A 57,671-nucleotide genomic window follows, 5' to 3' on the forward strand; every position below is an offset into this window, starting at 1 on the left:
TCGGACGCCGAACGTGACGAGGGGTCGGAGAGCTCGGCGGAAGTGCGTTCGGCGCCCTGCGGGGATCGCCCCGACACACGCCCGGCCCCGCCGAAACCGCCCTGGTGGTCGGACCGCCCGGCCTCGTGGGGGTGCGCCTCCTGGGGGGATTGGCCCGGCGTGCTCGCCGTTCCGCCGAAACCGCCCTGGTGGTCGGACGGCCCGGCCTCGTGGGGGTGCGCCTCCTGGGGGGATTGGCCCGGCGTGCTCGCCGTTCCGCCGAAACCGCCCTGGGGGGCGGACCGCCCGGCCTCGTGGGGGTGCGCTTCCTGGGGGGATTGGCCCGGCGTGCTCGCCGTTCCGCCGAAACCGCCCTGGGGGGCGGACGGCCCGGCCTCGTGGGGGTGCGCTTCCTGGGCGGGTTGACCCGGCGTGCTCGCCGTCCCGTCGGAACCGCCCTGGGGGGCGGAGTCCTGTGGGGGGTGCCACGGCATGCTCTTGTCGGAGCTTGCGGGGGGCGTCATGGGGTGGGTCCCGTCAGGAGGGGCTTCGTGGTGGTGAGGGTGAGGTCGAGGGTGCGGAGGCGGGCGTAGGTGTCGGCGTCGGCGGTGCGGCCGCCGTAGGTGACGTCGTCGAAGGTGCGGGCGGCGGCGCGGAGGTCCTCGGCGTGGGCGGGGAGGGAGACGGCGGCTTCGGCGGCCGCCTCGTCGGCGGTGCGGCCCGGGCGGGGGTCCAGGAGGGTGCGTTCCTCCAGGGAGCGGACGACGGCGCGCATGCGTTCCTGGACGGCTTCGGTCCACCGGCCGGCGGTGGCGTGGGCGTCGGCGGCCTTGCGGTGGTCGGCGGCGCTGCGGACGCCGTCGTCGAAGAGGGTGCCCGGGGAGGTGGGGGTGCGCCGTGGGGAGCCCAGGCGCCACCACAGGGCGGCTGACGCCAGGACGACCAGGAGGAGGACGGCGATCAGTCCGACGGGGCCTCCGGGGGTTGCCCCGGAGGCGGCGCCGAACAGGTCGTCGAGCCAGTCGAAGAAGGCGCGGATCGCGCGGTCGAGCAGGCTCGGGTCGTTCTCGTGGTACATCGGCTTGGACAGCTCGCGCTCGGCCGCCTCGCGGGCGGCTTCGCGCGGTGTCGTCACCGGCGGGACCTCCGCGAGCATCACCCGTAGTTCTCGACGCCGGCCGCCCGGGCGAGCTCCAGGTCGAGGCCCTCGCGCCGGATGCGCTGGTCGACGTAGAGGAGGACGGTGACGCCGGACTGGAACGGCATGACGATGGTCTGCGCGATGATCAGGCCGATGGCGGAGAGGATCAGCGAGCCCCAGGCGGTCTGGGCGGTGCCGTCCGCCACGGCGTCGAACCCGCCGCCGAAGGCGAGGAGGCCGGCCCACTGGAACGGGGTGACGATCATCGCCGCGAGCAGGAAGCCGATGAAGCCGGTGAGGAGCGTGATGCCGAAGACGCGCCACCAGGCGCCCTTGACCAGCTTCGAGGAGCGGGCGAAGGCCTTGAGGACGGTGCTCTTCTCCAGCATCAGGGCGGGCGAGGCCAGGCTGAACTTGATCCCCAGCCAGACGAGGAGGGGGAGCCAGACGACGAAGCCGAGGATGCTCAGGCCGATGCTGTCGGCGAGGATGCCGGGCAGGACCAGTACGGCGCCCATGACGATGGCGCCGAGAGCCAGGAGCAGGGTGAGCCCGGCCAGGCGCAGCAGCTGGGGGCGCGCGTCGCGCCAGGCGGCGGAGACCGTGGAGTTCTGGCCGAGTACCGCCCGGCTGAAGATCATGGTGAGCATCGCGGTGACCACGATGGTGCCGAGGACCTGGATGAACTGGGTCACGGCCGACGCCCCGAGGGTGCTGCCCAGGCTGTCGATCATCTGCTCGGCGGAGACGTCCTCGCTCGGCGCGAGGATGAGGTCCTTCAGCATGTACCTCTGTACGAACACGCCGATCACCTGGACGACCGTGGCCACGACCAGGGTGATGGGCAGCACCGAGCGCCAGTGCGTGCGCATGGTGGCGACCGCGCCGTCGAGGATCTCGCCCAGGCCCAGGGGGCGCAGCGGGATCACACCGGGCTTGGCGGCCGGGGGGCTGCCCCATTGTCCGGGGCCGCCCGGGTAGCCGTACTGGGGGCCGTTCTGGCCTCCGTACGGGGTGTTCTGGGGCTGGCCCCAGCCTCCCGCGGCCGGGGTCGGCGGGACTTCGGGCGTGCCCGGGCTCGACCACTGGCCGGGCGGCGGCTGCTCGGCGGACCACTTGGGGTCGCCGGCGGGCCGGTCGGGCTGCTGCGCGCCGCCGTCGGTGCCGGGCTGGTCGGCGGGGGTTCCCGGCCGATCGCCGTCGGACGGAGAGGATCCGGGCGTAGCCCAGCCCGGAGAGTCGTTCATCGTCGCTCCTTCACGTGCACCTGCTGCGGCGGGGGCGCTGGTCGCTGCCATCGTGCCACGTGGGGCCCCCGAACGGAGTAGGGGATTGTGAGGCTCCCGTGACCCTGGCCGTCCCCCCGGAGCTCCGGCAGCCCTTACGTTCAATTGTCGCCCGGATCCGGGGCAGACTGGTCGACCTGATCTCCACGCAGGTCGGAGGGGCGATTTCCAGCCCTTTTGGCTGTGGGACAGCTCACCGCCGGGTAACGATTAGCTAATGGGATGATGTCAACCATGAAGGGACGCGTCCTTGTCGTCGACGACGACACCGCGCTGGCCGAGATGCTCGGCATTGTGCTGCGTGGAGAAGGTTTTGAGCCGTCGTTCGTAGCGGACGGTGACAAGGCACTTGCTGCCTTCCGGGAGGCGAAGCCGGACCTGGTACTGCTCGACCTCATGCTGCCCGGACGGGACGGCATAGAGGTGTGCAGGCTGATCAGGGCCGAGTCCGGTGTGCCGATCGTCATGCTCACCGCCAAGAGCGACACGGTGGACGTCGTCGTGGGCCTGGAGTCCGGGGCCGACGACTACATCGTCAAGCCGTTCAAGCCGAAGGAGCTGGTGGCCCGCATCCGGGCCCGTCTGCGCCGGTCGGAGGAGCCCGCGCCCGAGCAGCTGGCCATCGGTGACCTGGTCATCGACGTGGCCGGGCACTCGGTCAAGCGCGACGGCGCCTCGATCGCCCTGACCCCGCTCGAGTTCGACCTGCTGGTCGCCCTCGCGCGCAAGCCCTGGCAGGTGTTCACCCGCGAGGTGCTGCTGGAGCAGGTCTGGGGCTACCGGCACGCGGCGGACACCCGACTGGTGAACGTGCACGTGCAGCGCCTGCGCTCCAAGGTGGAGAAGGACCCGGAGCGCCCCGAGATCGTCGTGACGGTGCGCGGTGTCGGCTACAAGGCCGGACCCAGCTGAGGTGCAGTCCGGCACGTCCGCCGCGTCCGGCAGCGGCCGCGGCGGCTCCCGCTGGCGCAGCCTCTGGGCCGGCCGGCCGTTCCAGGACGGAGCGCCCGGCAGCCCCGTGCTGCGGCTGTGCGTGCGCCTCGTACGCCGGCCGCTGGTTCCGGCTGTCCGGCTGTGGCGCCGCAACATCCAGCTCCGGGTGGTCGCCGCCACCCTGCTGATTTCGCTGGCGGTGGTCCTCGCCCTGGGCGTGGTCGTGATCGCCCAGGTCAGCAGGGGGCTGCTCGAAGCCAAGGAGCAGGCGGCGCAGAGCCAGGCGGCGGGCGGGTTCGCGGTCGCGCAGGAGAAGGCCAACGCCCCCGCGACCGTGGACGGGCCCGACGCCACCGACAACAAGGTCGGCCGGGACGCCAGCACCTGGATGAACTCCCTGGTCAAGCAGCTGGCCAGTGGCGGCCAGACCGCCTTCGAGGTCGTCGCGCTCGGCGCCGGCACCGGGGAGCAGGCCCTGCCCGGGACGCAGGGCGTCAAGGGCGCCCGTGCCTCGGGCAACGTCGATCCGACCGCCAGCGTGCCCGTCAAGCTGCGCCGGGCCGTCAACCACGCCACCGGCGCCTTCAAGACCTTCTCCGAGATCCGCTACACCGCGGGGTCCGGGGACAAGGCCCCCGAGCCGGCGCTGGTCGTGGGCAAGCGGCTCACCGACATCAACGGGGACCCGTACGACCTGTACTACCTCTTCCCGCTCACGCAGGAGGAGGAGTCCCTCAACCTGATCAAGGTCACCATCGTGACCGCGGGCCTGTTCGTCGTCGTCCTGCTCTGCGGCATCGCCTGGCTCGTCGTACGCCAGGTGGTGACCCCCGTGCGGATGGCCGCCGGGATCGCCGAGCGGCTCTCGGCCGGCCGGCTCCAGGAGCGGATGAAGGTCACCGGCGAGGACGACATCGCGCGCCTGGGCGAGGCCTTCAACAAGATGGCGCAGAACCTCCAGCTGAAGATCCAGCAGCTGGAGGAGCTGTCGCGGATGCAGCGCCGGTTCGTCTCGGACGTCTCGCACGAGCTGCGCACCCCGCTGACGACGGTACGGATGGCGGCCGACGTCATCCACGACGCCCGCGTCGACTTCGACCCGATCACCGCGCGCTCGGCCGAGCTGCTCGCCGGGCAGCTCGACCGCTTCGAGTCGCTCCTCGCCGACCTGCTGGAGATCAGCCGCTTCGACGCCGGGGCCGCGGCCCTGGAGGCCGAGCCGATCGACCTGCGGGAGGTCGTCCGCCGTGTCATCGACGGGGCCGAGCCGCTCGCCGAGCACAAGGGCACGCGGATCCGCGTCCTCGGCGACACCCAGCCGGTCATCGCGGAGGCCGACTCGCGGCGCGTGGAGCGGGTGCTGCGCAACCTCGTCGTCAACGCCGTGGAGCACGGCGAGGGCCGCGACGTGGTGGTCCGGCTGGCGTCCGCGGGCGGGGCCGTCGCCGTCGCCGTACGGGACTACGGCGTCGGGCTGAAGCCCGGCGAGGCCACCCGCGTCTTCAACCGCTTCTGGCGGGCCGACCCGGCGCGGGCGCGCACGACCGGCGGGACCGGCCTCGGCCTGTCCATCGCCGTCGAGGACGCCCGGCTGCACGGCGGCTGGCTCCAGGCCTGGGGCGAGCCGGGCGGCGGCTCGCAGTTCCGTCTGACCCTGCCGCGCACGGCCGACGAGCCGCTGCGGGGCTCTCCCATCCCGCTGGAGCCCGAGGATTCCCGGGCCAACCGGGCCAGGGCCGCCGCCGAGGCCGCGGGCCGTACGGCGGACCGCCCGGCCACGGACCCCGGCGACCGGTCGCCGATACCGCCGCGCTCGCCGGTCACCGGTGCGCTGCCGGTGCCCGCCGACCCGACGGCCCTGCCGGGGAACGGGGCCCGGGTGGTGGCCCGCCCGGCCGAGCAGGCACAACAGGAGGATCGACCCGATGGACGCTGAGCCCGACGACGCGCGGCCCGGGGGCGGCGCGCGGGCACGGGGCCGGCGGCTGCGCACCCTGCGGGCGTACGCCTTCGGCGCGGCCGGGCTGCTGCTCGCCGGCTGCGCCTCCATGCCCGACCACGGCGAGATCCGCCCGGTGCAGGCCTCGCAGGGCGTCGACTCGCAGGTCCGCGTGTTCGGCGTACCGCCCGCCGACAAGGCGAGCGCGGCCGACATCGTCGACGGCTTCCTGGAGGCGATGACCAGCGACGACCCGCAGCTGGAGACCGCCCGGAAGTACCTCACCGAGGAGGCCGCGAAGAGCTGGAAGCCCGGCTCCGCCGTCACCGTGCTCTCCTCCGGCCTGGACCGGGTCTCGATCCGCGGCGAGAAGGACCCGGACGGGCCCCGCTGGAAGGTGACCGGCACGAAGCTCGCGACCGTGGACGAGCGCAGCGCGTACCAGCCGCAGACCGGCGGCGAGAAGTACGAGGAGTACCTCCAGCTCGTCCAGGACGAGGACAAGCAGTGGCGGATCTCGTCGCCGCCGAACGGTCTCGTGCTCAGCGAGTCGGACTTCCAGCGCATCTACATGCCGGTCAACAAGTACTACTTCGCGGGCGGCACGCTCGTCGCGGACCCCGTGTACGTGCGCCAGCGCACCGATCCGGACTCGCGGATGGACCCCACGACGCAGACGGTGCAGTCGCTGCTCGCGGGGCCGTCCAGGTGGCTCGGCCCCGTCGTCGAGTCCAGCTTCCCCACCGGCACGGAACTGCGGGAGGGCACCAAGTCCCTTTCGTACGACGGCCAGAACACGCTGCGGGTGCCGCTCAACGACAAGGCCGACAACGTCGCCCAGCCGCAGTGCAAGAAGATGGCCACCCAACTCCTCTACACGGTCAAGGACCTGACGGGGTCCCGGCTCGACCAGGTCGAGATCCTGCGCTCCGACGACAAGTCGTCCTCGCTGTGCTCGGTGACCGAGCTGAACGCGGCCGCGATCGCCAACCGCCCCCGGATCCCCGACTACCAGTACTTCGTCGACAACGAGAAGCGGCTGGTCCGGATGAAGCTGGACGTGACCAGCGAGGAACAGCAGCGGGCCGAGGCGGTGCCGGGGCCGCTGACCACGCCGCCCGCCTTCAAGGTCGGCTCGGCGGCCGTGACGTACGACGAGCGGCGCGCGGCCGTGGTCTCCGAGGACGGGCACGGGCTGTACGTGGTGCCCCTGGTGGGCGGCGGGCCCATGCCGCAGCCGCTGCCGGTCGGCAAGGGCAGCACGCTGACGGCGCCCAGCTGGGACGCGGCCGGCGACCTGTGGGTCGCGGACGCCGATGCGCAGCACCCGGGGCTGTGGCGGGTGCCCGGCGGGGCCGGGACCCCGGAGAAGGTGCAGGTGGCCGGTCTGGACGGCGGGCGGATCGCCGCGCTGAAGGCCTCTTCCGACGGGGTGCGGATCGCGCTCCTCGTGGAGAGGAGCGGCCGCAAGAACCTGTACGTCGGGCGGATCGAACGGCCCGACGCCAAGGGTGACGCCTCGGCGGTGTCGGTGCGCGAGCTGCGCCCGGCCGCCCCGCAGATGGCGGACGTGACGACGATGAGCTGGGCGCCGCACGGGCGGCTGCTCGTGGTGGGCCGGGAGAGCCGCGGGGTGCAGCAGGCCCGCTACATGCTGGCGGACGGCTCGATGGTCGCGGCGAGCCTGCCGGGGGCGGCCGGGCTGTCCGCGGTCGCGGCCGCGGCCTCGGAGGACGAGTCGAAGCCGAAGCCGGTGGTGGCGTACTCGGAGGACGGGATCGTGTACCTGCCTCCGGGCGCGCAGTGGCGCACGGTGGCGGTGGGCGGCCGGGCTCCGGTGTACCCGGGCTGAGCTGCGGCCGAGGCGCGTCGCGGGCTGGGCCGCGGCTCCGTCCACAGGGGTGGCGGGCTCCGTCGGGGTCCGTCAGTGTGGAGGGGTGCGCGGGTGGTGGCAGGAGCTGGCCGAGCTGGTGCTGCCGGTCGACTGCGCCGGCTGTGGAGCGGTCCGGGTGCTGGTGTGCGCGGGCTGCCGGCAGGCGCTGAGCGGGGCCGGCGCGGGGCCGGTGCGGCCTTCTCCGCGTCCCGGGGGCCTTCCGGTGGTGCAGGCCGCCGCCGTCTACGACGGGGGCGTACGTGCCCTCCTGCTGGCCCACAAGGAGCGCGGGGCGCTGCCGTTGGCCGGGGTGCTCGGCGAGGCCCTGGCGGGGGCCGTCCTGGCGGGCGGCCCGGTGCGTGCGGGCCCGGCTCCGGCGGAAGTGGCCCTGGTGCCGGTGCCGTCGGCGCGTCGGCAGGTCCGGGCGCGCGGGCACGATCCGGCGCGCAGGATCGCCCTGGCGGCCGCGGGGCGGCTGCGGCGGGCCGGTGTTCCCGCGCGCGTGGCGCCCGTACTGCGGCTGCGGCGGGCGGTGGCGGACCAGGCGGGGCTCGGGGCCCGGCAGCGCCGGGAGAACCTCGCGGGGGCGCTGGCGGTGTGCCGGGACGGGGCGCGGCTGACGGACGGGGCCGAGATCGTGCTCGTGGACGACCTGATCACCACCGGGGCGACGCTGGCGGAGGCGGCCCGGGCGGTGCGCGCGGCCGGGCTGGCCGCGGGCCCCGGGGACGTGCTGCGGGCAGCGGTGGTCGCCGCGCCCGCGGACTCCTTCGGGCGGCTCCCCGGGGCGGTGCCCCGCCGGCCTGCCACGCGTAGAGGTCGAAAATCTCGTGAATAGATTTGGAACTGGCGGGGAAGGCCCATCGTTGCAGGTAGTAAGAGGGAACAGCCACTTGACTGGAAGTACATTCCGGTAGCGGGTGCCGACAACCGTCATAGAGGGATATGTTCGGTTGTAAGGAACTCAGGAGGCTGTCTCTCGACTCCGAAGTCGGTGGGGTGTCGATCTTGCCGATGGGGGAGGAGGAGGTGAAAGTCGCCAAGTCCGAGGCTCCGGCCTTCACCGGAGTCTGGTGCGAAAGGGAGACGCTTCGCCCCGTCGGGCGGAGCTATCCGGGAACGGAGTTCTGCGTGGACATCGTCGTCAAGGGCCGCAAGACCGAAGTGCCCGAGCGGTTCCGCAAGCACGTGGCCGAGAAGCTGAATCCGGAGCGGATCCAGAAGCTCGACGCCAAGGTGATCAGCTTGGACGTCGAGGTGTCCAAGGAGCACAACCCGCGTCAGGCCGACCGTTCCGACCGCGTGGAGATCACCCTGCATTCGCGGGGCCCGGTGATCCGGGCCGAGGCCGCCGCCGCCGACCCGTACGCGGCGCTCGACCTCGCTCAGGACAAGCTGGAGGCCCGGCTGCGCAAGCAGCACGACAAGCGCTACACCCGCCGTGGCAACGGCCGGCTCTCGGCCGCGGAGGTCGCCGACGTCGTGCCGGGCGTCGCGTCGCTCAACGGCAGTGGCCAGGTGGTCACCGAGGAGAAGACGGACGGGGTTCCGATCACCCGGATCGGACCCATCGAGGTGCAGGGCGAAGGCCCGCTCGTCGTCCGCGAGAAGACCCACTCGGCCGCCCCCATGTCGCTCGACCAGGCTCTGTACGAGATGGAACTGGTCGGCCACGACTTCTATCTGTTCGTCGACTCCGAGACGAAGCTGCCCAGCGTGGTCTACCGGCGTCACGCGTACGACTACGGCGTCATCCACGTGAACCCCGACGGTGCCTCCAGCGCGGAGGAGCCGCGAGGCGGCGCCGGCGGCGCGCTCGGCGGCTGAACCGAACCATTCGTTGCCCCCGCGGGGACGCTCCGGCGTCCGCGCGGGGGCACCTGCATGACGGGTATTGCGCCAGGCGGCTCGTCGACGACCCCCCGCGCCGTGGCGCGGGCATGGAATCATGGCGGGCAGTCAACCGGCTGCGGTGTGTGTCCGGTTGGCCCAGCAGCTCAGCACATGCAGGGGGAGGAACGATGGCGGACAGCTTCGGGCCGGTGCGCGGGGACGGCGGCGCGGGCTGCCGTGGCGCGGACCAGTCGGCGGAGTCCGGCGCCCCGCCGGCCGGGGAACCGATCCGGGTGCTCGTGGTCGACGACCACGCGCTCTTCCGGCGGGGGCTGGAGATCGTCCTCGCGCAGGAGGAGGACATCCAGGTCGTCGGCGAGGCCGGGGACGGCGCGGAGGCGGTGGACAAGGCGGCCGACCTGCTGCCGGACATCATCCTGATGGACGTGCGGATGCCCCGGCGCGGCGGGATCGAGGCGTGCACCTCGATCAAGGAGGTGGCCCCCTCCGCGAAGATCATCATGCTGACGATCAGCGACGAGGAGGCGGACCTCTACGACGCGATCAAGGCGGGCGCGACCGGGTACCTCCTGAAGGAGATCTCGACGGACGAGGTGGCCACGGCGATCCGTGCGGTCGCCGACGGCCAGTCCCAGATCAGCCCGTCGATGGCGTCGAAGCTGCTCACCGAGTTCAAGTCGATGATCCAGCGCACCGACGAGCGCCGGCTGGTGCCGGCGCCGAGGCTGACGGACCGGGAGCTGGAGGTCCTCAAGCTGGTGGCCACCGGTATGAACAACCGCGACATCGCGAAGGAGTTGTTCATCTCCGAGAACACCGTGAAGAACCACGTCCGCAACATCCTGGAGAAGCTGCAGCTGCACTCCCGGATGGAGGCCGTGGTCTACGCGATGCGCGAGAAGATCCTCGAAATCCGCTGACCCGCGAAGACCACCCGGCCGCCCGGCCACCCGGCCGCCCGACCGCCCGCCCCCGGACAGCGCTACAGCGCGGCGAGCTCCGCCGTGACGGCCGCCGCCTCCGCGGGCGAGCCCGCGCGCTCGACCCGTACGTCCTGGCAGCCGACCCACTCCGCCGCTTCCCGCAGGGCCAGCGCCATCGGACCGGCCGCCTTCGGGGAGGTCAGCGAGAGCTGCCGGGCGACCAGCGTGCGGCCCTCGCGGGCCGGGTCCACGCGGCCCTGGAGCCGGCCGCCCGCCAGCAGCGGCATCGCGAAGTACCCGTGAATCCGCTTGGGCTTGGGGACGTACGCCTCCAGGCGGTGGGTGAAGCCGAAGATCCGCTCCGTGCGGGGGCGGTCCCAGACCAGGGAGTCGAAGGGCGACAGCAGCGTCGTGCGGTGGCGGCCCCGGGGGGCCGTCGCGAGGGCGGCGGGATCCGCCCAGGCGGGCTTGGTCCAGCCCTCGACCTCGACCGGGACCAGCCCGGAGTCGGAGATCACCGCGTCGACCTGCTCCCCCTTGAGGCGGTGGTAGTCCGCTATGTCGGCGCGCGTGCCGACGCCCAGGGACCGGCCGGCCAGGGCGACCAGGCGGCGCACGCACTCGCGGTCGTCCAGGTCGTCGTGGAGCAGCGCGTCCGGAACGGCCCGCTCGGGCAGGTCGTAGACCCGCTTCCAGCCGCGGCGTTCGCTGCACACCACCTCACCGGTGTCGAGGAGCCACTCCACCGCGATCTTGGTCTCGGACCACTCGAACCACTCGCCGCCGTTCTTCGCCCCGCCCAGCTCGGTGGAGGTCAGCGGGCCGTCGGCCTTGAGCCGGTCCAGGACCGCCCGCGTCGAGCGCTCCTTGTCCTGGAGGACGTGCCAGCGGTGGCCGCGCGCCCGGCGGGCCCGGCGGCGGAAGGCGAAATGCGGCCATTCCTCGATGGGCAGGATGCAGGCCGCGTGCGACCAGTACTCGAAGGCGTGACGGTCGGACCAGTACGCCCGCTCCACGGTGTCCCGGCCGACCGCGCCGAGGCGTGCGTACGGGATCAGCTCGTGCGAGCGGGCCAGTACGGAGATGGTGTCCAGCTGTACGGCGCCCAGGTGGCGCAGGACCCCGCGCACGCCTCCGCGGCGGTCGGGCGCACCGAGGAAGCCCTGTGAGCGCAGGGCGATCCGGCGGGCGTCGTCGGCGGAGAGGGAGAGCGCAGTCATGTCCGCACCCTAGGCGGGGCCACTGACAGCGGGCAGGTACGGCAGCCGGGAGGGCAGACCGAGGTCGGAGGGGAGCAGGGCGCCCACCCAGCAGTCGCGGGAGGTGCCCCGTTGCTCGATGCCCGCCCGCAGAACGCCCTCGACCTGGAAGCCGGCCTTCTCGGCCACGGCCTTCGAGCCCGCGTTGCCGAGCTCGGCGCGCCATTCCAGCCGGGTGACGCCGACCGCGGTGAAGGCCCAGCGGGCGACGGCCGTCACGGCCTCGGCCATGTAGCCCCGGCCTCGGTGTTCCTTCACCGCCCAATAGCCGATCTCGTACGACTCGGCGCCGTGCACGTGCACGCCGACGGCCGCGACCAGCGGGCCCCCGGCGCCGAGGCGGACGGCGAAGGGGTAGGCCGTGTCCTCGCGCCAGCCGTTCGGCACGAGTTCGTTCACGAAGGCGTGCGCGTGCGCGCGCCCGTACGGGGAGGGGACCTGGGTCCAGCGCTGGATGTCCGGGTCCTGAGCCGCCGCGTAGACCTCGTCCTCGTCGGCGGCGGCGAAAGGCCGCAATACCAGTCGGTCCGTGGTGAGTGTGATGGGCTCCATGAACGGATTCTGCTGCCGCCGGGGTGCCCGGGGCGAACACTTTTCGGGAATCCCCCCGGGGGATGCGGCACCTTCCGTGTGCCCCGTACGTTCTCAATCCGGGCACCCGTGCCCCCACGGGAACGGCGGACCTCCCGACGTGGCCACGTCCTCGCTTACGATGGCCGTTGCGGTGGGGCCCACCTGCCGTGCCCGCGGTACGTACAGTGCCCAGGCCCGACCGGCAAGGAGACAAACCTCGGTGTCCGTCTTCAACAAGCTCATGCGTGCAGGCGAGGGCAAGATCCTGCGCAAACTGCACCGCATCGCGGCCCAGGTCAACTCCATCGAAGAGGACTTCGTCAACCTCTCCGACGCCGAGTTGCGTGCGCTCACGGACGAGTACAAGCAGCGCTTCCAGGACGGCGAGAGCCTGGACGACCTGCTGCCCGAGGCCTTCGCGACCGTGCGCGAGGCGGCCAAGCGCGTCCTCGGCCAGCGGCACTACGACGTCCAGATCATGGGTGGCGCGGCGCTGCACCTCGGCTACGTGGCCGAGATGAAGACCGGTGAGGGCAAGACCCTCGTCGGCACGCTGCCGGCGTACCTGAACGCGCTGTCCGGCAAGGGCGTCCACCTGATCACGGTGAACGACTACCTCGCCGAGCGCGACTCCGAGCTGATGGGCCGGGTGCACAAGTTCCTCGGCCTGGAGGTCGGCTGCATCCTGGCGAACATGTCGCCGGCGCAGCGCCGCGAACAGTACAACGCCGACATCACCTACGGCACGAACAACGAGTTCGGCTTCGACTACCTGCGCGACAACATGGCGTGGTCCCAGGACGAGCTCGTCCAGCGCGGCCACAACTTCGCCGTGGTCGACGAGGTCGACTCGATCCTCGTCGACGAGGCCCGCACCCCGCTGATCATCTCCGGCCCGGCCGACCAGGCCACGAAGTGGTACGGCGACTTCGCGAAGCTGGTGACCCGCCTGACCAAGGGCGAGGCCGGCCAGCCGCTGAAGGGCATCGAGGAGACCGGCGACTACGAGGTCGACGAGAAGAAGCGCACCGTCGCCATCCACGAGAGCGGCGTCGCCAAGGTCGAGGACTGGCTCGGCATCGAGAACCTCTACGAGTCGGTGAACACCCCGCTCGTCGGCTACCTCAACAACGCGATCAAGGCCAAGGAACTCTTCAAGATCGACAAGGACTACGTCGTCATCGACGGCGAAGTCATGATCGTCGACGAGCACACCGGCCGCATCCTCGCCGGCCGCCGCTACAACGAGGGCATGCACCAGGCGATCGAGGCGAAGGAAGGGGTGGACATCAAGGACGAGAACCAGACCCTCGCCACGATCACCCTGCAGAACTTCTTCCGCCTCTACTCGAAGCTGTCGGGCATGACCGGTACGGCCATGACCGAGGCCGCCGAGTTCCACCAGATCTACAAGCTCGGCGTCGTCCCGATCCCGACCAACCGCGACATGGTCCGCAAGGACCAGCCGGACCTGATCTACCGGACCGAGGTCGCGAAGTTCGCCGCCGTCGTCGACGACATCGCGGAGAAGCACGAGAAGGGCCAGCCGATCCTCGTCGGTACGACGTCGGTCGAGAAGTCCGAGTACCTCTCGCAGCAGCTCTCCAAGCGCGGCATCCCGCACGAGGTGCTCAACGCCAAGCAGCACGACCGTGAGGCGACGATCGTCGCCCAGGCCGGGCGCCGCGGCGCGGTCACCGTCGCCACGAACATGGCCGGCCGCGGTACGGACATCAAGCTCGGCGGCAACCCGGACGACCTCGCCGAGGCCGAGCTGCGCCAGCGCGGCCTGGACCCGGAGGAGCACATCGAGGAGTGGGCGCACGCCCTGCCCGAGGCGCTCACCCGGGCCGAGGCGGCCGTGAAGGCCGAGTTCGAGGAGGTCAAGGAGCTCGGCGGGCTGTACGTGCTGGGCACCGAGCGCCACGAGTCGCGCCGCATCGACAACCAGCTGCGCGGCCGCTCCGGCCGCCAGGGCGACCCGGGCGAGTCCCGCTTCTACCTGTCGCTGGGCGACGACCTGATGCGCCTGTTCAAGGCGCAGATGGTCGAGCGCGTCATGGCGATGGCGAACGTGCCGGACGACGTGCCGATCGAGAACAAGATGGTGACGCGCGCGATCGCGTCGGCCCAGTCGCAGGTGGAGACCCAGAACTTCGAGACGCGCAAGAACGTCCTGAAGTACGACGAGGTCCTCAACAGCCAGCGCGAGGTCATCTACCGGGAGCGCCGCCGCGTCCTGGAGGGCGAGGACCTGCAGGAGCAGGTGCGCTTCATGATGGACGACACGATCGACGCGTACATCGCGGCCGAGACGGTCGAGGGCTTCGCGGAGGAGTGGGACCTGGAGCGGCTGTGGGGCGCCTTCCGGCAGCTCTACCCGGTGAAGGTCACCATCGAGGAGCTGGAGGAGGCCGCGGGCGACCGTGCGGGCATCACCGCCGAGTTCATCGCGGAGTCCGTCAAGGACGACATCCACGAGCAGTACGAGGCGCGCGAGAAGACGCTCGGCTCCGAGATCATGCGCGAGCTGGAGCGGCGCGTGGTCCTGTCGGTGCTCGACCGCAAGTGGCGTGAGCACCTGTACGAGATGGACTACCTGCAGGAGGGCATCGGCCTGCGGGCGATGGCCCAGAAGGACCCGCTGGTCGAGTACCAGCGCGAGGGCTTCGACATGTTCAACGCCATGCAGGAGGGCATCAAGGAGGAGTCCGTCGGCTACCTGTTCAACCTGGAGGTCCAGGTCGAGCAGCAGGTCGAGGAGCTTCCTGTGCAGGACGCGGCGCCTTCGCTGACGAAGGAGCCGGCGGCGGCCGGGGCCGGGCGTCCGGAGATCCGGGCGAAGGGGCTCGACGCTCCGCAGCGGCCGGACCGCCTGCACTTCTCGGCGCCGACCGTGGACGGCGAGGGCGGTGTCGTCGAGGGCGACTTCGACAGTGACGCCGTCGGTGAGGGTGACGGTATGACGCGGGCGGAGCGTCGCAAGGCGCAGAAGGCTGCCGGCGGGCGTCGCCGCAAGAAGTGACCCCTTCGGGGTCGAACCGTCGGCCGGGGCCGGACACCTACGGGTGTCCGGCCCCGGCCGCGTTTCGGGGCGGGTGCCGCGCCTCTCCCAGACTCCGTCCGGGGGGACCCCCGAGGGTTCCGCCCCGGACCCCGCGCCTCAAACGCCGGCGGGGCTGGACGGTGACACTGGAGTGGGTCTTGCAGGGGGCTGAGGCGGCTCAAGGCAGGGGGCCCTGGAGTTCTACCGCCGCGCAGCGCCAGCGGAGGTCTGGGCCCTGTTCCAGGCGGAAGGCCATGGCGGTGAGGCGGTCGCCCGTGGCGATGCGGGCGAAGGCCTCGATGACGCCCGGGCCGGGGGTGAAGCGGCCGCACTGGCGGATGACCGGGCGGAGGCGGTCGTGGAGGGGGCCTGCGGGGGCCAGGGTGACCAGCTGCTGGTACGCGGGGCCGACGGTGTGGCCCAGGAGCGAGTGGACCGGGCGGCGGCCGCTGACGACCGCCAGGAGGTGTTCGGCGAACCAGTGGTGGGGGCCGAGCCGGAGCGTGCGCGGGGGGCCCGCGGGGCGCCGCGGGTCGCGCCGTCCGGCGGGCCGGGTGCGGGCGCGGCCGCCCGGCCGGCGGCTCCCGTCGCTGCCGATCGTGCCGCGCGTCGTCGTGTCCATCGTGATCTGCCCCCGAACAGGCCGGGCCCGGAGCGGTACCGGGCGGTAACTTGATGGGGATCTTCTACGGTCGCCGAACACGCTCCGCAACCACGCGCACCGCCGGGCGGGCCGCCGCCCCGGTTCACCTATCCGAGTGCGCGCCCGGCCCTCCCCGGGCCCGTACCGAGCGCGTACGGGGACGGGGTTGACGGCCGCGGGTCCTGGTGCGGCACCTCGAAGGGGTACCGACTCCGTCACCCTGGCGGACCCTCCGAGCCGTATCCTGGGGGAGTTTTCCGACTACCGAAAGCAGCCGGCCATGCGTGTGTACGTCCCCCTGACCCTCCCCGGGCTCGCCGAGGTGCACAAGGCGGGTGAGCTGGGCCCCGCCCCGCTGCGGGCGTACGCCGTCACCCCCGGGCTCCGCGAGTGGTACGTGTCGGACGACATCGAGGAGCTGGAGTACGCGGCCCTGAACCGGGCCGCCGCCGCCTCCCTGCGGCTGCTCGCCGCGGACGCGGACGCCCCGCGCCGCCGCGTCGTCGTCGCCCTCGACGTCGACGACAAGGCCGCCACCGCCACCCCCGGGGTCGACGAGGCCACCCTCGGCCAGGTGACCCTGGCCGGCGCCGTACGGCTCACCGTGGCCGCCGCCGTGCACGTGGACGCCGATGACGCCGAGGAGGACGTGGCCGCCGCCGCGCAGGCCCTCCCCGCAGCCGACGGCGGGGACGGGGATGCCCGGTTCATCGTCGACGGAGCCGAGGACCACGAGCTGCTGTGGTTCGGCGTGCAGGAGATTCCGGGACTGCTGAAGTGACCGAAAAGCACATCGTCTGGGACTGGAACGGCACCCTCCTCCACGACATCGACGCCGTCATAGTCGCGACCAACGCCTCCTTCGCGGAGCTCGGCTTCGCGCCGATCACCCTGGAGACCTACCGCGACCTGTACGTCGTACCGGTGCCGAAGTTCTACGAGCGCCTCATGGGGCGGCTGCCCACCGACGAGGAGTGGGTGGTCATGGACGAGGCCTTCCACCGGCATTACTGGGCCGCGGCCGAGGACGCCGGACTCGCCGAGGGCGCCCGCGAGCTGCTCCTGGAGTGGCAGCGGGACGGGCTCACCCAGTCCCTGCTGTCGCTCGCGCCCCACGAGAAGCTCGTACCACTGGTCCGGACCCACGGAATCGACCACCACTTCCTGCGCGTCGACGGGCGGACCGGCCCCTCGCACACGTCGAAGGCGTCACACCTCGTACGCCACCTGGCCGCCCTGGACGGGACGGGTGTGACGGCCGACCGTACGGTCCTCATCGGAGACGCCGTGGACGATGCGCTGGCCGCCGCCCACGTCGGCGCCCGGGCGGTGCTCTACACGGGTGGTTCGCACAGTCGCAGCAGTCTGGAATCGGCCGGTGTGCCGGTCGTGGACACCCTGGCCGAGGCCGTACTGACAGCTCGCGAGCTGGCCGAATACTGACTGGACAAGCACGCTGCACGGACAGCCGTGCCGCGTCGCTGGCCAGACTGTCAAAGTTTCACCCCAAGATTTATACAGATGCAGCGAATGACGACCTGGGGGTAGGTCGGGATAGCCTTGTACCCGTGATCAGCGCGATAGTCATCGGGGGCACTGGAGCCTCCGGCCTGCGCCCGGCGCACGACCGTGCCCGGGCCTTCGCTGATCCCCGCCACCGGGACCTCCAGCCGATCTTGGCTCATTCCCTCCCGGTCGGCTCTCTCGACGGCATAGCGTCGATCCCGAACGGACACCGACTTCCCGCCCTGCGGGACTGTGCCATTTCTTCCTTCACCTACGTCACGCAATGGCGCGCGACAGGAGCCAGAGGACATGCAGACCAAGCTGGACGAAGCAAAGGCCGAGCTGCTCGCACGGGCGGCCCGGGTAGCTGAGCACAGCCCGGCCGGGGGGCTACTTCCGACTGGGTCCGAGCAGGGAGAGCGTCCAGACCAGGACGCGGTGCTCTCCTACCTCCAGCGCTACTACCTGCACACGGCACCCGAGGACCTCACGGACCGGGACCCGGTCGACGTGTTCGGAGCCGCGCTCTCCCACTACCGGCTCGCCGAGAACCGGCCGCAGGGCACCGCGAACGTGCGCGTGCACACCCCCACGGTCGAGGAGAACGGCTGGACCTCCAGCCACTCCGTCGTCGAGGTGGTCACCGACGACATGCCCTTCCTCGTCGACTCCGTGACGAACGAGCTGTCCCGCCAGGGCCGCGGCATCCACGTCGTGATCCACCCCCAGGTCGTCGTCCGCCGTGACGTCACCGGCAAGCTGATCGAGATCCTCGGCCCCGACTGCGACGCCCACGGGCCCCGTACCTCGCGCCCCCACGACTCCCTCGTCGAGTCCTGGATCCACGTCGAGATCGACCGGGAGACCGACCGCCCCGACCTCAAGCAGATCACCGCCGACCTGCTGCGCGTCCTGTCCGACGTACGCGAGTCCGTCGAGGACTGGGAGAAGATGCGCGACGCCGCGCTGCGCATCGCCGAGGGCCTGCCCGAGGAGCCCACCGCCCCGGACCTGCGCGAGTACGAGCTCGAAGAGGCCCGTGAGCTGCTGCGCTGGCTCGCCGACGACCACTTCACCTTCCTCGGCTACCGCGAGTACAACCTCGTCGACGGCGACTCCCTGACCGCCGTGCCCGGCACCGGCCTCGGCATCCTGCGCTCCGACCCGCACCACAGCGGCAAGGACGACGGCCACCCCGTCTCGCCGTCCTTCAACCGGCTGCCGGCCGACGCCCGCGCCAAGGCCCGCGAGCACCGCCTGCTGGTGCTGACCAAGGCCAACAGCCGCTCCACCGTGCACCGCCCCTCGTACCTCGACTACGTGGGCGTGAAGAAGTTCGACGCCGACGGCAACGTCGTCGGCGAGCGCCGCTTCCTCGGCCTGTTCTCCTCCGCCGCGTACACCGAGTCCGTGCGCCGCGTCCCGGTCGTCCGCCGCAAGGTCGCCGAGGTCCTGGACCGGGCCGGCTTCTCGCCGTCCAGCCACGACGGCCGCGACCTGACGCAGATCCTGGAGACCTACCCGCGCGACGAGCTGTTCCAGACCCCGGTCGACCAGCTCCAGTCCATCGTCACCTCCGTCCTGTACCTCCAGGAGCGCCGCCGGCTGCGGCTGTACCTGCGCCAGGACGAGTACGGCCGCTACTACTCGGCCCTCGTCTACCTGCCCCGCGACCGGTTCACCACCGGCGTCCGGCTGCGCCTGATGGACATCCTGAAGGAGGAGCTCGGCGGCATCAGCGTCGACTTCACCGCCTGGAACACCGAGTCGATCCTCTCCCGCATCCACTTCGTCATCCGCGTCCCGCAGGGCACCGAGCTGCCCGGCCTGACCGACGGCGACGTCGAGCGCATCGAGAGCCGCCTCGTCGAGGCCGCCCGCTCCTGGGCCGACGGCTTCCAGGAAGCGCTGATCGCCGAGTGCGGCGAGGAGCGCGCCGCGGAGCTGCTGCGCCGCTACGGCACCTCCTTCGCCGAGGGCTACAAGGCCGACCACTCGCCGCGCGCCGCCGTCGCCGACCTGGTCCACCTGGAGCGGCTCGCCGCCAGCGACCGCAAGTTCGCGCTCTCGCTGTACGAGCCGGTGGGCGCCGCCCCCGGCGAGCGCCGGTTCAAGATCTTCCGCACCGGCGAGCAGGTCTCGCTCTCCGCGGTCCTGCCGGTGCTGCAGCGCCTCGGCGTCGAGGTCACCGACGAGCGCCCGTACGAGCTGCGCCGCTCGGACCGGGTCAGCGCGTGGATCTACGACTTCGGCCTGCGGATGCCCCTGCCCGCCGGGAACGGTGACGCCGCGGCCGCCCACTACCTCGGCGACGACGCCCGCGAGCGCTTCCAGGAAGCCTTCGCCGCGGTCTGGCAGGGCGACGCGGAGAACGACAACTTCAACAGCCTCGTGCTGAGCGCCGGGCTCACCTGGCGGCAGGCCGTCGTCCTGCGCGCGTACGCCAAGTACCTGCGCCAGGCCGGCTCCACCTTCAGCCAGGACTACATGGAGGACACCCTCCGCAACAACGTCCACACCACCCGGCTGCTGGTCTCGCTCTTCGAGGCCCGGATGTCGCCCGTCCGCCAGGCCGCCGGCAGCGAGCTCGTCGACGCCATGCTGGAGGAGCTGGACGGGGCCCTGGACCAGGTCGCCTCGCTCGACGAGGACCGCATCCTGCGGGCCTTCCTCACCCTCATCAAGGCGACGCTGCGGACCAACTTCTTCCAGACCACCAGCGAGGGCGAGCCGCACTCCTACGTGTCGATGAAGTTCGACCCGCAGGCCATCCCCGACCTCCCGGCGCCCCGCCCGGCCTTCGAGATCTGGGTGTACTCCCCGCGCGTCGAGGGCGTCCACCTGCGCTTCGGCAAGGTCGCCCGAGGCGGCCTGCGCTGGTCCGACCGCCGCGAGGACTTCCGTACGGAGATCCTCGGCCTGGTCAAGGCGCAGATGGTCAAGAACACCGTCATCGTGCCGGTCGGCGCCAAGGGCGGCTTCGTCGCCAAGAACCTCCCCGACCCGTCGGTGGACCGCGACGCCTGGCTCGCCGAGGGCATCGCCTCGTACAAGATCTTCATCTCGGCGCTGCTCGACATCACCGACAACATGGTCGCCGGCGAGGTCGTGCCCCCGAAGGGCGTGGTCCGCCACGACGAGGACGACACCTACCTCGTCGTCGCCGCGGACAAGGGCACCGCGACCTTCTCCGACATCGCCAACGGCGTGGCGGAGTCCTACGGCTTCTGGCTCGGCGACGCCTTCGCCTCGGGCGGCTCGGCCGGCTACGACCACAAGGGCATGGGCATCACCGCCCGCGGTGCGTGGGAGTCCGTCAAGCGGCACTTCCGCGAGCTCGGCCACGACACCCAGACCGAGGACTTCACCGTCGTCGGCGTCGGCGACATGTCCGGTGACGTCTTCGGCAACGGCATGCTGCTTTCCGAGCACATCCGCCTGGTCGCCGCCTTCGACCACCGGCACATCTTCCTCGACCCGACCCCGGACGCGGCCACCTCGTACGCGGAGCGCCGGCGCCTGTTCGAGCTGCCGCGCTCCTCGTGGGCCGACTACGACAGCTCGCTGCTCTCCGCGGGCGGCGGCATCCACCCGCGCAGCGCGAAGTCCATCCCCGTCAACGCGCACGTCCGCGAGGCCCTCGGCATCGAGGCGGGCGTCACCAAGATGACCCCCGCCGACCTGATGCAGGCCATCCTGCAAGCGCCCGTGGACCTGCTGTGGAACGGCGGCATCGGTACGTACGTCAAGGCGACGGCCGAGACGCACGCGGACGTCGGCGACAAGGCCAACGACTCCATCCGCGTCAACGGCTCCCACGTCCGGGCCAAGGTCATCGGCGAGGGCGGCAACCTGGGCCTGACCCAGCTCGGCCGCATCGAGTTCGCCCGGACCGGCGCCGGCGGCGAAGGCGGCAAGGTCAACACCGACGCCATCGACAACAGCGCGGGCGTGGACACCTCCGACCACGAGGTGAACATCAAGATCCTGCTCAACGCGGTCGTCACGGACGGCGACATGACCGTCAAGCAGCGCAACAAGCTGCTCGCCCAGATGACCGACGAGGTGGGCCACCTCGTCCTGCGCAACAACTACGGGCAGAACACGGCGCTCGCCAACGGCGCCGCCCAGGCCCCGAGCCTGCTCCACGCCCAGCAGCGCTACATGCGCCGCCTGGAGAACGCCGGACTGCTCGACCGCGCGCTGGAGTTCCTGCCCACGGACCGGCAGATCCGCGAGCTGCTGGGCAGCGGCAAGGGTCTGACCCAGCCGGAACTGGCCGTGCTGTTCGCCTACACCAAGATCACGGTGGCGGACGAGCTCATCGCGACCGAGCTGCCGGACGACCCGTACCTGCGCCGCCTGCTCTTCGCGTACTTCCCGGCCGCCCTGGGCGAGAAGTTCCCCGAGCAGATCGACGCGCACGCGCTGCGCCGCGAGATCATCACCACCATCCTGGTCAACGACACCGTCAACACCGGTGGTTCGACCTTCCTGCACCGCCTGCGCGAGGAGACCGGGGCCTCCACGGAGGAGATCGTCCGGGCGCAGCTCGCGGCCCGCGAGATCTTCGGCCTGGCCGATGTGTGGGACGCGGTGGAGGCGCTCGACAACAAGGTCGCCGCCGACGTCCAGACCCGGGTGCGGCTGCACTCGCGGCGCCTGGTCGAGCGCGGTACCCGCTGGCTGCTGAACAACCGGCCGCAGCCGCTCCAGATCTCCGAGACCATCGCCTTCTTCGCGGACCGGGTCGGGCAGGTCTGGGCCGAGCTGCCGAAGCTGGTGCGCGGCGCCGACCTGGAGTGGTACCAGTCGATCCTGGACGAGCTGACGGGCGAGGGCGTCCCGGAGGAACTGGCCGCCAAGGTCGCCGGGTTCTCCTCCGCCTTCCCGACGCTCGACATCGTGGCGATCGCGGACCGCACCGGCGTCGGCTGCCTGGAGGTGGCCGAGGTCTACTACGACCTCGCCGACCGCCTGGACATCACGCAGCTGATGGACCGGATCATCGAGCTGCCGCGGGCCGACCGCTGGCAGTCCATGGCCCGTGCGTCGATCCGCGAGGACCTGTTCGCGGCGCACGCGGCGCTGACGGCCGACGTGCTGTCCGTGGGCAACGGCAGTTCGACTCCCGAGGAGCGCTTCAAGGCGTGGGAGGAGAAGAACGCGGCGATCATCGGGCGGGCCCGGACGACGCTGGACGAGATCCGGGGGTCGGACGACTTCGACCTGGCGAACCTGTCGGTGGCGATGCGGACGATGCGGTCGCTGCTGCGCGCGCACAGCTGATCGGGCGGTTTTGCCGAACGGGCCGGGCCCGGGACCTCGCGGTCCCGGGCCCGGCCCGTTCGTGGTTCGCGTGTCGGGTGCGGCGCCTCCCCCAGACTCCGTCCGGGGGACCCCAGGGGGCTCCGCCCCGCCCCCGATCCCCCGCGCCTCAAACGCCGGCGGGGCTGAAGTTTGTGCCGGCCGGCCTGGAACGGGCCGGCGGGGCTGGAACAGCCGGTCAGCGTCCCGCGGTGAAGGCCTCGTACGCGTCGCAGACTTCGGCGGCCGGGCCGTCCATGCGCATGACGCCCGCCTCCAGCCAGATCGCGCGGTCGCAGGTCTCGCGGACCGTGTTGATGCCGTGGCTGACGAGGAAGACCGTGCCGGCCTGTTGGCGCAGTTGCTCGATGCGGGCCTGGCTGCGCCGCTGGAAGGCCGCGTCGCCGGTGGCCAGGGCCTCGTCGATCATGAGTACGTCGTGGTCCTTGGCGGCGGCGATGGAGAAGCGCAGGCGGGCGCCCATGCCGGAGGAGTACGTCCGCATGGGCAGCGAGATGAAGTCGCCCTTCTCGTTGATGCCGGAGAAATCGACGATGTCCTGGTAGCGCTCGTGGATCTGCTGCTTGGACATGCCCATCGCGAGGCCGCCGAGCACGACGTTGCGCTCGCCCGTCAGGTCGTTCATCAGGGCGGCGTTCACGCCCAGCAGGGACGGCTGACCGTGCGAGAAGATCCGGCCGCGGGCCACCGGCTGGAGACCGGCGATGGCGGCCAGCAGGGTGGACTTGCCCGAGCCGTTGGAGCCGATGAGGCCGATGGCCTCGCCCTTGTACGCGGTGAAGGTGACGCCTTTGACGGCGTGCACCTCGCGGATGCCGGGAGCCGGCTCGCGGGAGAAGATCCGGCTGAGGGCCGCGGTGGCGCCGCCCTTGCGGCTGCCGCTGCCGTGGACCTTGTAGATGACGTGGACCCCGTCGGCGATCACGGTGGGGATCCGTCCTCGAGTGTCAGCCACGGCCGTATTCCTCCTCTGCCTTCCAGAAGTAGACGAACCCGCCGACGCCGGCGAGCAGGGCCCAGCCGATGGCGATCGGCCATACGTGGTGCGGGAGCGAGTGCGCTTCGAAGCTGTCGATGAGCGCGAAGCGCATCAGGTCGATGTAGACGGCCGCGGGGTTGAGCTTGAGCATCGTCAGCACCCAGTGCGGCAGGTCGCCCGTCCTGTGGATCTGGTCGATGGACCACATGACGCCCGAGGAGTACATCCAGGTGCGCAGGACGAAGGGCATCAGCTGGCTGACGTCCGGGCTCTTGCTGCCGATGCGGGCCATGATCATGGCGCAGCCGGCGGCGAAGACGGCCATCAGCAGGAGCGTCGGGACGGCCAGGAGCCAGGCGGGGCCGGGCGTCTGGCCGAAGGCGAGCAGCAGGATGACCAGGGCGCCCATGGTGACGAGCAGCTGCTGGAAGAGCTGGACGACGGTGGAGAGGGGCAGGCTCGCGCGGGGGAAGTGCAGGGCGCGGACCAGGCCGAGGTTGCTGTGGACGGCGCGGGTGCCGGCGTTGATGGAGCTGCCGATGAAGTCCCAGATGAAGACGCCGGTGATCAGGAAGGGGAGGTAGTCCGGCACTCCGCTGCTGGCCTTCATCGCGAGGCCGAAGACGAAGTAGTAGACGGCCGCGTTGAGCAGCGGGGTCACCAGGTGCCAGACCTGGCCGAGCTTGGCCGTGCTGTACGTGGCCTGCATGCGGGCGGTGGCGTACGCGGCCACGAAGTGGCGCCGGTCCCAGAGCTGCGCGACGTAGCGCGGGAGGGAGGGGCGCGCGCCGCTGAGGGTGAGGCCGTGGGCGGCGGCGAGTTGCGCGAGTTCCGCGGAGGGCGCGGGCGCGGTCTTGGGTGCGGTCGCGGTGGTCACAGGGTTCGCTTTCGACGGGGTCAGGGCGTCGGCTGGCGATGGGACGGGTCCGTATCGTCGCTACGGCGAGGTTAGGGCGTGCCGCGTCGGAACGCAACCGTATCGTCGTGACGGGAGCGCGGCTATGCTCTGTGCATGACCACGGACCCCTCCGCCGCCCCCGCCCCCGCCGCCCCCGCCCGTAGAGCCCCCGCCGGCGCCGCCGTCCTGCGTGAGGACGTGACCGAGGCGATCCGCGAAGCGGTGCTGGAGGAACTGGCCGCGGTCGGGTTCTCGCGGATGTCCATCGAGGGCATCGCGCGGCGGGCGGGCGTCGGCAAGACCGCGGTGTACCGGCGCTGGAAGTCCAAGCTGCACCTGGTGCTCGACCTGATCGGGGCCTTCGCGGCGGACGGCCTGCCGGTGCCGGCCACCGGGTCGCTGTACGGGGACGTACGGGCGCTGCTGGAGGTCATGTCCCACGTGCTGAGGCACCCGGTGGCGTCGGCGGTGATCCCCGACCTGCTGGTGGAGGCGGCGCGGAACCCGGAGATCGCGGACGCGGTGCGGGGGGCGCTGCTGGAGGGGCAGCGACGGGTTGCCGCGGGCATCGTCGGCGAGGCGGTGTCGCGCGGCGAGCTGGCGGAGGGGGTGGATCCGGACCGGGCGCTCGATCTGGCGATCGGGCCGCTGTACTGGCGGCAGGTGGTCGTGGGGGACTCCGTCCCCGGCGGGTACCTCGACGAGCTCGCGCGGTCGGTGGCGGCCGGACTGCGGGCCTCCTGACCCTGCGGGCCGCCTTCTGGGGCTCCGCCCCGGACCCCGCGCTCAAACGTCGGCGGGGCTGAAATACCGGGGCGGAGCCCCCGCAGCGGCGCCACGTGGTCGATGCGGCCTCCGCTACCGAGCAGGGTTCGGGGGCGGAGCCCTCGTGGCCGGGCTACGGGCCGGGCTACGGCCAGAGGCGGGCCAAGGTCGGTTCCTGGGCCGGAGCCGGGGCCGGGGCGGGGGCCGCAGGGGCGGGGCGGCGGTCCGCCAGGGGGGTGATCGCGGGGACCGGGGCGGTCTGGCCCAGGAAGATCCGCCGGACCACGCGTTCCGCCGCGTGGCCGTCGTCGTACGAGCAGAACCGCCCGCGGAACGCCGCCCGCAGCTGCGCCGAGCGCGAGCCCTGCCAGTGGCCCGTGGTGAAGATGTCCACCAGCTCGTCCTGGGTCCGGGCGATCGCACCCGGCGGGCACGACCGCAGGTCGAAGTAGGTGCCGCGGGCCGCCTCGTACGCCTCCCAGTCGTCCGCGTGGATCACGATCGGCCGGTCCAGCACCGCGTAGTCGAACATCAGGGACGAGTAGTCCGTGACGAGCGCGTCCGAGGCGAGGCAGAGCTCCTCCACCGACGGGTGGGAGGAGACGTCCAGCAGCCGCGGGTGCGGCTCCCACGCGCGGCCGGCGTCCGCGTACGTGAGGTGGGTGCGGGCGAGGATCGTGAAGCGCGGGCCCAGATCGCGCAGGACCCGCTCGAAGTCCAGGTGTTCCGGTTGGCTGCGCCGGTAGTCGCGGTGGGTGGGCGCGTACAGGACGGCCGTCGAGCCCGCCGGGATGCCGAGCCGTTCGCGCAGCTCCAGTACGTCCGCGCGGGTCGCCCGGTGGAAGACGTCGTTGCGCGGGTAGCCGTATTCGAGGGTCGTGTAGGAGGACGGGACCGCCTTCTCCCAGACCAGGGTGGAGTGCCGGTTCGCGGAGAGCAGGTAGTCCCACTGGTCGGCGCCGCGCAGCAGGCCCGCGAAGTCCGTGGTCGGGGTGGCCGCCGGGCGGTCCTGGAGGTCGAGGCCGACGCGCTTGAGCGGGGTGCCGTGCTGGGTCTGGACCAGGATCTGGCCGGGGCGCTTGACCAGCGCGCGGTCGAAGTTGACGTTCGTGACCAGGTACGTGGCCCGCGCCAGGGCGGTCCAGTACGCCGCCGAGCCCGGGCGCAGCGCCGTCGTCTCCCGGGGCAGGGTCGAGGCGTGCGCCGGGTCGCAGATCCACGCCGTCCGCATCCGGGGCGCGAGTTCCCGCAGCTTGGCCTCGATCGCCGCCGGGTTGCAGGCGTAGCCGCCGTGCCAGTACGCGGAGAAGACCGCGAGCTCCGGGCGCAGGGGGAGCAGGCGCTGGATCCGGTAGTGCAGGCGCCGGGCCGTTTCGCGCAGGCCCTGCCACAGGGTCGTGGCCGCGCGGCCCAGTGCCAGCCCGGCCGAGCGCAGCGCGGACAGCAGCCGGTAGGTGCGCCGGGTGCCCAGCCGCATCAGGGTGTGCCGGACCCGGTCGGTCCGCGACAGGGACAGCGGCAGCGCGGACCTGCCGCCCGGGGCCCGGTAGCGGCGCAACAGCGCGGAGGCCCGGCTGAAGAACTCGGCCCGGCCGGCGGGCGGGAGGCGGCGCGGGTCGGCGTACAGGGCGCAGAAGTGCTCGGCCATGCGGCGGTGCACGGTGGGGCGCCAGCGCTCCAGCTCCGGGCGCCCGGCGAGGTAGCCGAACACCCGGTCGTACTGGTCGAAGATGTCGAGGTGGCGGCGGCTGGTGGTGGTCAGGATCGAGCCGGTCCGCCGCTGGCGGTAGTGGACGCAGACCCGGTCCAGGACGGCGACGGACTCCGCGGCCAGCAGCGCCGGGTAGGTCCAGGGAGTGTCCTCGTAGAGGCCGGGCGGGAATTCGAGGCCCTCGCGCTCCACGTACTCGCGGCGGTAGGCCTTGTTCCACACCACCATCAGCATGGCCAGCAGCGCCGGGCGGTCGGCGAGCCGGAAGCTGGCCGGGCCCTCCTCGGACAGCCGGTGCGCGAGGCGGTTGCGCACCAGCTCGCCCGACCAGAAGGTGCGCGCGTAGTCGTAGACGAGGACGTCGGGGGAGCCGGTGGCCTTCAGCCGGTCGGTGATGGCCTGCAGGGCGCCGGGGGCGAGGGTGTCGTCGCCGTCGAGGAAGATCAGGTAGTCGCCGGTGGCCCGGGCCAGGCCCGCGTTGCGGGCCGGGCCCAGGCCCAGGTTGTGCGCCAGGTGCACGGCGGTGACCCGGGCGTCACGGGCCGCGTACTCGTCGATGATCGAACCGCAGGCGTCGGGTGAGGCGTCGTCGACCGCGATCAGTTCCAGATCCGGGTACGACTGCGTCAGGACCGAGTCCAGACTCTCCTGGAGGTAGGCCTGGACCTTGTACGCGGGCACGATGACGCTGAACCGGGGCACGGCACATCCAGGGGTCGGCGCGGGCATGTCTCCCCCAGCTACCGCGGGGAGGTGCCCCCAGGAACCCCCGGCGTGGCGTTCGGGTTACGCAGCGTGTGGCAATCGGGTTACGCAGCGTCAACGTCGCACGTCAATCACTTGATCGCGCCGGCCATCACCCCCGTGACGAACTGCCGCTGGAACGCGAAGAAGACGACGAGCGGGACCACCATCGACAGGAACGCACCCGGCGCCAGCACGTCGATGTTGTTGCCGAACTGCCGTACCTGCTGCTGGAGCGCTACCGTCACCGGCGGGTTCGCCGAGTCCGCGAAGACCAGCGCCACGAGCATGTCGTTCCACACCCACAGGAACTGGAAGATGCCGAGCGAGGCGATCGCCGGCCCGCCGAGCGGCAGCACCACCCGGGCGAACAGCCGCAGTTCACCCGCCCCGTCGAGGCGGGCCGCCTCCAGCAGCTCGCGCGGGATCTCCGCGAAGAAGTTGCGCAGCAGGAACACGGCGAAGGGCAGTCCGAAGGCGGTGTGGAAGAGGACCACTCCCGCCGTGGTCTCGAACAGCCCGATGGAGCCGAAGAGTTCGGACACCGGGATCAGCGCCACCTGTACGGGGACCACGAGCAGCCCGACGACGACGAGGAAGAGCCAGTCCCGGCCGGGGAACTCCAGCCAGGCGAAGGCGTATCCGGCGAACGCGCCCAGGACCAGGACCAGCAGGGTGGCCGGCACGGCGATCGCGACCGTGTTCAGGAGCGAGCCGGTGATGGTGTCGTTGGCCAGCAGCCGCTCGTAGTTGCCGGCGGTCAGCCGCGAGGGCGCCGTCAGCACCTGCCACCAGCCACCCTTGTTGAGGTCGGTGGGGGAGACGAACGAGGAGATGAGCAGCCCGAGCGTGGGCACCAGCCAGAAGAGCGCGGCCAGGACCAGGAACACCCGCAGCGCCCCGCCCGCGGCCCGCGCGGCCAGCCGGCCCACGGTGCTCCCGGTGCTCCCGGCCCCCACGGTGCTCCCGGCCCCCATGGTGCTCCCGGCCCCCACGGTGCTCCCGGTCCGTTCGGACTTGGACGGACTCATCGGGATCCCTCCTTCCGGAGCCTGCGTATGTTCACGAGCATCACCGGGATCACCAGCACCAGCAGCAGCACGGCGATGGCACTGCCCAGGCCCGGATCGGCGTCGGTGCCGAAGGAGGTCCGGTACAGCTGCAGCGCGAGCACGTTCGCGTCGTCCTGGACCGCGCCCGGCGCGATCACGAAGACCAGGTCGAAGATCTTCATGACGTTGATGACGAGGGTGACGAGCACGACCGCCAGGACCGGCGCCAGCAGCGGCACGGTGATCCGGCGGAACACCTGCCACTCGTTGGCCCCGTCCACCCGCGCCGCCTCCAGCAGCTCGCGCGGTACGGCCGCCAGCCCGGCCCCGATCAGCACCATCGCGAACCCGGCCCACATCCACACGTACGCCCCGATGACCGCCGGGGTGACCAGCGTCGGGCCGAGCCACTGCACCCCGCTGTACGCCTCCCGGAAGTTGGCGGCGGGCAGCCGCAGCAGCGCCCCGTCGGCCTCCGCGGACAGGGTGAAGGTGCCGTCGGCGCGGGCCGTGGCCGTGTCGACGACCCGGCCGTCCTTGACCGCCTCGATCCGCATCCCGGCGAAGGCCGACTCGGTCGGGTCGACCGCGTTCGTACGGCCGCCCCCGCCGCGGGTGAAGTCCTGCCAGGCCGTTCCGGTGACCTTCCCCGGCTCGGCATCCGCCGCCCTCGCCGCCCGCGTCCCCTCGGGCAGGGACTCCGGGGCCACGCCGACCAGTGGCAGCAGCACCGGGGTGCCCGCGCGGACCGGGTCGCGCGTCACGAAGGCGCCCCCGCCGGCGTCGGCGAGCGGCGAGTCCCGGCCCGGGCGGGCCTTGGGGAAGGCCGAGGACTCCGCGAAGGTGTCGTGGACCCCCACCCAGACCGCGTTGGCGACGCCCCGGTCGGGATCGTGGTCGTAGACGAGCCGGAAGATGATGCCCGCCGCCAGCATCGAGATCGCCATCGGCATGAACACCAGCAGCTTGAACGCCGTGCCCCAGCGGACCCGTTCGGTGAGCACCGCGAAGATCAGACCGAGGGCGGTGGCCGTGGTCGGGGCGAGCACCACCCACACCGCCGTGTTCTCCAGGGCGGTGCGGATGGTGTCGTCGCTCAGGATCCCCCGGTAGTTGTCGCCGCCGACGAACGTGCCTCCCGAGCGGTCGAAGAAGCTGCGGTAGAGCGAGTAGCCGATCGGGTGCACGACGAGCGCGCCGAGCAGTACGAGGGCCGGCAGGAGGAACGCCGCCGCGACCAGACGGCGGCGCCGGGCCTCCGCGGACAGCCCGCGGCCGGCCTTGACCGAGGCCTTCACGGGCCTAGTTCCCGTAGGCCTTGGCCGCGTCCGCCTCCAGTTTCGCCTGCGCGCCCGCCACGTCCGACGGGTTCGCCAGGAAGTCCTGGAGCGCCTTCCACTCGCCCGCGCCCGGGGTCCCGCCGAAGGCCGCCGGGGCCTGGTCCGACATGTCGAAGCGGAAGTCGTCGCCCGCCGCGATCAGCGCCTTCGCGATGTTCCGCTGGATGTCGTTCGGATAGGCGGCCGGGTCCACCGCCTTGTTCGGGGAGACGAAACCGCCCTCGCGGGCCTGGATCTGCGCCGCGTCCGCCGAGGCCAGGAAGGTCAGCAGGGCCTGCGCGCCCTTCGAGGGCTTCAGCGCGACCGCCACGTCACCGCCCGAGACCACCGGTGCCTTCCCGCCGACCGCCGGGAAGGGGAAGACCAGGGCGTCCTCGCCCACCTTCGCCTCGGTCTGCGCGATGTTCACCGCCACGAAGTCACCCTCGAAGACCATCGCGGCCGCCGGCCGGTCGCCACCGGTGAAGGTCTGCGTCACCGACTTCGGGAACTCCGTGGACAGTGCCCCGCTCGGCCCGCCCGCCAGGAAGTCCTTGCGCCCGAACAGCTCGCCGAGCGTGGTCAGCGCCTGCTTGACGCTGTCGTCGGTCCACTTGATCTGGTGCTTGGCCAGCTGGTCGTACTTCTCCGGGCCCGCCTGCGAGAGGTAGACGTTCTCGAACCAGTCGGTGAGGGTCCAGCCGTCCGCGCCCGCCACCGAGACGGCCGGCGTACCGGAGGCGGACAGCGTGTCGGCCGCCGTGATCAGCTCCTTCCAGGTCGTCGGGGGCTTGACCCCGGCCGCCTCGAAGGCCTTCGCGTTGTACCAGATCAGCGACTTGTTGGCCGCCTTGTAGTACACGCCGTACTGGGTGCCGCCGACCGCGCCCAGCGACTTCCAGCCCGCCGAGTAGTTCTTGTCCAGCTGCGCCTGGGCCTCCGGTCCCACCGGCTGCGCCCACTTGTTCTGCACGGCCGAGACCAGCGCGCCGACCTGCGGGAGCAGTGCGACGTCCGGCGGGGCACCGCCCGCGATCTTCGTACCGAGGAAGGTGACGATGGGGTCCTGGGCCGGGACGAAGGTCACGGTGGCCCCCGTCCGCTTCTCGAACTCCTTCAGGACCTTGGTGAAGTTCGCCTGCTCGGGGCCCGTCCAGACCGCGGCGACCTCCAGCTTCTCCCCGTCCAGCTTCGGTAACTCCACCTGCGGCCCGGTCGGACCCGCGGCCTTCGGCGGGTCCGTCTTCTCGTCCGTGTCGCCGCCGCACGCGCTGAGCGCGAGCGCGCCCGCCGCGGCGAGCGCCGTCCAGGTGAGTGCCGTACGGCTCGTTCCGTGCCTGTGCATGGTTCTGCCCCCGATGCCCGTGGTGTGTCCCGGACCACAAGGTCTACGCCGACCCGCGCGCCCCCGCAATACCGCGTCGCGGGGGCGGTCTTGAGCCCCAGAGGTGTCAGGGAGCGGGCGGGAACAACACGGGTATCGCCGAGACCAGGTGCGAGGCCCGGTCCAGAGCGCTGGCCAGCAGCGCGAGGTCGGTCGGCCCGTTGCCCAGTTCGCGCACCGGGCGGCGGGCCGGCGGATCACCCATCCGCTCCCACTCCACCGGAACCACGGTCGGCCTCAAGGTCGCCGTCCGGGGGATCCGGCCGGTGACCCGGCCGGCCTGGAACGGGACCGTGCGGCCGTCCGCGTGCCGGAGCAGGCCGCGGCCGGGGCCCGGCTGGTCGGGGGCGTCGAGCTCCACGCGCAGGCCGGTCAGCCGGGCCAGCCCGGTCTCGGCCGTGCGGTCCGGGCGGGCGGTGGTGGCCACCAGGTGCACGCCGAGCGGGGCGCCCTCGCGGGCGACGGCCTCCAGCGCCCGCACCACCGAGCCGGCGGCGGGCCGGCCCGTACTGCCGAGGCCCGGCGCGACCAGCGCGTCGAGGTCGTCCACCAGCACCACCAGGCGGGGCAGCGGGCTCGGCCCGGCCGGATCCGTACGGGTGGTCGAGGCACGGAGCCGGAGCGTGCCCGTGCGCTGCGGCTCCAGGTCGCCGCGCAGCTCGCCCGGGGTGGGCCGGCGGGGCGAGACCATCCGGTCGGAGACCTCGCGCCGGGCGTGCCACTCGGCGAACGGCAGCCCCTCCAGCATCTCGGCGCGGCGCTTCAGCTCCGCGCCCAGCGCCTGCGCGAACTCCCGCATGCGCACCGGGTCGGAGGCGACCAGGTGGGCGGAGACGTGCGGGAGGTCGGTGCAGGGCAGCAGCCCGTCGCCGCGCTCGCCGCCGGCCCCGTCGAGGAGGACCAGCCCGAGCCGGTCGGGCCGGGCGGCAGCGGACAGCGACGCGGCCACCGACCGCAGCAGCTCCGTCCGCCCGCTCCCGGCTGGCCCCTCGATGAGCAGGTGCGGGCCGTCGTGGACCAGCTCGGTGCCGACGGGTCCGCGCCGCCCGCTGCCCAGCACGATCTCGGCGAGGCCGCCCGTGCCCTGCCCCTGGTCGGTGGCGGCGGCCCAGCGGGCCATCAGGGAGGCCGGGGTGGCCCGGGCCAGCCCCAGCTCGTCCAGCAGCCGGGCGGTCGCGGGCAGGGTGGCGGCGGACGGCCGGTACGGAGCCGCGGAGCAGGCGTCGGTGGTGCGCAGGGGCGCCAGCGCCCGCGCGAAGCGCTCCGCCCAGGCGGCGGAGACGGCGTCGGCGGTGGCGGTGACCCCGGACGGGACCGGCCGGCCGCCGCTGACCGCGAAGGTCCGTACGGCCGTGGCCACGTCCCCGCTGAGCAGGGCGACCGCGCCGCAGTCCCGGAAGGCGGGGTTGCCCGCGCAGGCGGCCTCGTAGGTCTCGGCGACCGGCGAGGCGGCGGTTGCGGCCGGGGCCTCGGCGAGCGCGAGCACGTGGATCCCGGCGGCCGGGCCGTGCGTGGCGAGCCGCCCGGTGATGTCGCGCAGCGCGCCCGCGCCGGGATCGCCGTCGAGGACGACGAGCGTGTACGGGCCGTCGTAGACGGCGGCGGCCCGCCGGACCTGCCCGGCGTCGGCGGCGGCCCAGTGCACGCCGAGGGGACCGTCGTCCAGGCGCCGGGTCAGCTCACCGGTGCGGGCGACGGCCTGGTCGCGGTCGTAGGCGAGGAGGAGCCGGCAGTCCTGGCCGTGCGCGGGCCGTACGTGCGGAAGCCAGCCGAGCCAGCCCCAGTCGCGCCGCCGCTCGGCGAGGCCCCGCGCCCGGTCGGTGGCGACGAGCACGATCTCCAGCTGCCCCGGCGCGTGCAGTCCCGCCAGTTGGGCGACCGCCCAGCGGGCGACCCCGGTCAGCCGGGCCCGCGGGCCCGCGACGCCCAGGGCGCCGACCTCCGGCAGCGACACCCGGCTCCCGGCGCCGAGCCCCACCTCCAGCGCCCGGGCGTGGCCGGGCTGTCCGGGCGTACGGGACCACAGGCGCTCGGTGGGACCCATCGCGGCCAGCAGCAGCGCGGCCGGGTCGTCGGGGTCGGGGGCGGCGGCCGCGGGCGCCGACTCCGGCGCGGCCTCGGTGAGGTCGTCCCCGCGCACCCACTTGCGGGCCCAGGCCCCGAGTCCCTTGCGGCGGCCCGCGGCGGCGGCGCCGCCGCCGGACGTGCGGCCGTCACCTGCCGAGCCGGAGGCGTCCGGCGGTCCGGCGGGAGTTCCGGGGCGCGGCCCCGGGAGCGCGTCGGCCCCGGCCGGGCCGGAGCCCGTCCAGCCGGCCCCGCCCGAGGCGTCCGGCCCGCCGGAACCGGCCCGCCCGGCTGCTTCGGCCGGTCCGTGCGGCCCGGTGACACGTCCGCCTCGCCCGGAGCCGTCCGGCGCCGGGCCGGCGGTGCCCGTCGGGCCCGGGCCGTGGGGTGCGGGGTGCGGGCCCGAGGGCGTACCGGCGGCGCCCGACCAGCCGGCGGCGCCCGCCGGGGGTGGCACGGAGAGGTGGCCCTCCTGGTCCGGGGTCACGGTCAGCGGGGGCGTCGCGCCCGCGGGCGCGAGCCGCAGGGTGGACTCGCCGATCCGCAGCAGCGCCCCCGGCGGCAGGGCGACGGGCTGGGGTCCCACGGGGACGCCGTCCAACGTGGTCCCGTTCGTCGAGTCCAGGTCGGCCACCGCGACCCGCCCGTCGCGGATCACCGTGACCGCGCAGTGCAGCCGGGACACGTCGGGGTCGTCCAGCGGGACGTCGGCGTCGGCGGATCTGCCCACCCGGATCTGCCCGCTGTGCAGCAGGTGCACCCCGCCCGCGTCGGGTCCGGCGACGACGTGCAGCTGGGGTGCGCCGAGGCCGTCCTCGGGCAGCACGTCCGGTACTGGCCCGTGCAGGGCCAGTACCGCGCCGTCCACGAGCGGCGGCTCGCCCAGCACCCGCCGCTGGAGGTCGAGGCGCTCGGAGCCGGCGTAGAGCACGACCGTGCCCCCGGTGTCGGGTCCGCCGACGGTCGCCGCGAGCCCGGAGGCGACCGCGGCCAGCGCGGTGCCGGCCGGTGCCGTGACGAGCACGTCACAGCTCGCGGGGGCGGTCGAGGTCTGGTGGCCGCTGCGCGACCCAAGGACGGTCAGCCGGATCTGCATCGCCGTCAGCGGTCCCTTCTGCGCGGTGCGCGGTGTATGCGCCCGGCAGGGGAATTTCGGGACATGGCTGTCCGATCGCCCCCCACCCGGCACGGACGCGTCGTCCGGTCAGGTCTGCCGGAAGGCGGGGCTCCCGTCCCGTGCCGTTCCGTACGTGTGCATCCTCGCACCTGTCGCGGACAACACGCCCGGCACCCACCCAGAAATGATCTTGATCGGTCGCGGCCCGGCGTGGACCTCGACGGGATACGGACGGCGAGCGCGGGAAAGACGTGGAAAAACGCCACGGGCATACCCCGCGAACATCACCCTCCGTACATATGTGCGGCAACCAACCTCCGGCGACCGGCGTCTTCCCGGGGGACACCCCCTAGAGTGGGCCGGAAAACCAATCAGCGGATCGACCACCACTCGACCACCGATCGACCACGAACAGACGACAGCAGGGGAGCGCGAGACGTGCGGCCAGTCGGCAGCAAATACCTGCTCGAGGAGCCGCTCGGGCGCGGCGCCACGGGCACTGTCTGGCGTGCCCGCCAGAGGGAGGCCGCCGGCGCGGAGGCGGCCGTCGCCGGACAGCCCGGCGAGACCGTGGCCATCAAGGTCCTCAAGGAGGAGCTGGCCCAGGATCCCGACATCGTCATGCGCTTCCTGCGCGAGCGCTCGGTCCTGCTGCGCCTGACCCACCCCAACATCGTGCGCACGCGCGACCTCGTCGTCGAGGGCGATCTGCTCGCCCTGGTCATGGACCTGATCGACGGTCCGGACCTGCACAAGTACCTCCGCGAGAACGGCCCCTTCACGCCCGTCGCCGCGAGCCTGCTGACCGCCCAGATCGCGGACGCGCTCGCCGCCAGCCACGCCGACGGCGTGGTCCACCGCGACCTGAAGCCCGCCAACGTCCTGCTCGACGAGCGCGGCGGCCAGATGAAGCCGATGCTCACCGACTTCGGCATCGCCCGCCTCGCGGACTCCCCGGGCCTGACCCGCACCCACGAGTTCGTCGGCACCCCCGCCTACGTCGCGCCCGAGTCCGCCGAGGGCCGCCCGCAGACCTCCGCCGTCGACATCTACGGCGCCGGCATCCTCCTCTACGAGCTGCTCACCGGCCGCCCGCCGTTCGGCGGCGGCTCCGCCCTCGAAGTGCTCCACCGGCACCTCAGCGAGGAGCCGCAGCGCCCCTCGACCGTGCCCGAGCCGCTGTGGACGGTCGTCGAGCGCTGCCTGCGCAAGGAGCCGAGCGAGCGCCCCAGCGCGGTGAGCCTGGCCCGCGGCCTGCGCGTGGTCGCCGCCGGCATCGGCGTGCACTCCTCGGCCGTCGAGGTGGAGGCGGCGCTCGGTGTGGGCGCGCTGCTCGCGCCCGACCCCTCTCCGGCACCGGTCCCCGGGACACCGGGCGCCGCCGACCCGACCCAGGTGCTGCCCTCCGGCGCCGGCTCGCCCCTCGGGGCCTACGACCCGAACGCCATGACCAGCGTCATGCCGCCGGTCGGCGCGGCCGACGCCACCTCGGTGCTGCCGAGCACGGGGGCTCCCGGGGCCGACCCGACCTCGGTCATGCCCCCCGTGCAGCAGCCGGACCAGCCGCACCCGTGGCAGTCGCAGATGCGGGCCGCCCGCGACCGCAACGAGCAGACGCAGGTCCAGTACCTCGACCCGAACGACGACCCCCTGCGGCGCCGCCCGCAGCGGCAGGCGCCCCCGCCGCCGCAGCACCGGCCCCAGCCGCAGCAGCCGTACCGGCAGGGGCCGCCGCCCCGGCAGCAGTACCAGCAGCAGCCTCAGCAGCAGTACCGCCAGCCGCAGCAGCCTCAGCAGCAGTACGCGCCTCAGCCGCCACCGCAGCACTACCAGCCGCAGCAGCACCAGCCCCAGCCGTACCAGCAGCAGGCTCAGCCGCAGCAGCCCCAGTACCGCCAGCCGCAGCAGCAGCAGCAGCCGCAGCAGCCGCAGGCTCCGCAGCGGCCGGCCCGGGAGCCGCGCGAGCCGCGCCGCCGCAGCGCCAACCCGGTGCGGATCCCCGGCCTCGGCTGCCTCAAGGGCTGCCTGGTCGTCATCCTGCTGTTCTTCGTGGCCGGCTGGCTGGTCTGGGAGCTCACCCCGCTCCAGGAGTGGGTCGGCACCGGACGGGGCTGGTGGGGCCAGCTGTGGACCTGGGGCACCGACGTCGTCGACTGGGTGAGCACCGTCGGCGACTCCGCGGGATCCGCGTCCTCGGGCTCCACGAAGTCCTGAGACGGGGCTCGTAGAGCCGACTTCGTAGATTTGTCGACTTCTGGGGGGTGATTTCGCCCGCAGAAGTGAAGGTCGCCGCGAATCCGGGCCCCTGCTGGCCTCCAACGCCCACCCGGCCGCGTAGCTTTGGTGCGTACGCCAGCCGCTGAGGGAGCAGTCGTGGCACGGAAGATCGGCAGCCGGTACACCGCGCACCAGATCCTGGGGCGCGGCAGCGCGGGCACGGTGTGGCTGGGCGAGGGGCCTGACGGGCCCGTCGCCGTCAAACTGCTGCGCGAGGACCTCGCGTCCGACCAGGAACTGGTCGGACGCTTCGTCCAGGAGCGCAGCGCGCTGCTCGGCCTGGACCATCCGCACGTGGTCTCCGTCCGTGACCTCGTCGTGGACGGCAACGACCTCGCCCTCGTCATGGACCTCGTCCGCGGTACGGACCTGCGCACGCGGCTCGACCGGGAACGGCGGCTCGCCCCCGAGGCGGCCGTGGCGATCGTCGCGGACGTCGCCGACGCGCTGGCCGCCGCGCACGCGGCGGGGGTCGTCCACCGCGACGTCAAGCCCGAGAACGTGCTGCTGGACATGCAGGGCCCGCTCGGCCCGGGCGGTGCCCACCCGGCGCTGCTGACCGACTTCGGCGTGGCCAAGCTCATCGACACCCCGCGGCGGGCCTCCGCGGGCCGGGCCTCGGCCCCCACCACGCGGATCATCGGCACGCCGGACTACCTGGCTCCGGAGATCGTGGAGGGTCTGCCACCGCGGGCGGCCGTGGACATATACGCCCTGGCCACCGTCCTGTACGAGCTCCTCGCCGGCTTCACCCCCTTCGGCGGGGGCCACCCGGGCGCGGTGCTGCGGCGGCACGTGACGGAGACGGTCGTCCCCCTGCCGGGCATCCCCGACGAGCTGTGGCAGCTCATCGTGCAGTGCCTGGCCAAGGCCCCGGCCTCGCGGCTGCGGGCGTCGGAGCTGTCGGTCCGGCTGCGGGACCTGCTCCCGATGCTGGCCGGGATGCCGCCCCTGGACGTGGACGAGCCCGACGACGCGGATCCGGACCCCGAGCCCTCGTCGGACGAGCCGGCCGCGGACCCGGTCCGCCGCCGGGGCGTGGTCCCGCTCGTCCCGGGCTCCGCGACGGACTCCAACCGGGACACCCACACCTCGATGCGGGTGCCGGGGCCGGACGAGCTGGCGGGCGGGGCGCTGGGCACGGCGCGGGTCCCGCGTCCGGCCGGCGGCCACCGGCCGGGCTCCGCCCGGCACCGGGCGGAGGCGGCCCGCAAGCGGCGGCTGGTGCTGTCCGTGTCGGCCGTGGCGCTGGCCGCGGCGGTCGGTCTGGGCGGCTGGCTGGCCTTCTCCGGCGACGAAGCCCCGCCTCCCCAGGACAGCAAGCAGTCCGTCCCCCGCAAGCCGTAGCCTCCGGGTGCGGCGCCGCGGTCGGGGGCCGGCCCCCGAACCCCCGCGCTTCAAACGCCGGCGAGGCTGGTTTTTGCAGTCCCTCCGGCGTTTGAGTTGAGGAGCGGGGTCTGGGGCGGAGCCCCAGGAGCGGCGAGGCGGGCTACGCCGTGACCAGTTCCGGGTGCCAGCGCCGCGCCACGGCGGGGTGGGCCCGGACCCAGCCCTTCAGCTCGTTGCGCCCGTAGTCGGCGTGCAGCGGGTTCGACTCGTCGTGCGCGACCCCGGGCGCGGAGCGCAGGTACTCGCCCGGGACGGTCTCGATCACCGCGTCCAGCCGCGGGTTGTAGAAGAACGGCACCGAGTACCGCTCCACCGACCCCGGCGGGCTCACCACCCGGTGGTCCGTCGCCGTCAGGTAACCCTCCGTCGCGATCTCCAGCAGCTCGCCCAGGTTGACCACGAACGCCCCCGGGAGCGGCGGGACGTCGAGGTAGCCGCCGTCGCGCACGACCTGGAGGCCTCCCACGGAGTCCTGGAGGAGCAGGGTCAGGAAGCCGTAGTCCTTGTGCGCGCCGACCCCCTGGTCCGTGCCGGACGGGGCGGATCCGGGGTAGCGGATCAGCTTCGTGTGCAGGTGCGGCCGGTCCGCGAAGGCGGCGTCGAAGAAGTCGGCCGGGGCGCCGATCGAGGTGAGGAGTTCCTGGAGCAGCCGGTGGGCCACCGCCGCGAGGCGGGACTGCCAGTCCAGGACCACCGTCCGGAGCTCCGGGAGCGCGGCGGGCCACTGGTTCGGGCCCTCCAGCCACAGGTACGCCGGGTCGTCCGGCCCCACCACCGGCGCCGGGCGCTCCGCGCCCACGTCCAGCTGGTCGCGCCAGTCGGAGGCCCCGCCGGTCAGCTCGTGGCCGATCCGGGTGTAGCCGCGGAAGTGCGGGGAGTTCAGATTGCTCACGGCGAGCCGGTCGGCCTCCGGGAGGGCGAAGAACGCCCTGGTCAGCTCCAGGATGCGGGCGCTCTCGGCGGCGGTGACGCCGTGCCCGGTCAGGTGCAGGAAACCGGTGTCCCTGGCCGCTGCGTGCAGCTGCTTCAGGAAGTCGGCCCGCTGGGCCGGGTCGTCGGCCTGGGAGAGGTCCAGGACGGGGAGAGTGTGCGCGGACGGCATGACGGCTCCGTTTCGGATGTCACGGGGTCCTGTTCCCCAGAGGTGGCGGGGGCCGCGGGTGGAGGTGGGTCGCCGACAGGGATGGTGCCGGGACCGCGTGAGCCGCGTACAGGACCAAGTCGGATCGGGGTGGATCAGGCTTGGGTACGGTCCGGCGGCAGACAGCTCGTCGTCGTGACACGCATGTGGTCGACATGGCGGCGCTTGACGAGGAGAACGGTCATACCGTGAGCGTACGCCCGTGCGAGTCGTCATCAGAACGGGCGATTCGGCCTGCCCGGACGGGGTTGTCCGGGGACCGGCTACGCTGGACCCGTGGCAGTCGTCGATGTTTCCGAAGAGCTGAAGTCCCTCTCCTCGACCATGGGGTCGATCGAGGCCGTCCTGGACCTCGACAAGCTGAGGGCAGATATCGCCGTGCTCGAGGAGCAGGCCGCCGCGCCGTCCCTGTGGGACGACCCGGACGCCGCTCAGAAGATCACGAGCAAGCTTTCGCACCTCCAGGCCGAGGTCCGCAAGACCGAGAGCCTGCGCGGCCGCATCGACGACCTCGCGGTCCTCTTCGAGCTGGCCCAGGAGATGGAGGACGCGGACACCCTCGCCGAGGCGGAGGCCGAGCTGGTCGCCGTCCGCAAGGCGCTGGACGAGATGGAGGTCCGGACCCTCCTGTCCGGCGAGTACGCCGAGCGCGAGGCCCTGGTCAACATCCGTGCCGAGGCCGGTGGCGTCGACGCCTCCGACTTCGCCGAGCGCCTCCAGCGCATGTACCTGCGCTGGGCCGAGCGGCACGGCTACTCCACCGAGATCTACGAGACCTCGTACGCGGAAGAGGCCGGCATCAAGTCGACCACCTTCGTCGTCAAGGCCCCGTACGCCTACGGCACCCTCTCCGTCGAGCAGGGCACCCACCGCCTCGTCCGGATCTCGCCCTTCGACAACCAGGGCCGTCGCCAGACCTCCTTCGCGGGCGTCGAGGTGCTGCCGGTCGTCGAGACCAGCGACCACGTGGAGATCGACGAGGCCGAGCTGCGCGTCGACGTGTACCGCGCCTCCGGCCCCGGCGGCCAGGGCGTCAACACCACCGACTCGGCGGTGCGCATCACGCACCTCCCGACCGGCATCGTCGTGTCCTGCCAGAACGAGCGCTCGCAGATCCAGAACAAGGCCAGCGCGATGAACGTCCTCCAGGCCAAGCTGCTCGAGCGGCGCCGCCAGGAGGAGAAGGACAAGATGGACGCCCTCAAGGACGGCGGAAGCTCCTGGGGCAACCAGATGCGCTCCTACGTCCTGCACCCGTACCAGATGGTCAAGGACCTGCGGACGGAGTTCGAGGTCGGCAACCCGCAGGCGGTGCTCGACGGCGAGATCGACGGCTTCCTGGAGGCCGGGATCCGCTGGCGCAAGCAGCAGGAGCAGACCGCGTAGCGGCTGACCCGACACACATGGACGAGGGCCCGGACATCGATGATGTCCGGGCCCTCGTGCGTGTTGATCGGTACGCGGCGCGCAGCCCGCGGGCACCGCGGTCAGGCGGTCTGCTGGGCCACCAGCACCAGAGCTGCCACGAGGACCACCATGAGCACGATGAGGGCCACGGGATTGAGGCCGGAGAAGGGGCCCTCCTGCTGGAGGCGCTCCCGGTTCGCCCGGCACACCGGGCAGCGGCCCTGGCTGACGGGTGCGGCGCAGTTCGCGCACACGAGCCGGTCATATGTCATGCGCTCCTCCTCTCGTCCCCTCGGTCTTGTCTGTTGCCTATAACGGCGTGGGGAACCAGAGCGTTCCCCCTACCACTGTGCCAGCTTCGCCGACATTCGGCGCGGCCCGTCCGGGCAAGCACGGTCCGGAGCGGCCCGCACCCCGGGATAAAACGGGCAAGTCCGGATGCCGGGTCCACACCTCGCGCCCGTTCGCGTATGGTCACGCACACCTACTCCCGGCGACCGTGGTGCACCCGTGATCCGATTCGACAGTGTCTCCAAGTCCTACCCGAAGCAGAGCCGTCCTGCACTCAGAGAAGTCTCCCTCGACATCGCCAAGGGCGAGTTCGTCTTCCTGGTCGGCTCCTCCGGCTCCGGCAAGTCCACCTTCCTGCGGCTGATCCTGCGCGAGGAGCGGGCGAGCCACGGCCAGGTGCACGTCCTGGGCAAGGACCTCGCCAAGCTCTCCAACTGGAAGGTCCCGCAGATGCGGCGCCAGTTGGGGACCGTCTTCCAGGACTTCCGCCTGCTGCCCAACAAGACGGTGGCCGAGAACGTGGCCTTCGCCCAGGAGGTCATCGGCAAGCCCAGGGGCGAGATCCGCAAGGCCGTCCCGCAGGTCCTCGAACTGGTGGGTCTGGGCGGCAAGGAGGAGCGGATGCCCGGCGAGCTCTCCGGCGGTGAGCAGCAGCGCGTGGCCATCGCCCGCGCCTTCGTCAACCGCCCCGCCCTGCTGATCGCGGACGAGCCCACCGGCAACCTCGACCCGCAGACCTCCGTGGGGATCATGAAGCTGCTGGACCGGATCAACCGGACCGGCACCACCGTGATCATGGCCACGCACGACCAGCAGATCGTGGACCAGATGCGCAAGCGCGTCATCGAACTCGAACAGGGCCGACTCGTACGCGACCAGTCGCGCGGCGTCTACGGCTACCAGCACTGAAAGGCCCTTGAGAGTCATGCGCGCCCAGTTCGTCATGTCGGAGATCGGCGTCGGTCTCCGCCGCAATCTCACCATGACCTTCGCGGTCATCATCTCCGTGGCCCTGTCACTGGCCCTGTTCGGCGGCTCCCTGCTCATGAGCGAGCAGGTCAGCAGGATGAAGGGCTTCTGGTACGACAAGGCCAACGTCTCGATCTACCTCTGCAACAAGCAGGACGCCCAGGAGGCCAGCGAGGCCGCCGCCAAGCCGGACGGCTCGGGGGGCGGCGCCGGCGGTGTCGCCACCTGTCGCAAGGGCGCCGTGACCGACGAGCAGAAGAAGCAGATCGAGTCCGAGCTCAAGCAGATGTCCCTGGTCAAGTCCGTGGCCTACGAGTCCGCGGACGAGGCGTACAAGCACTACCAGGAGCAGTACGGCCACACCGCGCTGGCCTCCTCCATCACGCCCGACCAGATGCAGGAGTCCTTCCGGGTCAAGCTCAAGAACCCGGAGAAGTACAAGGTTGTCACCTCCGCCTTCGCGGGCCGTGACGGCATCCACACCGTCGACGACCAGCGGCAGGCGATCGACGACCTCTTCCGGATCCTCAACTACCTCAACTACGCCGCCCTCGGCATCATGCTGATCATGCTGATCGTGGCGCTGCTGCTGATCGTCAACACCGTGCGCGTCTCGGCGTTCAGCCGCAGGCGGGAGACGGGGATCATGCGGCTGGTGGGCGCCTCCAGCTTCTACATCCAGGTGCCCTTCATCATGGAGGCCGCCTTCGCCGGGCTCATCGGCGCGCTCTTCGCCTGCGCCATGCTGGTCTCCGGCCAGTACTTCGTGATCGACCACGGTGTCGGCCTGCGCGACAAGATCCAGCTGATCGACTTCATGGGCTGGGGATCGGTGCTGGCCAAGCTCCCGTACGTGCTCTTCATCGGCCTCCTGATGCCCTCCATGGCCGCCTTCATCGCCCTGCGCAAGTACCTGAAGGTGTGACAAGCGCCCCGCGAGCGGTCCGGCCAACCATCCGTACCGGAGCGGGGCTTGTCCTAGACTCGGCGCCATGCTGGGCTTGCCGAGTATTCCCGCCTCCAGTCTCCGGCCCCGCGACCTGCGTCGCGGGGCCGTTTTGACGTTGGCCTTCCTCGCCGCCGTCGCCACCGGTGCCTTAACCGGATGCTGGGACCAGGAGGACGGCGCCGTGGCCGCGGAGGTCCGCACGGACCTCCCCGCCCCCGGCGCACCCCGCACGGCGGGCACCGCCGACCGCGACGCGGTGGCGCGCGCCGCCGCCGAGGCCGTCGCCGAGGGGAAGTCCGGCAAGAAGGCCGCCCAGGACGTGGTCAGCCGCAGCGGCGACCGCTGGGGCACCGTCTACGACCAGGGCGAGTACGCCGCCTTCGCCGAGGGCCTCGACGGCCACTGGACCGGCGTCGGGGTCTGGGCCGAACGCGCCCCCGACGGCGTGATCAAGGTCGACAAGGTCCAGCCCGGCAGCCCCGCCGCCCGGGCCGGGTTGCGCGCCGGGGACCGGCTGATGAGCGTCGACGGCCACGCCGTGACCGGCCTGGCCGTCGCCGACGTGGTCTCCCTGCTGCGCGGCACGGCCGGCACCCCCGTCGTGCTGAACCTCAGCCGGGCCGGCGCCGACCTCACCGAGACCGTCCGCCGCGAGCAGCTGCGCACCGAGCCCGTGACCGTACGGCAGCGCCCGGACGGCGTCACCGTCATCAAGGTCGCCTCCTTCACCCGCGGTTCCGGCGAGCGCGTCAAGGCCGCCGTCCGCGCGGCCCCGGCCGGCGCCGGGGTCATGCTCGACCTGCGCGGCAACCCGGGCGGGCTGGTCACCGAGGCGGTCACGGCCGCCTCCGCCTTCCTGGACGGCGGGCTCGTGGCGACGTACGACGTTCGGGGCGACCAGCGGGTCCTGTACGCGGCCCCGGGCGGCGACACCACCCGCCCGCTGGTGGCCCTCGTCGACGGCGGCACGATGAGCGCGGCCGAGCTGGTGACGGGCGCCCTCCAGGACCGGGGCCGGGCGGTGGCGGTGGGCAGCCGGACCTTCGGCAAGGGCTCGGTGCAGATGCCGACCGAGCTCCCGGACGGCTCGGTGGCCGAGCTGACGGTGGGCACGTACCGCACTCCGGCGGGCCGCAGCCTGGACGGCGACGGCATCACCCCGGACGTACCGGCGGGCGAGCGGGCCGAGGAACGGGCCGTCACGGTATTGGGTGGCCTCGGGGTGGGTCCGTAGTGCGAAAATGACCGCACTATGGCTAAGGAAAAAGGGCGCAAGCTGATCGCCCAGAACAAGAAGGCGCGGCACGACTACACGATCCTCGACACCTACGAGTGCGGACTCGTGCTCACGGGGACCGAGGTCAAGTCCATGCGCCAGGGCCGGGCCTCGCTGGTGGACGGCTTCGTGTCGGTGGAGAGCCGCGAGGCGTGGCTCTACAACGTGCACGTGCCGGAGTACAGCCAGGGCACCTGGACCAACCACAGCGCCCGGCGCAAGCGCAAGCTCCTCATGCACCGGGAGGAGATCGACAAGCTGGCGCGCAAGTCGGAGGAGACGGGTCACACGATCGTGCCCCTCTCGCTGTACTTCAAGGACGGCCGCGCGAAGGTCGAGATCGCGCTGGCGAAGGGCAAGAAGGAGTACGACAAGCGGCAGACCATGCGGGAGAAGCAGGACACCCGCGAGACCCAGCGCACGATCTCGGCGATCCGCCGCAAGCAGCGGGGCACCGTTTAACCTGCTGGCACGCCGTGGTCCACTTCGCGTACCATGGCGTCAGCACCCGCCGCTCGCGGTGGGTGCAGCTTGAGCAGTGCACAACTGAAAAGCGTGAAAAACATGGGGATGATCGGTTTCGACAGCGGATGTCGATGCAGGGGAAGCGAGCCGAGGAAGCGGCAATGATCTCGCTAACCACATGTCGCAAACAATAATCGCCAACTCCAAGAGCGATAACTCCCGCTTCACCCTCGCTGCCTAATAACAGTGAGCTGAAGCCTCTGTGAGGAGCGTCAGCCCGGAAGTGGTCCCGGTCCGGATCCTGGCGTCAATTAGGGATCTAAACCTCTAGCCCCGGTCACGGGGGTTGGAGGGAAACCAAACAGTGACTGAGCCCGTCGGAGACTTGTCCGTGTGATCTCCGGGGCCGAGAAAAGCGCAGCGGACTGCGCTCGGAGAAGCCCTGCTTCTGCACCGTTGGACGCGGGTTCGATTCCCGCCATCTCCACTCATCCCATGTGGGCAAAGGCCCCGCGGCCTCTCGGCTGCGGGGCCTTTGTCATGCGTCAGTAGTGGTAGCGGGCCTTGAGGACCTTCACTTCCTTCTCGTCGGCCCGGTACACGAGGCGGTGCTCGTCGTCGATGCGGCGTGACCAGTAGCCCGACAGCTCGCCCTTCAGCGGTTCGGGCTTGCCGATGCCGGTGAACGGGTCGCGCTGGATCTCCCCGAGCAGACGGGTGATCCGGCGGGCCATCTTCCGGTCCGACGAGAGCCAAAACAGGAAGTCCTCCCAGGCGGCAGGGTCGAAGTGAACGCTCCTCACTCCTCGCCTCCGGCCAACTCCCTCAGTTCGTCCAGTGTCCTGGAGATGGTGGAGGCACCCTCACGGTCGCGCGCGACGGCCTCCATCAGCCGCTGGGCGTTGGCGGGGGAGCGCAGGAGGTAGACGGTCTCCTGCCAGGAGTCGTAGTCGTCGGCGGACATGAGGACCGCGTCACCGTTCTTGGAGGTGATGCGCACCGGAGCGTGATCGGTATTGACGCGCTCGATCAGTGGGAACAGGGTCGCCCTGGCTTCGCTGGCGCTTATGGACACGGTGCGCTCCTCTCGAGGTCGTACGAGTTTATGGTACATGACTCGTACCGAAAACTGGTACGAGTCATGTGGGGGACCTGCGGTCGGACGGCGGCGGCCGTCCTCATGCGGAGGGGCCGCCGCCGATGGAGGGACGCCGCGCCGTGGTCGCGAGGGCGATCAGGGATGCCGCGGCCGGGAGGGCGTAGGCCGAGGACGGGTCCAGGTGGTCGACCAGGGTGCCGGACGCAGCCGCCCCCAGGGCGATGCCCGCGAAGATCGCGGTGACCGCGAGCGTCATGCCCTCGTTGAGGCGTCCCTCGGGGGTCAGGGCGTGGACCCGGGACATCGCCGTGACCATCGTCGGGGCCGTGGCCATGCCCGCCAGGAGGAGGGCGCAGCCGAGCGCGGGCAGGGAGCCGGTGGCCGCCGCGGCCCAGGGGAGGGTCATGACGACGGCCAGGGCGCCCACGCAGGCCTTCAGCGAGCGGGGGCGCAGGGTGCCGTAGAGCAGGCCCGCCGCGCAGGATCCCGCGGCCTGCAGGGCCAGGACCAGACCGGAGGAGGCGCCGAGCCCCCGGGCGTCGAGGTGGGCGATCGAGGTGATCTCCATGGAGCCGAAGACCACGCCGGTGACGAGGAAGAGCGGCAGCAGCGGGCCGAGGGCGCGCAGCGGTGAGCCCTGCCGGGGCGCGGCCGACACCGGGGGCTGGGTGGCGCGGCAGGAGGTGAAGACGAGCATGCCGGTGAGCAGCAGGGCCGCGCCCGCGAGGGTGCCCGCCTCGGGGAAGACGGCGCCGCAGAGGAAGGCCGCCAGGACCGGTCCGAGCATGAAGCACAGCTCGTCCGCGGCCTGTTCGAAGGACATCGCCGTGTGGTGCGCGGCCGGCGAGTCGCGCAGCAGGTGCGTCCAGCGGGCGCGGGACATGCCGCCGATGTTGGGGGTGGTGGCGGTCGCGGCGTACGAGGCGAAGAGGGTCCAGGCGGGGGCCCCGGTACGGACGCACGCGATCAGGGAGAGCGAGCCGAGGACCGCGATCAGGGTGGCCGGTACGGCGATCCGGGCCTGCCCGTGGCGGTCGACGAGCCGGGCGGTCCAGGGCGCCACCAGCGCGGTGGCGGCCAGGCCGGTCGCCGTGACCGCGCCGGCGAGGGCGTACGAGCCGCGCTGTCCGGCGATCATCATGACCGCGCTGACCCCGAACATGCCCATGGGGAGCCGGGCGAGGAGGTTCCCGGCGGTGAATCCGCGGGTGCCGGGCCGGGCGAACAGGCGGCGGTAGGGGCCCTGGGGGGTGCGGGCCGGCCGGGAGGCGGAGGCGCCGGCGGGCGGTCCGGCGATGACGAGGGTGGCGCCGGTGACGGTCATGCGGGGGACGCGGGCGCCGCTCGTGGCGGTGCGGGCGGCGGCCGTGCGGGAGGAGGTCGTGCCGGAGGAGGTCGTGCGGGCGGCGGCCGTGCGGGCAGTGGTCGTGGTCGTGGCGGGCATGGGAAGAGCCTCGGGCCCGGCCCCCGTCCCGGTCCAACACCTGTTCGGAGCCCATTCACCGCCCTCTGTTGTTAGTCTCCGGGGGTGATTCCCCGTGATGTCGACCCCCGGCTGCTGCGCGGCTTCGTCGCGGCCGCCGAGGACCTGCACTTCACCCGCGCCGCCGCCCGCCTCTACGTCGCCCAGCAGGCACTCAGCCGCGATGTCCGGCGGCTCGAACAGACCCTGGACGCCACGCTGTTCCTGCGGACCACACGTCAGGTGGAGCTGACCGCCGACGGGCAGCGCCTGCTGCCGCTGGCCCGGCGCGTGCTCGCCGCGCACGAGGAACTCGCCGCCGCCTTCACCGCGCCCCGCCCGCTCCTCGTCGACCTCAACACCGACGGGCCGAGCACCCCGCGGACCGTGCTGGATCGCGCCCGCGAACTCGCCCCCGACTGCGAGCTGATGGCCCGCTTCGAAAGCGGCCTCACCCACGCCGCCGCCGAGATCGCGGCCGGCCGGCTCGACGTCTCCTTCGGGTACGCCGACGGCCTGGACCCGGCGCTGCGGGCCCCGCTCGCGCAGACGCCCGTACGGTACGAGCCGCTCGCCGTGCTGCTGCCCGAGGGGCATCCGCTGGCCGCGCGGGAGACCGTACCGCTGGACGCGCTCGCCGGCGAGACCGTGTACGCGGGCGCCGGGAACCCGCGGACGCTGGAGTGGACCGGGCTGGCGCGCGAGCTGTTCGCCGGGCGGGGGATCCTGATGGCGCCGCCCGCGCCGGTGGCGATGGGCAAGGAGGAGTTCAGCCGGGTGATGGTCAAGACCGGCAACCCGGTCCTGGCCACCGTGGACTTCCTCGACATGCCCGGCTGCGTGAAACGGCCGCTGACCGACCCGGTGCCGCTCTCCCCGCTGTCCATGGTGTGGCGCGAGGGCTTCGCGCACCCCGGACTGGACGCCCTGCGCGCCGCGGCCGCCGGGCTGGCCGCCGAGCGGGGGTGGCTGGAAGCGCCCGCCGGGAGCCGCCTCCCGGCGCGGCTCACACACGGACCCGGCGGCGGGTGAGAGCAAGGTTTCCCGGCGGTCATCCCGCGGGGACCGGGGCCGAAACGCGCCCTCCCTACGGTCGTCACCACGGACGCGACAGCTGTGGAGGCGTGTGATGACCGGTACGACCGCACCGCGCAGGGGAGGCCGCTGGATCGAGCAGTGGGATCCCGAGGACGAGACCTTCTGGAAGGAGACCGGGGAGCGGACCGCCCGCCGCAACCTCCTCTACTCCGTGTTCTCCGAGCACATCGGGTTCTCCATCTGGTCGCTCTGGTCCGTGATGGTCCTCTTCATGGGCCCCGCCTACGGGATCGACCCCGCCGGGAAGTTCTTCCTCATCGCGACGGCCACCCTCGTCGGCGCCCTGGTGCGGGTGCCGTACACCTTCGCCGTCGCGCGCTTCGGCGGCCGGAACTGGACCGTCTTCAGCGCGCTCATGCTGCTCGCGCCGACGGTGGCCGCGCTGGTGGTGATGGAGCCCGGGACCTCGTACGGGACCTTCCTGCTCGTCGCGGCCCTCACCGGGGTGGGCGGCGGCAACTTCGCCTCCTCCATGACCAACATCAACGCCTTCTTCCCGCTGCGCAAGAAGGGCTGGGCGCTCGGCCTGAACGCCGGCGGCGGCAACATCGGCGTGCCCGTGGTCCAGCTGGCCGGACTGCTGGTCATCGCCACCGCCGGGGCCACCCACCCGCGGCTGCTGCTCGGCGCCTACATCCCGCTGATCGTCCTCGCGGCGGTCCTGGCGGCCGTACGGATGGACAACCTGGCGCCCGTGCGCAACGACACCGGCGCCGTCCGCGAGGCCCTGAAGGACGCGCACACCTGGATCATGGCCTTCCTCTACATCGGGACGTTCGGCTCGTTCATCGGATACAGCTTCGCCTTCGGCCTGGTGCTCCAGACCCAGTTCGGCCGCACCCCGCTGCAGGCCGCGTCGCTGACCTTCGTCGGACCGCTGCTCGGGTCGCTGATCCGGCCGGTGGGCGGGGCGCTGGCGGACCGGTTCGGCGGGGCGCGGATCACCCTGGGGACGTTCGTGGCGATGGCGGCGGCGACCGGCGTGGTCGTCTTCGCCTCCGGCCGGTCCTCGCTGCCGGTCTTCCTCGTCGGGTTCGTGGCGCTCTTCGTCCTGAGCGGGCTCGGCAACGGCTCGACGTACAAGATGATCCCGGGCATCTTCCAGGCGAAGGCACTGGCCCGCGGGATGACCGGCGAGGCCGCCGCGGCCTACGGGCGGCGGCTCTCCGGCGCCGCCATGGGCCTCATCGGGGCGGTCGGCGCACTCGGCGGACTCGGCATCAACCTCGTCTTCCGGGAGGCCTTCCTCAGCTCCGGCTCCGGCACGGCGGCCTTCGTCACTTTCCTCGGCTTCTACGCCCTGTGCTGCGCGGTCACCTGGGCGGTATACCTTCGCCAGCCGGTGGCCGCGGCCGTCCCGGCGGCTGGCGTCGAAGCGAAACCGCAGCTCACGTCGGTGTAACCGGGGCGAAATACGGGTGAACCGAGACCGACATGCCGGGTTGGCAGGCTCGGTCCACCCGCTCCGCCCCGCCCCCATGCGTCAGTAGGCAGGTCACGATGGACCACACGAACACCGACACGAACACCGGCCCGCTCGCGGGCTTCACGGTCGGGGTCACCGCTGCCCGGCGGGCGGACGAACTCATCGCGCTGCTGCGGCGGCGCGGAGCGGCGGTGCTGCACGCGCCGGCGCTGCGGATCGTTCCCCTCGCCGACGACAGCGAACTGCTCGCCGCCACCAAGGAACTCATCGGCTGCGCACCGGACGTCGTCGTGGCCACCACCGCCATCGGCTTCCGGGGATGGATCGAGGCGGCCGACGGGTGGGGGATCGGCGAGCAACTGCTGGAGCGGCTGCGGGCCACCGAACTGCTCGCGCGGGGGCCGAAGGTGAAGGGCGCCATCCGGGCCGCCGGGCTCGTCGAGACCTGGTCCCCGGAGTCGGAATCGCTCGCCGAGGTACTGGAACGGCTGCTCACGGCCGGGGTGGCGGGCCGCCGGATCGCTCTCCAGCTGCACGGGGAGCCGCTGCCCGGCTTCGTCGAGGCGCTGCGGGCCGGCGGCGCCGACGTGGTCGTGGTGCCCGTGTACCGCTGGATGGCGCCGGAGGACCTCGGGCCGCTGGACCGGCTGCTCGACGCGATCGTCGGCGGCGGGGTGGACGCCGTCAGCTTCACCTCGGCGCCGGCCGCGGCCTCCCTGCTGTCCCGGGCCGAGGAGCGGGGCGTACGGGAGGCCGTGCTGGACGCGCTGCGCGGCCCGCTGGTGTCCGCGTGCGTCGGGCCGGTGACGGCGCTGCCGCTGCAGGCGCAGGGGGTGGCCACCGTGCAGCCGGAACGCTTCCGGCTGGGCCCGCTGGTGCAGCTGCTCTGCCAGGAACTGCCGGGCCGGGCCCGGGTGCTGCCGGTGGCCGGGCACCGCATGGAGATCCGCGGCCACGCCGTCCTGCTGGACGCGGAGCTGCGGCCGGTGCCGCCGGCCGGGATGGCCCTGCTGCGGGCCCTGGCCCGACGGCCGGGCTGGGTGGTGGCCCGCGCGGAACTGCTGCGGGTGCTGCCGGGTGCGGGCCGCGACGAGCACGCCGTGGAGACGGCGATGGCCCGGCTGCGGGCGGCGCTCGGCGCGCCGCACCTGATCCAGACCGTGGTCAAGCGGGGGTACCGGCTGTCGCTGGACGCGGGCGGCGAGGCCAAGTACGGGGAGCTCCCGCTCGACGCGGTGACGGCCAGGGGGGTCCTCGGCTAGCGTGCCGGGATGATCATTGACGGCGTGGAGATGAGGGGCGTCGAGCTCGGCGACGCCGCCGGGCTGGCGGAGGCGTTCACCCGGAACCGGGCGTTCATGGCGCACGTGGAGCCGGTCCGGACGGAGGCCTACTACACGGAGCAGGGGCAGCGGGAGCGCATCGAGGGGATGCTCGCCGAGCGGGACGCGGGGCGGATCGTCCCGTACGTGTTCGTGGAGACGGCCACGGGCGCGCCCATCGGCGCGATCAACCTCGGCTCCATCGCCCACGGGCCGCTGTGCAGCGGCGGCGTGGGCTACTGGATCGACCCCGTCTGGCACGGCAAGGGGCTGGCGACCGCGGGGCTGGAGGAGGTCTGCCGGGTCGCCCGCGACGAGCTCGGCCTGCACCGGGTGGAAGCCGGGACCCTGGTCGACAACCTCGCGTCGCAGCGCGTGCTGGCGAAGGCGGGCTTCGAGTTCTACGGCCTGGCCCCGCGCTACCTCCACATCAACGGCGCCTGGCGCGACCACCGCCTCTTCCAGCGCCTGCTGCACGACGACCCGCCGGCCCCTTAGGCGGGGCGCGCTGCCGCCTGCCCCTGCGCCGTGAGGCGCGCCCTTTCAGCGCCCCGGCATTTCACCCCTCCGCGGCCTGGCCATTTCAGCCCCTCCGGCGGCCTGGCCCTTTCAGCCCCTCCGGCGTTTGAGGAGCGGGGGTTCGGGGGCAGCGCCCCCGCAACGGCGCCGCACCCGGAACGAAGCGGTCCGGCGCCCGCGCCGCTGCTGGGGCTCCGCCCCAGACCCCGCGCCTCAAACGCCGGCGGGGCTGGATTTGCGCGGCCCCTGCCACCGGAGGTACCGGTTCGGGGGGTTCCCCCGCAGGCGGCGGGCGGGCAATCTGGTACGGCACCCCACGACGGGAGGCTGACGGCATGCGGTTCGATTCCGGGCGCGTCTGTCTGGACCTGGTGGCCACCTTCACCCCGCACGAGGGGATCCCGGACGGTGACGAGCTGCGGGTGTGGCTCGCCGGGGCCGGGCTGGTGCCCGACCGGACACCGCTGGCCCGGGTGGGGCCCGACTGGGCGGCGGCCTTCCGGGCCCTGCGCGGCGACGTGGAAACCCTCGTACGGGCGGAGCTCGCCGGCGGCGCGGCCCCGTCCGCGAGCACGGCGAACGCCCTCGCCCGGGTCAACGCGCTGGCCGCCGGACCACCCCCGGGCCTGTGTGCCGTTCGGGACCAAGAGGGCCACCTGGTCCGGGAGTTGTGCGGCGGCGTGGAATGCGGCGCGCTGCTCGCCGCCGTCGCCCGGGACGCCGTGGAGCTGCTGACCGACCCCGGCGACCTGGCGCTGCTGCGGGCCTGCGAGGGCGACGGCTGCACCCGCGTCTACCTGGACACCTCCCGCGGCCACCGGCGCCGCTGGTGCTCCAGCGAGCTGTGCGGCAACCGCGAGCGCGTCGCCCGGCACCGCCGCCGGGCCCTGGCGTCCGGATCCCGGTAGCGGGCGTACCACCCAGCGAGACCGGTTCCGGAACGGGCGTGCGGACAGGCCGCCGGTTCGCGTACGGTTGACGGTCGCCCATGCACGTCAGAAGGGGGCCTTGGTGGCCGCGCAGAATGCCGCTGTCGACAGCACGGCGGATTCCGTCCGCGATCGGGAGATCGCGGTCGAGCAGACGCATCTCGACCAGGTGTACCGACGCCTTGAGGAGAAGATCCACGAGGCGGAGTTCCTCATGAACGACGCCGCCCAGCGCGGCCAAGTCGGGACGCCCGGCGCACTCGCCGAGCGCGATGCGCAGGTCTTCCGGGCGGGCATCCACCTGAACCGGCTCAACAACGAGTTCGAGGACTTCCTCTTCGGCCGCATCGACCTGGTGCTCGGCAAGGACGGGGAGCGCGGCCCGGACGGCGCGTACACCTCCGTCGAGCCCGCCGACGACGCGATCCGCGGGGACCTCACGGCCGACGTCGCCGAGACCCTGCACATCGGCCGCATCGGAGTCCTGGACTCCGACTACTCGCCGCTGGTCATCGACTGGCGTGCACCGGCCGCCGCGCCGTTCTACCGCTCCACGCCGAAGGACCCCGGCCGCGTCGTGCGCCGCCGCGTCATCCGCTCCAAGGGCCGCAAGGTGCTGGGCGTCGAGGACGACCTGATGCGCCCCGAGGTCACCGCCTTCCTCGACGGCCGGGAGCTCCCCGCCATCGGCGACGGCGCCCTGATGGCCGCTCTCGGGCGGGCCCGTACGCACTCGATGCGCGACATCGTCTCGTCCATCCAGGCCGAGCAGGACCTGGTCATCCGGGCTCCCGCCGCCTCCGTCGCCGAGGTCGCGGGCGGACCGGGCACCGGCAAGACCGCCGTCGCCCTGCACCGCGCCGCCTACCTGCTCTACCAGGACCGGCGCCGCTACTCCGGCGGCATCCTGATCGTCTCGCCGACCCCGCTGCTCGTCGCGTACACCGAGGGCGTGCTGCCCTCCCTCGGCGAGGAGGGCCAGGTCGCCATCCGCGCGCTCGGCTCCCTCGTCGACGGCGCGGAGGCCACCACTTACGACTCCCCGGCCGTGGCCCGCATCAAGGGCTCCTCCCGGATGCTGAAGGTGCTCCGCAAGGCCGTGCGGGGCGCACTCGAACTCGGCGGCGCCCCCGACCGGCTGCGCGTGGTGGCCTTCGGCCGCCGCCAGGAGCTGGAGGCCGACGAGCTGAACCGGATCCGGCAGAACGTGCTCAGCGGCACCGCCCCGGTCAACCTGCTGCGCCCGCGCGCCCGCAAGCTGCTGCTCGACGCCCTGTACGCGAAGTCGGGCGGCGCCGGCCGGCACAGCGACCCGGAGCTGGCCGCCGAGCTGCGCTCCGCCTTCGACGAGGACATCTCCACCGAGGACGCCTTCATCGGCTTCCTGAACGCCTGGTGGCCCGAGCTGACCCCGCGCGCGGTGCTCGCCGCGCTCGCCGACGAGCGCCACCTCGGCCGCTGGTCGCGCCGGGACCTGAACCCGCGCGAGACCCGTCAGCTGGCCCGTTCGCTGCGCCGGGTGGGCCCGGACGGCAAGGGTCCCCTGTCGGTCCACGACGTGGCGCTCCTCGACGAGCTCCAGCAGCTGCTCGGCGCCCCGGCGCGGCCGAAGCGGAGGCGGGAGATGGACCCGCTCGACCAGCTCAGCGGGCTGGAGGAGCTGATGCCGGTCCGCGAGGAGACCCAGTGGGAGCGGGCCGAGCGGCTCGCGGCGGAGCGCACCGAGTACGCGCACGTCATCGTGGACGAGGCGCAGGACCTGACGCCGATGCAGTGGCGGATGGTCGGCCGCCGGGGCCGGATGGGCACCTGGACGGTGGTCGGCGACCCGGCGCAGTCCTCCTGGACCGATCCGGAGGAGGCGGCCGCGGCCCGCGACGAGGCGCTGGGCAGCCGGCCGCGCCGCCGGTTCACGCTGACGGTCAACTACCGCAACCCCGCGGAGGTCGCCGAGGTGGCCTCCCGCGTGCTGCGGCTGGCGATGCCCGGCATGGAGCCGCCGTCGGCGGTGCGCTCCACCGGCCTGCAGCCCCGGTTCACGGCCGCGCAGGGCGATCTGGGGGCCGCGGTCCGCGAGGAGACCCGGCGGCTGCTGGAGCAGGTGGACGGCACCGTCGGCGTGGTCGTGGCCATGGACCGGCGGGCGGAGGCCGCGGGCTGGCTCGCCGACCTGGGCGCGCGGGCGGTGGCGCTCGGCAGCCTGGAGGCCAAGGGCCTGGAGTACGACGCCACGGTGGTCGTCTCCCCGGCGGAGATCGCGGACGAGTCCCCGGCGGGCCTGCGCGTGCTGTACGTGGCGCTGACGCGTGCGACGCAGCAGCTGACGGTGGTCTCGGCCGACCGGGACAAGCCGGACGCGGACGGGGTGCCGGAGCTGCTGCTGCCGTAGGGGGCCGCCCCGCGGGGGCGGTTCACGGCGTGGCTCCGGCCCTGCTCAGGGCCTCGTACATCCGTATGGTCCGCGGCCAGGAGCGTGGTGGCGCGAACCGACTGCGAGCAGGGGGATCACATTCGGCGATCCTTTGTTAGCCTGGGTACGGCACCGACTCGATCCAAGCCCCCGGGCCCAACCTTCGTCGCTTAGAGCGACCACTTGCCGCGAGGCGAGCATGGCGGGTCGGTGTCATAGACGTACGAATCACCAGGTCCGCGCCCTCCACCAGTGGAGGGCGCGGACCTGTTTTGTATGGACCCACCATTCCGAACACCCCTGCTATCTCGTATGGTGGAAGAGTCTTTCCGAAATTTGTAGCTGGTTACCTTGTACTGGCTGGTAGGTGGGACGATCGGACAACAGGTCCCCTGCCGAACCTGCCATGTTCTCGGCCGGTGCAGCGCGGGGCCCTGTGTCAAGCAAACCAGGGACAGAAGAGGAAACACGGTCATGGCAACGGCGCCCAGCGTCTCGTATTCGATGACGGTCCGCCTGGAAGTGCCCGCGAGCGGAACCGCGGTCTCCCAGCTCACCACCGCCGTGGAGTCCTCCGGCGGTTCGGTCACCGGCCTCGACGTGACCGCATCCGGCCACGAGAAGCTCCGGATCGACGTCACCATCGCCGCGACCTCCACCGCCCACGCGGACGAGATCGTCGAGAAACTGCGCGGGATCGAGGGCGTCAGCCTCGGCAAGGTCTCCGACCGAACCTTCCTGATGCACCTCGGCGGCAAGATCGAGATGGCGTCCAAGCACCCCATCCGCAACCGCGACGACCTCTCCATGATCTACACCCCGGGCGTGGCCCGCGTGTGCATGGCGATCGCCGAGAACCCCGAGGACGCGCGCCGCCTCACCATCAAGCGCAACTCCGTCGCAGTCGTGACGGACGGCTCCGCCGTGCTGGGCCTGGGCAACATCGGCCCGATGGCCGCGCTGCCCGTCATGGAGGGCAAGGCGGCCCTCTTCAAGCGCTTCGCCGGCATCGACGCCTGGCCGATCTGCCTCGACACCCAGGACACCGACAAAATCGTCGAGATCGTCAAGGCCATCGCCCCCGGCTTCGCGGGCATCAACCTGGAGGACATCTCCGCGCCGCGCTGCTTCGAGATCGAGGCCCGGCTGCGCGAGGCCCTCGACATCCCCGTCTTCCACGACGACCAGCACGGCACCGCCATCGTGGTGCTCGCCGCCCTCACCAACGCACTGCGCGTGGTGGGCAAGGCAGTTGGCGACGTCAAGGTCGTCATGTCGGGCGCCGGCGCGGCCGGCACGGCCATCCTCAAGCTGCTCCTCGCGGCGGGCGTCAAGAACGCGGTGAGCGCCGACATCCACGGCGTCGTGCACGCGGACCGCCCCGACCTCGTCGACGCGGCCCCCGACTCCCCGCTGCGCTGGATCGCCGACAACACCAACCCCGAGGGCTACACGGGCACTCTGAAGGAGGCCGTGGTCGGCGCCGACGTCTTCATCGGCGTCTCGGCCCCGAACGTGCTGTCCGGCGAGGACGTCGCCGCCATGGCGGAAGGCGCCATCGTGTTCGCGCTCGCGAACCCGGACCCCGAGGTGGACCCGGCCGTCGCCCGCCAGACCGCCGCCGTCGTCGCCACCGGGCGCTCCGACTTCCCGAACCAGATCAACAACGTGCTGGTCTTCCCGGGCGTCTTCCGCGGCCTGCTGGACGCCCAGTCCCGCACCGTGAACACGGAGATGATGCTGGCCGCCGCGAGCGCGCTCGCGGACGTCGTCGGCGAGGACGAGCTGAACGCGAACTACATCATCCCGTCCGTCTTCAACGACAAGGTCGCCGGCGCGGTCGCGGGCGCCGTCCGCAAGGCGGCGTCGGGCTCCTGAGGCCCGCTGTGAGAGCCCTCACGGCGGGCCGCCACCGGCGCGTCGCGAGATGCGGGCCCGGTGGGCCGCCTCTAGGGTTGCGGGGATGCCCGCGGGGTCCGCGGTCCGCAGCGGCGTGCGAGCGAAGGCATGGACGGAGCGTCACCGCGGCGTGACTGTGGCGCTTTTCGTGTGACCCCGACGGGTGCCGGATTGGCTTTCCCGCCGCTGGTGGGGGCAGGATGCGTAACCGGGCGAGAGGGTCTGACGTTCAGACCCGGGTCCGGGGACTGTCCTAGGGCCCTGGCAGCATCGGCTTCGATCTCACGCCTCTAAGGCAAGTTGAACACGGGAGTACAACATGAACCGCAGTGAGCTGGTGGCCGCTCTGTCCGAGCGCGCCGAGGTGACCCGCAAGGACGCCGACGCCGTTCTGGCCGCGCTCGCCGAGACCGTCGGCGAGATTGTCGCCAAGGGCGACGAGAAGGTCACCATCCCCGGCTTCCTGACCTTCGAGCGCACCCACCGTGCCGCTCGCACCGCGCGCAACCCGCAGACCGGCGACCCCATCCAGATCCCGGCCGGCTACAGCGTGAAGGTCTCCGCGGGCTCCAAGCTCAAGGAAGCCGCCAAGGGCAAGTAAGTCCTGCCCCGGCGCCGAGGGCCCCACAGGCTTTTGGAACGGCAGTAGTACGCAGGACGGCGATGGGCGGTCACCCCCGGGCGGGGTGGCCGCCCTTCGGTCTGTCCGGGGCCGGCCGGACCGGGCCCGACGGAGCCGGACGAGGCTGGCTCGCCGGGGCCGGACGAGGCTGGCCCGACGGGGCCGAACCGGGCCGGACGGACGGGTCGGACGGGGCCGGACGGACGGGTCGGACGGGGTCGGACGGACGGGGGCGGAATCGGACGGACGGGCACGGACGCGCGCGGACGGGACGCCGGGCCCGGGGGAGCCGCGCCGGACCCGGCCCGGCCCGGGTGGTCCGGGGTGGCCCGGCAGGCCCTGTGAGGGCCCGTCAGGGCCCGTGGCGGGGCCCCGGTATGCCGGCGGCATGCCCCGCCCGGCCGC

The 57,671-nt window shown here is 72.5% G+C and carries 43 protein-coding genes and 1 other RNA gene; 27 read left to right on the forward strand and 17 right to left on the reverse strand.

What is annotated here, in order from left to right; genetic code table 11:
- Nucleotides 1–499: 499 nt before the first annotated feature.
- Both IF88_RS0131040 and IF88_RS0131045 read right to left on the reverse strand, forming a co-directional pair.
- Nucleotides 500–1,135 carry a DUF4129 domain-containing protein gene (locus IF88_RS0131040; RefSeq protein ID WP_030719899.1) on the reverse strand — a complete coding sequence of 212 codons (636 nt, stop codon included), beginning with the start codon at nucleotides 1,133–1,135 and terminating at the stop codon, nucleotides 500–502.
- Nucleotides 1,135–2,367 carry a glycerophosphoryl diester phosphodiesterase membrane domain-containing protein gene (locus IF88_RS0131045; RefSeq protein ID WP_030719902.1) on the reverse strand — a complete coding sequence of 411 codons (1,233 nt, stop codon included), beginning with the start codon at nucleotides 2,365–2,367 and terminating at the stop codon, nucleotides 1,135–1,137. The genes IF88_RS0131040 and IF88_RS0131045 overlap by 1 nt, the downstream gene beginning before the upstream one ends.
- A 261-nt stretch (nucleotides 2,368–2,628) precedes the next feature.
- Between IF88_RS0131045 and mtrA the strand changes: the two genes are divergently transcribed.
- The 6 genes from mtrA (at nucleotide 2,629) to IF88_RS0131075 (ending at nucleotide 9,925) form a co-directional block, all read left to right on the forward strand.
- Nucleotides 2,629–3,318, forward strand: coding sequence for a two-component system response regulator MtrA (gene mtrA, locus IF88_RS0131050; RefSeq protein ID WP_189747360.1), 690 nt, complete (start codon nucleotides 2,629–2,631; stop codon nucleotides 3,316–3,318).
- Between the two features lies 1 nt (nucleotide 3,319).
- Entirely contained in the window at nucleotides 3,320–5,275 is a 1,956-nt protein-coding gene (mtrB, locus tag IF88_RS0131055; protein WP_051837878.1) for an MtrAB system histidine kinase MtrB, read from the forward strand.
- Nucleotides 5,265–7,130 (forward strand): LpqB family beta-propeller domain-containing protein, encoded by a 1,866-nt coding sequence (locus IF88_RS0131060; RefSeq protein ID WP_030719908.1) that lies wholly within the window; start codon nucleotides 5,265–5,267, stop codon nucleotides 7,128–7,130. Before mtrB ends, IF88_RS0131060 begins: the two co-directional genes overlap by 11 nt.
- An 85-nt stretch (nucleotides 7,131–7,215) precedes the next feature.
- Nucleotides 7,216–7,989 carry a ComF family protein gene (locus tag IF88_RS0131065; RefSeq protein WP_063754861.1) on the forward strand — a complete coding sequence of 258 codons (774 nt, stop codon included), beginning with the start codon at nucleotides 7,216–7,218 and terminating at the stop codon, nucleotides 7,987–7,989.
- A gap of 293 nt (nucleotides 7,990–8,282) precedes the next feature.
- Nucleotides 8,283–8,978 carry a ribosome hibernation-promoting factor, HPF/YfiA family gene (gene hpf / locus IF88_RS0131070; RefSeq protein ID WP_030719913.1) on the forward strand — a complete coding sequence of 232 codons (696 nt, stop codon included), beginning with the start codon at nucleotides 8,283–8,285 and terminating at the stop codon, nucleotides 8,976–8,978.
- A gap of 194 nt (nucleotides 8,979–9,172) precedes the next feature.
- On the forward strand, nucleotides 9,173–9,925 hold the full coding sequence (locus IF88_RS0131075; RefSeq protein ID WP_030719917.1) for a response regulator: 753 nt from the start codon (nucleotides 9,173–9,175) through the stop codon (nucleotides 9,923–9,925).
- 62 nt (nucleotides 9,926–9,987) lie between these two features.
- Here IF88_RS0131075 and IF88_RS0131080 read toward each other — a convergent pair whose 3' ends face one another.
- Nucleotides 9,988–11,148 carry a winged helix-turn-helix domain-containing protein gene (locus IF88_RS0131080; RefSeq protein ID WP_030719920.1) on the reverse strand — a complete coding sequence of 387 codons (1,161 nt, stop codon included), beginning with the start codon at nucleotides 11,146–11,148 and terminating at the stop codon, nucleotides 9,988–9,990.
- Nucleotides 11,149–11,157: 9 nt separating this feature from the next.
- Complete coding sequence (locus tag IF88_RS0131085) at nucleotides 11,158–11,739, reverse strand: GNAT family N-acetyltransferase (RefSeq protein ID WP_030719923.1); 582 nt, start codon at nucleotides 11,737–11,739, stop codon at nucleotides 11,158–11,160.
- A 241-nt stretch (nucleotides 11,740–11,980) separates the two neighbouring features.
- On the opposite strand from IF88_RS0131085, the gene secA reads away from it, so the two are divergent.
- The gene (gene secA, locus IF88_RS0131090; protein WP_030719926.1) at nucleotides 11,981–14,785 is read left to right on the forward strand and encodes a preprotein translocase subunit SecA; all 2,805 of its coding nucleotides are present in this window, start codon (nucleotides 11,981–11,983) and stop codon (nucleotides 14,783–14,785) included.
- A 199-nt stretch (nucleotides 14,786–14,984) separates the two neighbouring features.
- Here secA and IF88_RS0131095 read toward each other — a convergent pair whose 3' ends face one another.
- Complete coding sequence (locus IF88_RS0131095; protein ID WP_234323761.1) at nucleotides 14,985–15,428, reverse strand: Rv3235 family protein; 444 nt, start codon at nucleotides 15,426–15,428, stop codon at nucleotides 14,985–14,987.
- Nucleotides 15,429–15,729: 301 nt separating this feature from the next.
- Between IF88_RS0131095 and IF88_RS0131100 the strand changes: the two genes are divergently transcribed.
- The 3 genes from IF88_RS0131100 (at nucleotide 15,730) to IF88_RS0131110 (ending at nucleotide 22,244) form a co-directional block, all read left to right on the forward strand.
- The gene (locus IF88_RS0131100) at nucleotides 15,730–16,230 is read left to right on the forward strand and encodes a DUF6912 family protein (protein WP_030719931.1); all 501 of its coding nucleotides are present in this window, start codon (nucleotides 15,730–15,732) and stop codon (nucleotides 16,228–16,230) included.
- Nucleotides 16,227–16,892: an HAD family hydrolase gene (locus IF88_RS0131105; protein WP_030719933.1), complete on the forward strand. Its 666-nt coding sequence runs from the start codon at nucleotides 16,227–16,229 to the stop codon at nucleotides 16,890–16,892. Before IF88_RS0131100 ends, IF88_RS0131105 begins: the two co-directional genes overlap by 4 nt.
- Nucleotides 16,893–17,264: 372 nt before the next feature.
- Nucleotides 17,265–22,244: an NAD-glutamate dehydrogenase gene (locus IF88_RS0131110; RefSeq protein ID WP_030719935.1), complete on the forward strand. Its 4,980-nt coding sequence runs from the start codon at nucleotides 17,265–17,267 to the stop codon at nucleotides 22,242–22,244.
- Between the two features lie 217 nt (nucleotides 22,245–22,461).
- On the opposite strand, the gene IF88_RS0131115 is transcribed toward IF88_RS0131110, so the two are convergent.
- Together IF88_RS0131115 and IF88_RS0131120 are read right to left on the reverse strand one after the other, a co-directional pair.
- On the reverse strand, nucleotides 22,462–23,238 hold the full coding sequence (locus IF88_RS0131115; protein ID WP_030719937.1) for an ABC transporter ATP-binding protein: 777 nt from the start codon (nucleotides 23,236–23,238) through the stop codon (nucleotides 22,462–22,464).
- Complete coding sequence (locus IF88_RS0131120) at nucleotides 23,231–24,139, reverse strand: ABC transporter permease (RefSeq protein ID WP_030719939.1); 909 nt, start codon at nucleotides 24,137–24,139, stop codon at nucleotides 23,231–23,233. The genes IF88_RS0131115 and IF88_RS0131120 overlap by 8 nt, the downstream gene beginning before the upstream one ends.
- 135 nt (nucleotides 24,140–24,274) lie before the next feature.
- On the opposite strand from IF88_RS0131120, the gene IF88_RS0131125 reads away from it, so the two are divergent.
- Nucleotides 24,275–24,904 carry a TetR/AcrR family transcriptional regulator gene (locus IF88_RS0131125; protein WP_030719941.1) on the forward strand — a complete coding sequence of 210 codons (630 nt, stop codon included), beginning with the start codon at nucleotides 24,275–24,277 and terminating at the stop codon, nucleotides 24,902–24,904.
- A gap of 166 nt (nucleotides 24,905–25,070) precedes the next feature.
- Here the strand turns inward: IF88_RS0131125 and IF88_RS0131130 are convergent, their stop codons facing one another.
- The 5 genes from IF88_RS0131130 to IF88_RS0131150 form a co-directional block, all read right to left on the reverse strand.
- The gene (locus tag IF88_RS0131130; protein WP_030719943.1) at nucleotides 25,071–27,338 is read right to left on the reverse strand and encodes a bifunctional glycosyltransferase/CDP-glycerol:glycerophosphate glycerophosphotransferase; all 2,268 of its coding nucleotides are present in this window, start codon (nucleotides 27,336–27,338) and stop codon (nucleotides 25,071–25,073) included.
- A gap of 134 nt (nucleotides 27,339–27,472) precedes the next feature.
- Nucleotides 27,473–28,357, reverse strand: a complete 885-nt coding sequence (locus IF88_RS0131135) for a carbohydrate ABC transporter permease (RefSeq protein WP_030719944.1) — start codon at nucleotides 28,355–28,357, stop codon at nucleotides 27,473–27,475.
- Nucleotides 28,358–28,407: 50 nt separating this feature from the next.
- Entirely contained in the window at nucleotides 28,408–29,700 is a 1,293-nt protein-coding gene (locus IF88_RS0131140; protein ID WP_037807701.1) for a carbohydrate ABC transporter permease, read from the reverse strand.
- 34 nt (nucleotides 29,701–29,734) lie between these two features.
- A complete protein-coding gene (locus IF88_RS0131145) occupies nucleotides 29,735–31,096 on the reverse strand; it encodes an ABC transporter substrate-binding protein (protein WP_030719946.1) in 1,362 nt (453 codons plus the stop codon).
- Between the two features lie 106 nt (nucleotides 31,097–31,202).
- Nucleotides 31,203–34,295 (reverse strand): FHA domain-containing protein, encoded by a 3,093-nt coding sequence (locus IF88_RS0131150; protein ID WP_030719947.1) that lies wholly within the window; start codon nucleotides 34,293–34,295, stop codon nucleotides 31,203–31,205.
- Between the two features lie 459 nt (nucleotides 34,296–34,754).
- Between IF88_RS0131150 and IF88_RS0131155 the strand changes: the two genes are divergently transcribed.
- Both IF88_RS0131155 and IF88_RS0131160 read left to right on the forward strand, forming a co-directional pair.
- On the forward strand, nucleotides 34,755–36,530 hold the full coding sequence (locus IF88_RS0131155) for a serine/threonine-protein kinase (RefSeq protein WP_030719949.1): 1,776 nt from the start codon (nucleotides 34,755–34,757) through the stop codon (nucleotides 36,528–36,530).
- A gap of 159 nt (nucleotides 36,531–36,689) precedes the next feature.
- The gene (locus IF88_RS0131160) at nucleotides 36,690–37,940 is read left to right on the forward strand and encodes a serine/threonine-protein kinase (protein ID WP_030719952.1); all 1,251 of its coding nucleotides are present in this window, start codon (nucleotides 36,690–36,692) and stop codon (nucleotides 37,938–37,940) included.
- Between the two features lie 142 nt (nucleotides 37,941–38,082).
- On the opposite strand, the gene IF88_RS0131165 is transcribed toward IF88_RS0131160, so the two are convergent.
- Nucleotides 38,083–39,084, reverse strand: coding sequence for an isopenicillin N synthase family dioxygenase (locus IF88_RS0131165; protein WP_030719955.1), 1,002 nt, complete (start codon nucleotides 39,082–39,084; stop codon nucleotides 38,083–38,085).
- A gap of 315 nt (nucleotides 39,085–39,399) precedes the next feature.
- On the opposite strand from IF88_RS0131165, the gene prfB reads away from it, so the two are divergent.
- Nucleotides 39,400–40,509, forward strand: coding sequence for a peptide chain release factor 2 (gene prfB, locus IF88_RS0131170; protein ID WP_030719957.1), 1,110 nt, complete (start codon nucleotides 39,400–39,402; stop codon nucleotides 40,507–40,509).
- Between the two features lie 101 nt (nucleotides 40,510–40,610).
- Here the strand turns inward: prfB and IF88_RS0131175 are convergent, their stop codons facing one another.
- Nucleotides 40,611–40,802 (reverse strand): hypothetical protein, encoded by a 192-nt coding sequence (locus IF88_RS0131175; RefSeq protein ID WP_030662818.1) that lies wholly within the window; start codon nucleotides 40,800–40,802, stop codon nucleotides 40,611–40,613.
- Nucleotides 40,803–41,040: 238 nt separating this feature from the next.
- Between IF88_RS0131175 and ftsE the strand changes: the two genes are divergently transcribed.
- From ftsE to ssrA, 5 genes are all read left to right on the forward strand, one after another.
- Nucleotides 41,041–41,730, forward strand: a complete 690-nt coding sequence (gene ftsE, locus IF88_RS0131180; protein ID WP_030011324.1) for a cell division ATP-binding protein FtsE — start codon at nucleotides 41,041–41,043, stop codon at nucleotides 41,728–41,730.
- 16 nt (nucleotides 41,731–41,746) lie between these two features.
- Complete coding sequence (ftsX, locus tag IF88_RS0131185) at nucleotides 41,747–42,715, forward strand: permease-like cell division protein FtsX (RefSeq protein WP_030719960.1); 969 nt, start codon at nucleotides 41,747–41,749, stop codon at nucleotides 42,713–42,715.
- A 67-nt stretch (nucleotides 42,716–42,782) separates the two neighbouring features.
- Nucleotides 42,783–43,973 (forward strand): S41 family peptidase, encoded by a 1,191-nt coding sequence (locus IF88_RS0131190; RefSeq protein ID WP_051837881.1) that lies wholly within the window; start codon nucleotides 42,783–42,785, stop codon nucleotides 43,971–43,973.
- Nucleotides 43,974–43,991: 18 nt separating this feature from the next.
- Nucleotides 43,992–44,477 (forward strand): SsrA-binding protein SmpB, encoded by a 486-nt coding sequence (smpB, locus tag IF88_RS0131195; RefSeq protein ID WP_030719966.1) that lies wholly within the window; start codon nucleotides 43,992–43,994, stop codon nucleotides 44,475–44,477.
- Nucleotides 44,478–44,581: 104 nt separating this feature from the next.
- Nucleotides 44,582–44,970: a transfer-messenger RNA gene (ssrA, locus tag IF88_RS42915) on the forward strand.
- A gap of 55 nt (nucleotides 44,971–45,025) precedes the next feature.
- On the opposite strand, the gene IF88_RS0131200 is transcribed toward ssrA, so the two are convergent.
- The 3 genes from IF88_RS0131200 to IF88_RS0131210 all read right to left on the reverse strand — a co-directional run bounded on the left by IF88_RS0131200 (nucleotide 45,026) and on the right by IF88_RS0131210 (nucleotide 46,903).
- The gene (locus IF88_RS0131200) at nucleotides 45,026–45,283 is read right to left on the reverse strand and encodes a Txe/YoeB family addiction module toxin (RefSeq protein ID WP_030719970.1); all 258 of its coding nucleotides are present in this window, start codon (nucleotides 45,281–45,283) and stop codon (nucleotides 45,026–45,028) included.
- Nucleotides 45,280–45,555 carry a type II toxin-antitoxin system Phd/YefM family antitoxin gene (locus tag IF88_RS0131205; RefSeq protein WP_030719973.1) on the reverse strand — a complete coding sequence of 92 codons (276 nt, stop codon included), beginning with the start codon at nucleotides 45,553–45,555 and terminating at the stop codon, nucleotides 45,280–45,282. The genes IF88_RS0131200 and IF88_RS0131205 overlap by 4 nt, the downstream gene beginning before the upstream one ends.
- A 103-nt stretch (nucleotides 45,556–45,658) precedes the next feature.
- Nucleotides 45,659–46,903, reverse strand: a complete 1,245-nt coding sequence (locus IF88_RS0131210; protein WP_051837888.1) for an MFS transporter — start codon at nucleotides 46,901–46,903, stop codon at nucleotides 45,659–45,661.
- Nucleotides 46,904–47,107: 204 nt separating this feature from the next.
- Between IF88_RS0131210 and IF88_RS0131215 the strand changes: the two genes are divergently transcribed.
- From IF88_RS0131215 to IF88_RS0131250, 8 genes are all read left to right on the forward strand, one after another.
- On the forward strand, nucleotides 47,108–48,073 hold the full coding sequence (locus tag IF88_RS0131215) for a LysR family transcriptional regulator (protein ID WP_030719980.1): 966 nt from the start codon (nucleotides 47,108–47,110) through the stop codon (nucleotides 48,071–48,073).
- A 97-nt stretch (nucleotides 48,074–48,170) separates the two neighbouring features.
- The gene (locus IF88_RS0131220; RefSeq protein ID WP_030719983.1) at nucleotides 48,171–49,541 is read left to right on the forward strand and encodes a nitrate/nitrite transporter; all 1,371 of its coding nucleotides are present in this window, start codon (nucleotides 48,171–48,173) and stop codon (nucleotides 49,539–49,541) included.
- A gap of 98 nt (nucleotides 49,542–49,639) precedes the next feature.
- Nucleotides 49,640–50,827: a uroporphyrinogen-III synthase gene (locus tag IF88_RS0131225; protein WP_037807688.1), complete on the forward strand. Its 1,188-nt coding sequence runs from the start codon at nucleotides 49,640–49,642 to the stop codon at nucleotides 50,825–50,827.
- Between the two features lie 9 nt (nucleotides 50,828–50,836).
- Nucleotides 50,837–51,385 carry a GNAT family N-acetyltransferase gene (locus tag IF88_RS0131230; RefSeq protein ID WP_030719989.1) on the forward strand — a complete coding sequence of 183 codons (549 nt, stop codon included), beginning with the start codon at nucleotides 50,837–50,839 and terminating at the stop codon, nucleotides 51,383–51,385.
- Between the two features lie 356 nt (nucleotides 51,386–51,741).
- Complete coding sequence (locus IF88_RS0131235) at nucleotides 51,742–52,314, forward strand: CGNR zinc finger domain-containing protein (protein ID WP_030719992.1); 573 nt, start codon at nucleotides 51,742–51,744, stop codon at nucleotides 52,312–52,314.
- 103 nt (nucleotides 52,315–52,417) lie between these two features.
- Nucleotides 52,418–54,724 (forward strand): HelD family protein, encoded by a 2,307-nt coding sequence (locus IF88_RS0131240; protein WP_030719995.1) that lies wholly within the window; start codon nucleotides 52,418–52,420, stop codon nucleotides 54,722–54,724.
- Between the two features lie 495 nt (nucleotides 54,725–55,219).
- Nucleotides 55,220–56,623, forward strand: coding sequence for an NAD-dependent malic enzyme (locus IF88_RS0131245; RefSeq protein WP_030719998.1), 1,404 nt, complete (start codon nucleotides 55,220–55,222; stop codon nucleotides 56,621–56,623).
- Nucleotides 56,624–56,963: 340 nt separating this feature from the next.
- Nucleotides 56,964–57,245 carry an HU family DNA-binding protein gene (locus IF88_RS0131250; RefSeq protein WP_007264399.1) on the forward strand — a complete coding sequence of 94 codons (282 nt, stop codon included), beginning with the start codon at nucleotides 56,964–56,966 and terminating at the stop codon, nucleotides 57,243–57,245.
- Nucleotides 57,246–57,671: the final 426 nt, after the last annotated feature.

It is taken from the genome of Streptomyces sp. NRRL F-2580, from assembly GCF_000720115.1.
In the GTDB taxonomy this organism is placed as follows: Bacteria; Actinomycetota; Actinomycetes; order Streptomycetales; family Streptomycetaceae; genus Streptomyces.

Bases quoted from the DNA above. Each gene is read 5' to 3' on its own strand.
- IF88_RS0131075 (WP_030719917.1), top strand. From the start codon at position 9,173: ATGGCGGACAGCTTCGGGCCGGTGCGCGGGGACGGCGGCGCGGGCTGC.
- IF88_RS0131110 (WP_030719935.1), top strand. From the start codon at position 17,265: ATGCAGACCAAGCTGGACGAAGCAAAGGCCGAGCTGCTCGCACGGGCG.
- IF88_RS0131175 (WP_030662818.1), bottom strand. From the start codon at position 40,802: ATGACATATGACCGGCTCGTGTGCGCGAACTGCGCCGCACCCGTCAGC.
- smpB (WP_030719966.1), top strand. From the start codon at position 43,992: ATGGCTAAGGAAAAAGGGCGCAAGCTGATCGCCCAGAACAAGAAGGCG.
- IF88_RS0131060 (WP_030719908.1), top strand. From the start codon at position 5,265: ATGGACGCTGAGCCCGACGACGCGCGGCCCGGGGGCGGCGCGCGGGCA.
- IF88_RS0131250 (WP_007264399.1), top strand. From the start codon at position 56,964: ATGAACCGCAGTGAGCTGGTGGCCGCTCTGTCCGAGCGCGCCGAGGTG.
- mtrA (WP_189747360.1), top strand. From the start codon at position 2,629: ATGATGTCAACCATGAAGGGACGCGTCCTTGTCGTCGACGACGACACC.
- IF88_RS0131145 (WP_030719946.1), bottom strand. From the start codon at position 31,096: ATGCACAGGCACGGAACGAGCCGTACGGCACTCACCTGGACGGCGCTC.
- IF88_RS0131225 (WP_037807688.1), top strand. From the start codon at position 49,640: ATGGACCACACGAACACCGACACGAACACCGGCCCGCTCGCGGGCTTC.
- IF88_RS0131235 (WP_030719992.1), top strand. From the start codon at position 51,742: ATGCGGTTCGATTCCGGGCGCGTCTGTCTGGACCTGGTGGCCACCTTC.
- IF88_RS0131085 (WP_030719923.1), bottom strand. From the start codon at position 11,739: ATGGAGCCCATCACACTCACCACGGACCGACTGGTATTGCGGCCTTTC.
- IF88_RS0131230 (WP_030719989.1), top strand. From the start codon at position 50,837: ATGATCATTGACGGCGTGGAGATGAGGGGCGTCGAGCTCGGCGACGCC.
- IF88_RS0131245 (WP_030719998.1), top strand. From the start codon at position 55,220: ATGGCAACGGCGCCCAGCGTCTCGTATTCGATGACGGTCCGCCTGGAA.
- IF88_RS0131125 (WP_030719941.1), top strand. From the start codon at position 24,275: ATGACCACGGACCCCTCCGCCGCCCCCGCCCCCGCCGCCCCCGCCCGT.
- IF88_RS0131100 (WP_030719931.1), top strand. From the start codon at position 15,730: ATGCGTGTGTACGTCCCCCTGACCCTCCCCGGGCTCGCCGAGGTGCAC.
- IF88_RS0131045 (WP_030719902.1), bottom strand. From the start codon at position 2,367: ATGAACGACTCTCCGGGCTGGGCTACGCCCGGATCCTCTCCGTCCGAC.
- IF88_RS0131150 (WP_030719947.1), bottom strand. From the start codon at position 34,295: ATGCAGATCCGGCTGACCGTCCTTGGGTCGCGCAGCGGCCACCAGACC.
- IF88_RS0131040 (WP_030719899.1), bottom strand. From the start codon at position 1,135: ATGCTCGCGGAGGTCCCGCCGGTGACGACACCGCGCGAAGCCGCCCGC.
- IF88_RS0131165 (WP_030719955.1), bottom strand. From the start codon at position 39,084: ATGCCGTCCGCGCACACTCTCCCCGTCCTGGACCTCTCCCAGGCCGAC.
- IF88_RS0131210 (WP_051837888.1), bottom strand. From the start codon at position 46,903: ATGACCGTCACCGGCGCCACCCTCGTCATCGCCGGACCGCCCGCCGGC.
- IF88_RS0131095 (WP_234323761.1), bottom strand. From the start codon at position 15,428: ATGGACACGACGACGCGCGGCACGATCGGCAGCGACGGGAGCCGCCGG.
- IF88_RS0131135 (WP_030719944.1), bottom strand. From the start codon at position 28,357: ATGGGGGCCGGGAGCACCGTGGGGGCCGGGAGCACCGGGAGCACCGTG.
- ftsX (WP_030719960.1), top strand. From the start codon at position 41,747: ATGCGCGCCCAGTTCGTCATGTCGGAGATCGGCGTCGGTCTCCGCCGC.
- IF88_RS0131080 (WP_030719920.1), bottom strand. From the start codon at position 11,148: ATGACTGCGCTCTCCCTCTCCGCCGACGACGCCCGCCGGATCGCCCTG.
- IF88_RS0131220 (WP_030719983.1), top strand. From the start codon at position 48,171: ATGACCGGTACGACCGCACCGCGCAGGGGAGGCCGCTGGATCGAGCAG.
- IF88_RS0131190 (WP_051837881.1), top strand. From the start codon at position 42,783: ATGCTGGGCTTGCCGAGTATTCCCGCCTCCAGTCTCCGGCCCCGCGAC.